58 protein-coding genes and 1 other RNA gene (1 of these 59 running past the window's edge) are annotated in these 57,671 nt (G+C 28.7%); 12 read left to right on the top strand and 47 right to left on the bottom strand.

From position 1 onward, the window contains the following. From BN899_RS13420 to BN899_RS21010, 26 genes are all read right to left on the bottom strand, one after another. Positions 1–480, bottom strand: partial view of a chloride channel protein gene (locus BN899_RS13420; protein WP_052356857.1) — the 5' portion only. 762 nt of this gene lie to the left of the window's left edge; 480 of the gene's 1,242 nt are visible here — the first part of the coding sequence; its start codon is at positions 478–480; the stop codon falls past the left edge of the window. Positions 481–596: 116 nt separating this feature from the next. Continuing rightward, positions 597–905 (bottom strand): hypothetical protein, encoded by a 309-nt coding sequence (locus tag BN899_RS13415; RefSeq protein WP_042276321.1) that lies wholly within the window; start codon positions 903–905, stop codon positions 597–599. A gap of 113 nt (positions 906–1,018) precedes the next feature. Next, positions 1,019–1,636 carry a deaminase domain-containing protein gene (locus tag BN899_RS19875; RefSeq protein WP_042276320.1) on the bottom strand — a complete coding sequence of 206 codons (618 nt, stop codon included), beginning with the start codon at positions 1,634–1,636 and terminating at the stop codon, positions 1,019–1,021. Next, positions 1,633–1,971, bottom strand: coding sequence for a hypothetical protein (locus tag BN899_RS19870; protein WP_242824186.1), 339 nt, complete (start codon positions 1,969–1,971; stop codon positions 1,633–1,635). Before BN899_RS19870 ends, BN899_RS19875 begins: the two co-directional genes overlap by 4 nt. Positions 1,972–2,360: 389 nt before the next feature. Continuing rightward, on the bottom strand, positions 2,361–4,034 hold the full coding sequence (locus BN899_RS13405) for a M48 family metallopeptidase (RefSeq protein WP_042276318.1): 1,674 nt from the start codon (positions 4,032–4,034) through the stop codon (positions 2,361–2,363). A gap of 224 nt (positions 4,035–4,258) precedes the next feature. Next, the gene (locus BN899_RS13400) at positions 4,259–4,594 is read right to left on the bottom strand and encodes a cupin domain-containing protein (protein WP_042276315.1); all 336 of its coding nucleotides are present in this window, start codon (positions 4,592–4,594) and stop codon (positions 4,259–4,261) included. Positions 4,595–4,597: 3 nt separating this feature from the next. Continuing rightward, the gene (locus BN899_RS13395; RefSeq protein WP_042276314.1) at positions 4,598–4,936 is read right to left on the bottom strand and encodes a cupin domain-containing protein; all 339 of its coding nucleotides are present in this window, start codon (positions 4,934–4,936) and stop codon (positions 4,598–4,600) included. A gap of 30 nt (positions 4,937–4,966) precedes the next feature. Then, on the bottom strand, positions 4,967–8,452 hold the full coding sequence (locus BN899_RS13390) for an acyl-CoA dehydratase activase (protein WP_242824185.1): 3,486 nt from the start codon (positions 8,450–8,452) through the stop codon (positions 4,967–4,969). A gap of 8 nt (positions 8,453–8,460) precedes the next feature. Next, positions 8,461–8,814 carry a hypothetical protein gene (locus BN899_RS19865; protein WP_242824184.1) on the bottom strand — a complete coding sequence of 118 codons (354 nt, stop codon included), beginning with the start codon at positions 8,812–8,814 and terminating at the stop codon, positions 8,461–8,463. Positions 8,815–8,990: 176 nt separating this feature from the next. Further along, a complete protein-coding gene (locus BN899_RS13385) occupies positions 8,991–9,797 on the bottom strand; it encodes an ABC transporter ATP-binding protein (RefSeq protein ID WP_042276311.1) in 807 nt (268 codons plus the stop codon). Next, positions 9,797–10,828 (bottom strand): FecCD family ABC transporter permease, encoded by a 1,032-nt coding sequence (locus tag BN899_RS13380; protein WP_042276308.1) that lies wholly within the window; start codon positions 10,826–10,828, stop codon positions 9,797–9,799. Before BN899_RS13380 ends, BN899_RS13385 begins: the two co-directional genes overlap by 1 nt. After that, positions 10,825–11,823 carry a FecCD family ABC transporter permease gene (locus tag BN899_RS13375; RefSeq protein WP_042276305.1) on the bottom strand — a complete coding sequence of 333 codons (999 nt, stop codon included), beginning with the start codon at positions 11,821–11,823 and terminating at the stop codon, positions 10,825–10,827. The genes BN899_RS13380 and BN899_RS13375 overlap by 4 nt, the downstream gene beginning before the upstream one ends. Further along, positions 11,820–12,848: an iron-siderophore ABC transporter substrate-binding protein gene (locus BN899_RS13370; RefSeq protein ID WP_042276303.1), complete on the bottom strand. Its 1,029-nt coding sequence runs from the start codon at positions 12,846–12,848 to the stop codon at positions 11,820–11,822. The genes BN899_RS13375 and BN899_RS13370 overlap by 4 nt, the downstream gene beginning before the upstream one ends. Positions 12,849–13,199: 351 nt before the next feature. Then, positions 13,200–14,507: a TRAP transporter large permease gene (locus BN899_RS13365; RefSeq protein ID WP_042276301.1), complete on the bottom strand. Its 1,308-nt coding sequence runs from the start codon at positions 14,505–14,507 to the stop codon at positions 13,200–13,202. 18 nt (positions 14,508–14,525) lie between these two features. Further along, entirely contained in the window at positions 14,526–15,032 is a 507-nt protein-coding gene (locus tag BN899_RS13360) for a TRAP transporter small permease (RefSeq protein ID WP_042276299.1), read from the bottom strand. 22 nt (positions 15,033–15,054) lie between these two features. Then, positions 15,055–16,065 carry a TRAP transporter substrate-binding protein gene (locus tag BN899_RS13355; protein ID WP_042276296.1) on the bottom strand — a complete coding sequence of 337 codons (1,011 nt, stop codon included), beginning with the start codon at positions 16,063–16,065 and terminating at the stop codon, positions 15,055–15,057. Positions 16,066–16,084: 19 nt separating this feature from the next. After that, positions 16,085–17,485, bottom strand: coding sequence for a glucuronate isomerase (gene uxaC, locus BN899_RS13350; RefSeq protein WP_042276294.1), 1,401 nt, complete (start codon positions 17,483–17,485; stop codon positions 16,085–16,087). A gap of 165 nt (positions 17,486–17,650) precedes the next feature. Further along, complete coding sequence (gene uxuA / locus BN899_RS13345; protein WP_042276292.1) at positions 17,651–18,697, bottom strand: mannonate dehydratase; 1,047 nt, start codon at positions 18,695–18,697, stop codon at positions 17,651–17,653. 17 nt (positions 18,698–18,714) lie between these two features. Further along, entirely contained in the window at positions 18,715–19,734 is a 1,020-nt protein-coding gene (locus tag BN899_RS13340; RefSeq protein WP_042276290.1) for a sugar kinase, read from the bottom strand. Further along, positions 19,718–20,329 carry a bifunctional 4-hydroxy-2-oxoglutarate aldolase/2-dehydro-3-deoxy-phosphogluconate aldolase gene (locus tag BN899_RS13335; RefSeq protein ID WP_042276288.1) on the bottom strand — a complete coding sequence of 204 codons (612 nt, stop codon included), beginning with the start codon at positions 20,327–20,329 and terminating at the stop codon, positions 19,718–19,720. Before BN899_RS13335 ends, BN899_RS13340 begins: the two co-directional genes overlap by 17 nt. Positions 20,330–20,338: 9 nt before the next feature. Further along, entirely contained in the window at positions 20,339–21,190 is an 852-nt protein-coding gene (locus BN899_RS13330; protein ID WP_042276285.1) for an SDR family oxidoreductase, read from the bottom strand. A gap of 135 nt (positions 21,191–21,325) precedes the next feature. Further along, positions 21,326–22,012, bottom strand: a complete 687-nt coding sequence (locus BN899_RS13325) for a GntR family transcriptional regulator (protein ID WP_042276282.1) — start codon at positions 22,010–22,012, stop codon at positions 21,326–21,328. A gap of 345 nt (positions 22,013–22,357) precedes the next feature. Next, positions 22,358–23,233 (bottom strand): AraC family transcriptional regulator, encoded by an 876-nt coding sequence (locus BN899_RS13320; RefSeq protein WP_042276279.1) that lies wholly within the window; start codon positions 23,231–23,233, stop codon positions 22,358–22,360. Between the two features lie 256 nt (positions 23,234–23,489). Then, positions 23,490–24,563, bottom strand: a complete 1,074-nt coding sequence (locus tag BN899_RS13315; RefSeq protein ID WP_147568569.1) for a DUF362 domain-containing protein — start codon at positions 24,561–24,563, stop codon at positions 23,490–23,492. A gap of 102 nt (positions 24,564–24,665) precedes the next feature. Continuing rightward, the gene (locus BN899_RS13310; protein WP_042276275.1) at positions 24,666–24,929 is read right to left on the bottom strand and encodes a hypothetical protein; all 264 of its coding nucleotides are present in this window, start codon (positions 24,927–24,929) and stop codon (positions 24,666–24,668) included. 142 nt (positions 24,930–25,071) lie between these two features. Beyond that, complete coding sequence (locus BN899_RS21010) at positions 25,072–25,197, bottom strand: MerR family transcriptional regulator (protein ID WP_278244992.1); 126 nt, start codon at positions 25,195–25,197, stop codon at positions 25,072–25,074. 351 nt (positions 25,198–25,548) lie between these two features. Here BN899_RS21010 and BN899_RS13305 point away from each other — a divergent pair, with 351 nt between their 5' ends. Next, the gene (locus BN899_RS13305; RefSeq protein ID WP_042276272.1) at positions 25,549–26,106 is read left to right on the top strand and encodes a spore coat protein; all 558 of its coding nucleotides are present in this window, start codon (positions 25,549–25,551) and stop codon (positions 26,104–26,106) included. A 56-nt stretch (positions 26,107–26,162) separates the two neighbouring features. Here the strand turns inward: BN899_RS13305 and BN899_RS13300 are convergent, their stop codons facing one another. The 4 genes from BN899_RS13300 to BN899_RS13285 all read right to left on the bottom strand — a co-directional run bounded on the left by BN899_RS13300 (position 26,163) and on the right by BN899_RS13285 (position 29,561). After that, positions 26,163–27,071 (bottom strand): SDR family oxidoreductase, encoded by a 909-nt coding sequence (locus BN899_RS13300; protein ID WP_042276270.1) that lies wholly within the window; start codon positions 27,069–27,071, stop codon positions 26,163–26,165. Positions 27,072–27,232: 161 nt separating this feature from the next. Next, positions 27,233–27,643: a peptide deformylase gene (locus BN899_RS13295; RefSeq protein WP_042276268.1), complete on the bottom strand. Its 411-nt coding sequence runs from the start codon at positions 27,641–27,643 to the stop codon at positions 27,233–27,235. Between the two features lie 350 nt (positions 27,644–27,993). Continuing rightward, positions 27,994–28,902 carry a VapE domain-containing protein gene (locus BN899_RS13290; RefSeq protein WP_147568568.1) on the bottom strand — a complete coding sequence of 303 codons (909 nt, stop codon included), beginning with the start codon at positions 28,900–28,902 and terminating at the stop codon, positions 27,994–27,996. 458 nt (positions 28,903–29,360) lie between these two features. Beyond that, on the bottom strand, positions 29,361–29,561 hold the full coding sequence (locus BN899_RS13285; RefSeq protein WP_042276264.1) for a helix-turn-helix domain-containing protein: 201 nt from the start codon (positions 29,559–29,561) through the stop codon (positions 29,361–29,363). 334 nt (positions 29,562–29,895) lie between these two features. On the opposite strand from BN899_RS13285, the gene BN899_RS13280 reads away from it, so the two are divergent. From BN899_RS13280 to BN899_RS13270, 3 genes are read left to right on the top strand one after another with little or no spacing between them, the layout of a single operon-like run. After that, complete coding sequence (locus BN899_RS13280; protein WP_042276261.1) at positions 29,896–31,374, top strand: NAD(P)/FAD-dependent oxidoreductase; 1,479 nt, start codon at positions 29,896–29,898, stop codon at positions 31,372–31,374. Then, positions 31,361–32,632, top strand: a complete 1,272-nt coding sequence (locus BN899_RS13275) for an NAD(P)/FAD-dependent oxidoreductase (protein WP_334291372.1) — start codon at positions 31,361–31,363, stop codon at positions 32,630–32,632. The genes BN899_RS13280 and BN899_RS13275 overlap by 14 nt, the downstream gene beginning before the upstream one ends. A gap of 2 nt (positions 32,633–32,634) precedes the next feature. Then, on the top strand, positions 32,635–32,988 hold the full coding sequence (locus BN899_RS13270) for a DUF1667 domain-containing protein (RefSeq protein WP_042276256.1): 354 nt from the start codon (positions 32,635–32,637) through the stop codon (positions 32,986–32,988). A gap of 103 nt (positions 32,989–33,091) precedes the next feature. On the opposite strand, the gene glpT is transcribed toward BN899_RS13270, so the two are convergent. Beyond that, entirely contained in the window at positions 33,092–34,420 is a 1,329-nt protein-coding gene (glpT, locus tag BN899_RS13265; RefSeq protein ID WP_042276254.1) for a glycerol-3-phosphate transporter, read from the bottom strand. Positions 34,421–34,769: 349 nt separating this feature from the next. On the opposite strand from glpT, the gene BN899_RS13260 reads away from it, so the two are divergent. After that, entirely contained in the window at positions 34,770–35,411 is a 642-nt protein-coding gene (locus BN899_RS13260) for a transmembrane-type terpene cyclase (RefSeq protein WP_052356855.1), read from the top strand. 92 nt (positions 35,412–35,503) lie between these two features. On the opposite strand, the gene BN899_RS13255 is transcribed toward BN899_RS13260, so the two are convergent. Next, positions 35,504–36,910 carry a M20/M25/M40 family metallo-hydrolase gene (locus BN899_RS13255; protein WP_052356854.1) on the bottom strand — a complete coding sequence of 469 codons (1,407 nt, stop codon included), beginning with the start codon at positions 36,908–36,910 and terminating at the stop codon, positions 35,504–35,506. A gap of 265 nt (positions 36,911–37,175) precedes the next feature. Beyond that, positions 37,176–37,352: a hypothetical protein gene (locus tag BN899_RS19120; protein ID WP_161628749.1), complete on the bottom strand. Its 177-nt coding sequence runs from the start codon at positions 37,350–37,352 to the stop codon at positions 37,176–37,178. A 225-nt stretch (positions 37,353–37,577) separates the two neighbouring features. Between BN899_RS19120 and BN899_RS19115 the strand changes: the two genes are divergently transcribed. Then, complete coding sequence (locus BN899_RS19115; protein WP_154658904.1) at positions 37,578–37,742, top strand: hypothetical protein; 165 nt, start codon at positions 37,578–37,580, stop codon at positions 37,740–37,742. 139 nt (positions 37,743–37,881) lie between these two features. Here BN899_RS19115 and BN899_RS13250 read toward each other — a convergent pair whose 3' ends face one another. The 6 genes from BN899_RS13250 to rnr form a co-directional block, all read right to left on the bottom strand. Then, complete coding sequence (locus BN899_RS13250) at positions 37,882–38,511, bottom strand: type 1 glutamine amidotransferase family protein (RefSeq protein WP_042276252.1); 630 nt, start codon at positions 38,509–38,511, stop codon at positions 37,882–37,884. Positions 38,512–38,588: 77 nt separating this feature from the next. Next, positions 38,589–39,551 carry a helix-turn-helix transcriptional regulator gene (locus BN899_RS13245; protein WP_042276249.1) on the bottom strand — a complete coding sequence of 321 codons (963 nt, stop codon included), beginning with the start codon at positions 39,549–39,551 and terminating at the stop codon, positions 38,589–38,591. Further along, a complete protein-coding gene (locus BN899_RS13240; RefSeq protein WP_042276247.1) occupies positions 39,530–40,741 on the bottom strand; it encodes a hypothetical protein in 1,212 nt (403 codons plus the stop codon). The genes BN899_RS13245 and BN899_RS13240 overlap by 22 nt, the downstream gene beginning before the upstream one ends. Before the next feature lie 184 nt (positions 40,742–40,925). Then, positions 40,926–41,272: a transfer-messenger RNA gene (gene ssrA / locus BN899_RS13235) on the bottom strand. 152 nt (positions 41,273–41,424) lie between these two features. After that, complete coding sequence (gene smpB, locus BN899_RS13230) at positions 41,425–41,880, bottom strand: SsrA-binding protein SmpB (protein WP_042276245.1); 456 nt, start codon at positions 41,878–41,880, stop codon at positions 41,425–41,427. Between the two features lie 128 nt (positions 41,881–42,008). Beyond that, the gene (gene rnr, locus BN899_RS13225; protein WP_042276242.1) at positions 42,009–44,168 is read right to left on the bottom strand and encodes a ribonuclease R; all 2,160 of its coding nucleotides are present in this window, start codon (positions 44,166–44,168) and stop codon (positions 42,009–42,011) included. 434 nt (positions 44,169–44,602) lie between these two features. Between rnr and BN899_RS13220 the strand changes: the two genes are divergently transcribed. From BN899_RS13220 to BN899_RS13210, 3 genes are all read left to right on the top strand, one after another. Next, entirely contained in the window at positions 44,603–44,788 is a 186-nt protein-coding gene (locus tag BN899_RS13220) for a hypothetical protein (RefSeq protein WP_042276239.1), read from the top strand. A gap of 11 nt (positions 44,789–44,799) precedes the next feature. Then, positions 44,800–45,048 (top strand): spore coat protein, encoded by a 249-nt coding sequence (locus BN899_RS13215; protein WP_042276236.1) that lies wholly within the window; start codon positions 44,800–44,802, stop codon positions 45,046–45,048. Positions 45,049–45,302: 254 nt separating this feature from the next. Beyond that, positions 45,303–45,614 (top strand): DUF898 family protein, encoded by a 312-nt coding sequence (locus BN899_RS13210; protein ID WP_042276234.1) that lies wholly within the window; start codon positions 45,303–45,305, stop codon positions 45,612–45,614. 184 nt (positions 45,615–45,798) lie between these two features. On the opposite strand, the gene secG is transcribed toward BN899_RS13210, so the two are convergent. From secG to BN899_RS13175, 8 genes are all read right to left on the bottom strand, one after another. Next, a complete protein-coding gene (gene secG / locus BN899_RS13205) occupies positions 45,799–46,023 on the bottom strand; it encodes a preprotein translocase subunit SecG (protein ID WP_147568572.1) in 225 nt (74 codons plus the stop codon). A 156-nt stretch (positions 46,024–46,179) separates the two neighbouring features. Then, on the bottom strand, positions 46,180–46,845 hold the full coding sequence (locus BN899_RS19405; RefSeq protein ID WP_207636863.1) for a hypothetical protein: 666 nt from the start codon (positions 46,843–46,845) through the stop codon (positions 46,180–46,182). Beyond that, on the bottom strand, positions 46,811–48,466 hold the full coding sequence (locus BN899_RS13200; RefSeq protein WP_207636862.1) for a hypothetical protein: 1,656 nt from the start codon (positions 48,464–48,466) through the stop codon (positions 46,811–46,813). Before BN899_RS13200 ends, BN899_RS19405 begins: the two co-directional genes overlap by 35 nt. Before the next feature lie 23 nt (positions 48,467–48,489). Further along, a complete protein-coding gene (locus tag BN899_RS13195; RefSeq protein ID WP_042276230.1) occupies positions 48,490–48,906 on the bottom strand; it encodes an ureidoglycolate lyase in 417 nt (138 codons plus the stop codon). 27 nt (positions 48,907–48,933) lie between these two features. Then, positions 48,934–51,096 (bottom strand): alpha-galactosidase, encoded by a 2,163-nt coding sequence (locus BN899_RS13190; RefSeq protein WP_042276228.1) that lies wholly within the window; start codon positions 51,094–51,096, stop codon positions 48,934–48,936. A gap of 44 nt (positions 51,097–51,140) precedes the next feature. Beyond that, positions 51,141–51,938: a carbohydrate ABC transporter permease gene (locus tag BN899_RS13185; protein ID WP_242824183.1), complete on the bottom strand. Its 798-nt coding sequence runs from the start codon at positions 51,936–51,938 to the stop codon at positions 51,141–51,143. A gap of 35 nt (positions 51,939–51,973) precedes the next feature. Beyond that, complete coding sequence (locus tag BN899_RS13180) at positions 51,974–52,759, bottom strand: carbohydrate ABC transporter permease (protein ID WP_330362560.1); 786 nt, start codon at positions 52,757–52,759, stop codon at positions 51,974–51,976. Positions 52,760–52,980: 221 nt separating this feature from the next. Beyond that, the gene (locus BN899_RS13175; RefSeq protein ID WP_042276222.1) at positions 52,981–54,246 is read right to left on the bottom strand and encodes an ABC transporter substrate-binding protein; all 1,266 of its coding nucleotides are present in this window, start codon (positions 54,244–54,246) and stop codon (positions 52,981–52,983) included. A gap of 302 nt (positions 54,247–54,548) precedes the next feature. Between BN899_RS13175 and BN899_RS13170 the strand changes: the two genes are divergently transcribed. From BN899_RS13170 to BN899_RS13160, 3 genes are all read left to right on the top strand, one after another. Next, the gene (locus BN899_RS13170) at positions 54,549–56,156 is read left to right on the top strand and encodes a sensor histidine kinase (protein ID WP_161628748.1); all 1,608 of its coding nucleotides are present in this window, start codon (positions 54,549–54,551) and stop codon (positions 56,154–56,156) included. Next, positions 56,137–56,433: a response regulator transcription factor gene (locus tag BN899_RS13165; protein WP_042276217.1), complete on the top strand. Its 297-nt coding sequence runs from the start codon at positions 56,137–56,139 to the stop codon at positions 56,431–56,433. Before BN899_RS13170 ends, BN899_RS13165 begins: the two co-directional genes overlap by 20 nt. A gap of 133 nt (positions 56,434–56,566) precedes the next feature. Further along, positions 56,567–57,601, top strand: coding sequence for a helix-turn-helix domain-containing protein (locus BN899_RS13160; protein WP_147568565.1), 1,035 nt, complete (start codon positions 56,567–56,569; stop codon positions 57,599–57,601). Positions 57,602–57,671 lie beyond the last annotated feature (70 nt).

Below are 57,671 nucleotides of genomic sequence, written 5' to 3'. Positions count from 1 at the left end.
AACTTGCATACTACATTCTATTAGTTCATCTGAATACTCATTAACAACGTTCTTTTTCCTAAATCGTTCTTTCATTTTATCTCCAACAAAGGTAATTATGCCTCCTGCAATACCTGATAGTGCAGCCTCTGGTCCAACACTTGCACCAAATAATAGTATTGTTAGAGAATCTATAATAGAATATTTTAACGATTTATACTCTACTCTTTTATTTTTCTTAAATTCTTCTAAAGTTTGGTCCATATATTTTGGGTATTCTCCAAAATATTTTTGAGTGATTCCGACTAAAATACCACCTATACTTGCAACTATTAAAGTCCAATATTTTATATTAAAAAAATCTTTTAAAGTGTTCCATATAAAGTGTGTACCTATATTTACAATCCCTAAAAACATCCATGTTAAAAGACCTACAAATGCGCCCATAAGTGCGCTATTAAGCATTAACGCTAAATCTAACTTTACAACTTTTTTATCCAATACATTCCCTCCTCAAGTTGCTCTTGAGTAAATTTTTCCTCTATATTGTAATTTATATTCTAAATAAAACAAAAATGGAGAGCATTGCCCTCCATTTATATTTTATTACTAGTCATTTAAAAATATTCATTTTCAATGCCTTCTTTATACTTCTTCTCTCTATATATTCTATTATAAGCAGTATCTTCAAACTCAATAACTTTATTAATGTCAAAGAAATTCTCTTCAAACTCTTCTCCACCTGTAATAGATACAATGCCACAATATTTTACTTCATGAGAATCTGATAGCTCTACATAATAATGCTTAAACTCATCTTTAATATTGCTCATGTACTCTCTTAACCTCGGAACATAGTATTTAAAATTATGTTTATCTAAAAATTCTACGAGTTCATCTCTAGTATTAAAAGTATATTTTTTCATAGATTTCTCCTTTTCAAAATTATATATATATTTTGCTAAGTTTTATGAGTTTATATACTTAGTATCTCACTTTTAGGCACATTCTATTTTTTGGGTTATATTATAATTAAGTTTTACTCTCCATATTCTTTGCTATATTTTATCTGTACATTTATATTTTGATACTTTTCACAAAACTGGCTAATTACATAATAACAACTTGGACATGGCTCCCATTTACTATACAAAGTAAGATTTCCATGATTTTTAATTTTACCAGATTCTATTTGATTATGGATTTCTTCAAATATCTTTTTTTCACTATCATTAACTCGATTATATCCTATTCCTAACTTTCCTAACTTATTTACCTTACTACTTTTAAAAATTGCATCTCTATCCTTTGGTGCTGTACAAAATTCAACTACATCATTACTACCACTTATTGCCTTAAACTCTTTATTATCATATATTGCTACAGCAATGTTTATTGTATCTTGTAGCGTTTTTGTTTGATTTATATTAAATGTTTGATCTTCATCTTCATTAACTACCATATATTTATCAATATTTTTTCTTAGTCTTTTCATTCTAGGTATATTGTTTTTTATATGATTGTGATATTCTATACTACCTAGTTTAGCTGGAATATATTCACAATTAATCTCATCAGATATTTCTATTGATATTATTTTAGTTTTAGTATCATTATTATATACTTCTCTTTTATTTCCTCTTCCAGTAACAATCATCTTTTTAATAATTCAATATCTTTTGCATAAATATAATCTTTATCTAATTGTTTTTCTAAGCTTTCTAGTCTATAAATATCTTTTGGATTTATTCTTTCAGATACTGTTCTTTTTATTTTTTCTATATCATTTATCATATGGTCAACATCGTCTTGGGTACTTGTAACTCTTTCATACTCAACTCTAGATATGTTTAATTTACTTATTTTGTTTATTTTCTTACTTAACTTGCTATGCTCATTTTGAAATGACCTTATATTTTTCATATACTCTATAAAATCATTAACATTATCTGCTCTATAGGTAATATCATTATTACTTAAAGATTTATACATAATATCTATTACTGAATTATCTATTTTAAAAGTTTTAGCTATATTTTCTTTAAATTCTATATCTTCTAAATCAATTTCTTTATATCCTTCTTTTCTTAATGCATCTTTAAAATCATTTATGTTATTAATTTTTAATCTTTGTTTTTTCTATTATTTGATGTCCTATAGATTTCTGTCATAAATACCTCTTATTTTTTGATTATATAGATTAGAATTTTAATGCTATGAAAGTTTTTTGTCAAATGTATTTTTAGCGAATCGATGGAGTAATACAACGATTAAGTTCAATCTTTATATGAATGAATCTTACCTTAAACATATTCTTATGCCATTTGAATCATAAGTAAATATATAAGTCAGATAAAAAGTAGAGATAACCCCTACTTTTTTTATTTTAGTTTTTCACTAAACCATTCATACACTTCATCTACTTCATCTTCCATTCCATTATCCATTGAATATTCAATAATAATATCCATAGCACTAATGATAAGATCATCATCTAAATCTGCTGCTTTTTTAATTAACTCAATCCCATTATTATCATTTTTAATAAGTAAGATTTGTCCAATTCTATACATAGCAATAGCACAATTTTCATCTTTAGAAAGAATATTTTCATAAACTTGCATGGACTTGTCATATTCTCTAGTTTCTTCAAGTGCAAATCCATACTCCATACTTTTTTCTATATCATCTGTTTCTTCATAATTTTTAATTATATCTAATTGTAATTTATATTCTTTTGTAAATTCTTCCCATTCATCACACCAAGACTCATACCACTGCTTATTTTTTATATCTATTAAATTGTCTATTTCTTTTTTATAAATTTCATTTTGGTCTTCAAACTCAATTTCATAATTAAAATCATCAATTCCTAAAGCACTCATTCTTTCACTAAAACTTGGATGAGTATCATATATTGATGATATTCTCTTTTTAATTTGATTTAACCACTGACTTTTCCTCTCAATAATTTCATTGTTAAAATCATCAAACATGATATTTAAATAATTTTTTGGAGGTTCTTCTTGTGCTCTAAGTTCTACCTTGCAATAAGGATTTTTTTTAAATAAATCAAAAATTTCAAGCTTAACACTTGCCTTTGCATAAACTTCAGCACTAGTATATAAGGCTGCTTCTTTATCTGCCTCTATCTCCCTTGGCTGTGATACTGCATTTAAATATGTTTCTAATTTTTCAACATAAATTTTTGCAAATGGCAATAATAATATATCTTGAATAATATTTTCTTTTTCTTCAACTTTATCAATTATTGTACTCCATCTAATTAAGCATCTTGAAATTTTACTACTTATATTTGTGTCATCATTGTAAATATGAGCAAGTTCATGAATTATTATAGATTTAAGCTCTTGTTCATTTAATATTTTTAATATCTGAATTCCTATTTCTAAAACATGTTTCCCATTAAATCCAAATCCATCTGGAATAAGTGCAACTGCCGCATTTGAACCTTCAACAATACAAACTTCATCTAATTTAGGAGCCTTTGTTAACTCAATTGCATCGTCTATAATCTCAAATAATGCTGGATGTTCTTTCCTATTTATAGTTACTTCATTTTCGTATTGAAGTTTTATGTACATCGTTTTTAAAACAATGAACAAACTCCCTACTAAAGCAACTGCTACTACACCTAAATGTAAGCTCTCATTTTTATACTGAATCATTATCAGACCAATAACTGTAGATATAACAGTAACAGTAAGCACTGCTATATAAATTTTTTCATACTTACATAATATTTTTATCTTTTTTCTCATTTTCTGAGGGTCATTTTTAGATAATAATACAAGCTTTTCAAATTGACCATCACTATAAAATGGAATATCAATTGAATCATCCGTTATAAACCAAATAATTGCTGTTAAAATTATCATTGCAAATTCAATAAATCCAAATTTAGCTAACACTGAAAAAATTTCATTAAAATTTTTAGTTAGCGCCATTCCTACTGATATAACTATAGATGTTATACAAGTAAAAAATATCATTCCTAAGGCTGTGTTAAAAATTATGTCTCTTTTATTTTTCATATTTTATGCTCTCCATTTGTTGTCTATTTCTTTAAAACCATGGTTATTATAGCATATTTTTCCATACGATAACTATTCAAATAATTTCCCTTTACGAAGGTTAAATTCATATATGTAGCTCTAAAATTAAAAATGGAGGTAATTTTCTATGAAAACTACTAAAGCTATTGCAAAATGATTTTAAATTAACCATAAGCAATAGCTTCTTTTTGTTTATTTTAAATTTAAGGTTTTACTAATATATTAAACAATTTTACATCGCTTAAAGCTTCTATCCCATAATCTATATTAGCTTCCATTGCAATTACATCGCCTTTGTTTATTATAGTTTCATCACTTTCATTATATAAAACTTTAGCACTACCTTCTATCATTACAAATAGTGTTTCCATCTCATAATACTCTTTATCAATACTTTCACCCTTGGCAAAAGAAAAAAATCTTATCTCAGTATTATCATTATCTATTAAAGCTTTACTTGCTATACTATTTCCTGTATGACTTATCATATCAGTCATAGGAATAGCTTCAAATGGCTTAATATTTCTTAAATACTTCATAACCTAGTCCTCCTTAACAACAACTAAAAGCATTTTCATATCTTCTTTTGCTGTTACTTGATGAGGTATATTAGCTGGCATTACTACAAATTGACCTTTAGTCGCTTCCATAGTCTCATCACCTATTTTTACTGTTGCAACACCTTGGTGTATATAAATTAAAGCATCTCCTTTAGCAGCATGCGGTCCTACTCCTTCACCTTTTCCAAATGCTAAGACTGTTACTCCAACACCCTTTTTCTGAGCCATTGTTACTGTTTCTATTTGTCCATCAAGACAACTTACTAAGCTATCAAAATCTATAGCTTTTGATTTTTCAATATTCTTTATTAATTCTTGCATGTTTTATCTCTCCTTTTATATGTTTTTATTTTATAAATAAGTTATAAATGTTTCTATTAACTCATCATTATTTTTGTTCATATTACTATCAAAGTATAAGTCTAATAAAGGTATATTAATTTGTTCTTTATATTTTTCTCTAATTATTTTTAGTATTGTAGCTGTATTTTCATACATTGAACTTACTAATATAATTCCATCAACATTTTTAGCTGTAAATAATTTTCCTAGTCTATATCTTCCTGATCCACCCTGATACATAGGCAATTTATCTTTTAATACTTCATCTATTGAGTCTATATCTTCATTAAATGGAGATTTCCCACCTAATATATTATTAGTGTTATCAACTAATTCTTTAGCTTGTTTTAATAGACTTATATATTCTTTATTTTTATTATTTCTTTTATTAGAGAAATCTTTCCATGTCATATATAAAACTTCTGCTAATGGTTGTCTTATAATTTCATTATTTTCCTTTAACTCATTTATCTTGTTATAGTTAAGATAATCTTTATATACAACTAAAGGCTCTCCAATAATTAATAGTTTCTTTTTAGATTTATCTTCTTTTATATCATTTTTTATAGATTTTGATATTCTATTTAAATAATCATTTGATAAATCATTATATTTTATTGTTTTTACTAGATTTTCTAAATATATTTTAGCTTTTTTATCATCTAATAAGTTTATTAAATCACAGATAATAATAGCTTTAAAAAATTCTAATCCATATAACTTATCACCTAATAAGTCTTCTATAAATGGTGCTTCTAAATTAATATTTTTACCTATTTCTAAAGCTTTATCCCTTATAAGCTTTCCATATTGACCAAAAGTTTCACTACCTTCATTTGTAGGTAAGTATAGTGTATATTTATCATCACTATTTTTAAGCTTATTTATAACTTCTGCAATTAAAGCTATTGATGAGAAGTATTCTTTACTCATTGAAAATTCCTTACCATGTTCAATAGTATTTTCATTAACTGCATCTAATATAGTTACATTTTTTCCATTTCTCTCTAAAAATGCTTTAAATACATTGCTATACGGATATATGTTTGGAATTAATATATTATTATTTTCCTTATTTTCTATTTTTATATCGTTATTTTTATTAGCTTCACCCTTGTAATTGTCTAGTGAATTTATAAATGCTTCTACTCTAGTCATAACTCCTACTTTAGATGAGTGTTCATCTACTTCTATATGAAGATATGGTTTATTATTTATCTCTTTTTTAAAGTAATGAGTTAGTATAGTATCAGGTCCACAACCATGATTTGTTATATATATAGGGTATAAGTTTTTATTTTTCTTAATTACTTCAACACCTGCTAATGTGTGTTGCCCAAATGGCCAGTACATATTTTTATATTCATCACCAAGTTCTATATCATCTATTTCAAGATGTCCTAGATGAATTACTTTATATCCTAATTCTTTTAACTTATCTTCTATTCCCATATTTAAAGTTGGATCTACTATATTGTAAACTCTACTTAATATTACAAATACTTTTTCATCTTTATTTATATCATCTAAAACTTCTTTTCCTAATTCTCCTAATTGTTTTCCATATTTCATAAACTTAGTCATACCGTGCATTACTGCGGCACTTGTTTCAATTTTATTCTTTCCAAGTTGTTGTCCTATTTGTAAGAAAGTTTTCATCATATATTCTTTACCAAAGTTAAATGATAAAGCTGGTGCTATTAGCTCAACATTTCTTTCTTTTAAGTTAAATACAGTATCAATTATTTTTGGTGATGTTTGCATGTAAACACATGAATAGTCTTCTCTAGTTTTTGAACCTTCATGCTTCATAGTGTGTAAACTTGGTAGGAAAATATAATCTACATTTTTTTCTAGTAATGTGGCTACATGTCCATTTATTAATTTTACAGGGAAACAAGTTTCTTCAAATGAATATTCTTGGCTTAATCTAACTATATCTTCATTTGTAAGTTCTGATAAAATAACATTGTAACCAAGCTTAGTAAATATGGCATTAAATAATGGGAACATTTTATTTATAAATAACACTCTAGGTATTCCTATAGTTTTTTTATCTTTATCTAATTTTCCACTATATCCATCTAAGAATAGTTTTTTTCCTTTTTCTTTTAAATAATCATTTATTGAGTCATTTTTCTTTATGACTTCATTTTTAGCTATATTTTCTTTGGTAAGTACAGCTACCCCTAAGGCTCCTGTAACACTAAAGAATTCTGGAACTACAATTTCTTTATTAAGTATTGATCTAAATGCATTTACTACGGCTTGATTGTGAGCTATACCACCTTGTAAAAATATCTTATTACCTATTTTTCTATTTCCAACTACTCTGTTTAAATAGTTCTTAACTATCGAATATGAAAGACCTGCTGATATATCTTCAATATTTTCTCCTTGAGATATGGCTTTTCCTATATTCCCTTCAATAAATACAGTACATCTATCTCCTAAGTTACTTGGATATTCTCCTTTTAGTGCTAGATTTCCAAAGTCTTCTAACTTTATTCCTAGTTTTTTTATTTGTTCTTCTATAAATGCTCCAGTTCCTGCAGCGCATATTTTATTCATTTCAAAGTCTTTCACTACTTCATTTTCTATACTTATATACTTTGAATCCTGTCCACCAATTTCAAATATTGTATCCACTTCACTATCAACAATAGTAGCTCCTTTTGCTTGAGCTGTAATTTCATTTACAACAAAGTCTGCATTTAACTCTCTTTTTATAAGCTCTCTTGCAGAACCTGTAGTACCTATTCCCTTAAATTTAAAGTCTTCTCCTAATCTACTTTTAAGTAATTTTAAAGACTCTTCAACTACTAATTTAGGGTTACCCATTGTTTTAGTATAAATATAGTCTATAACTTTATTTTCATCATCAATAACTACAAAATTTGTACTAGTTGACCCTATATCAATTCCTAAATAACCTTCTTTTGAATCACTTTTACAAACATGTTTGTCCAAACTATCATAATTTCCAAACTTATCTAACTTAGGATAAATAGAGTTTTTATTTATTATTTTTTCTACTTTGTCCATATCTTTTAGATTGTTAGTTTCTAAGATTAATTCTTTATTTTTTGCTACATTACAAGCACCAAAGCATGATATAAGTTCAAAATTTTCATCAACTATTAAGTCTTTTTCTTCAAGTTTTAAAACATCTTTTAAAGCTTTTAGTACACCAGTATTGTTGATTACTCCTCCAGTTAACATGATTGGTGTGTTTATAGGATTTTTTTGTATAACATTTGCTCTATAATTTCTAACAAGTGCATAACAAAGACCTAATAATATATCTTCAATTTTTGTTCCATCTTGTTGATGATGTATCATATCAGTTTTTGAAAACACACTACATCTACCAGCAATTCTTGGTATACTAGTTGCTTTTTCAATGTGTTTAGAAATATCTTTTATATCAACAGATAGTCTATATGCTTGTTCTTCTAAAAATGAACCTGTTCCAGCTGCACAACTACTATTCATAAAGAATTTTATATTAGTATTTTACTTTTATCTATATTTGTAATATATTTAGTTTCTTGAGCTCCAAGTTCTATAATAGATTTAACCTTTTGATTTTTATACGTAGCTCCTTCTACTAGTGCTATGCTGTTGTTTATAAAGTATTTTTTATCTATATTAACTCTTTGTGCAAGGCTTCCTGTTATACTAAATATTAACTTTTTGTCTTTATTTTCTAATTTAACTTTATTTATTAATTCATTATAATATTTTTCAATATTACCTTTATGAAATATATATCCTTTTTCAATTATATTGTCTTTATTATCTAAATAAATATATTTAAATGTTGAATAACCTATGTCAATTCCTAATTTATTCATAACTCACCTCTTATCGATAATGATTATTATTTGCTATGAATTTATTATAGTCTAATTTAATTATGAATTCTGTATCATATGATACACTTTTAAACGTTTTATAAAAAATCAAGGCTATAATCTTTATGATAGATTACAGCCTTGTTTTTTTTAATATATATTCAATTTAATAGATTTTAGGTATTAACATGGTGTCTTCCCCTTGGTACTATAAAAGGTGAAGACGATACCGGATCTTTTATAACCATGCAATCTAATCCAAATACTGTATTAATTAATTCTGATGTTATAACCTCAGATGGTTTACCCTGATCAATTAACTCTCCCTTACGAAGAGCAAATATATAATCTGCATATCTAGCAGATAAATTTATATCATGAAGTACCATTACAATAGTGGTTCCTCTTTTACGATTTAAATCTGTTAATAAATCAAGAATCTCTACTTGATAAGTAATATCTAGATAAGTAGTCGGCTCATCTAAAAGAAGTATATCTGTTTGCTGTGCAAGTGCCATGGCAATCCAAACTCTTTGACGTTGTCCTCCTGATAGCTCATCTACACTACGATTAGCAAGCTCTGATATACCCATTATTTCAAGTGCCTCTTCTACAGCTTCAAAATCAGTTTGGTCCATATTTTTTAAAAGTGATTGGTATGGAAATCTACCTCTTGAAACTAAGTCACAAACAGTTATACCTTCTGGAACTACTGGTGATTGAGGAAGTAAACCTAAAGTTTTTGCTAGTTGTTTAGAAGGCATTGAAGTAATTTTTTTACCATCAATTATAACTTCTCCCGAAGCAGGTTTAATAAGTCTAGCAAGTATTTTTAGTAAAGTTGATTTACCACACGCATTTGCTCCTATAATAACACTTATTTTATTACTTGGAATAGTTATATCAATACCATCAATTATAATCTTTTTATCATATCCTGTTACTATATTTTTTGCTTCAAATAAGTTCTGTTTCTTATTCATTATGCTTGCCCCCTCCTATTTATACATATTAGTAGAAATAGCATATATGGAGCTCCTAAAATTCCCGTAACTACACCCACAGGAAATCTTGTACTAAATACAAACTGGCCAATCATATCTGCTCCAAGTACTAATAATGCTCCAACTAGACCCGATGATAAAACATTTGGTGCTCCTGGTCCAACAAGCCTTGATGCTATTGGTCCCGATAAAAATGCAACAAATGCTATTGGTCCTGTAACAGCAGTCGCAAAGGCAATTAAAAATACCGAACTTAAAATTAATAAAATCCGGACTAAATTTATCTTAACGCCAAGTGTAGTTGCAAACTCGTCCCCTAGTTCTAATATTTGAAGATGCTTTGTTAAGCATAAAGTAATACTTCCAAATATAACTACAACTATAAACAAACTTGGCACATCTTCCATACGCATTCCATTTAAACTACCACTTAACCACCTAAGTGCACCTGGAACATCATACTGTGATGCCTTAAGTAATAAAAATGATATAAGTGCATTTATCATTGCTTGTATTCCAATTCCTATAAGTATTAATCTACCGCCTGAAAATCCTGAACCTTTAGATAATAGATATATCAGTGTTGCTACTATAATCCCAGAAATTACTGCAGCTATAGAAACACTGTTTCCACTCATACGAAGAACTAATATACAAAATACTGCTGCAATACTAGAACCTGAAGTTACACCTATAATATCAGGACTAGCTAATGGATTTCTAAGCATGGTTTGAAATGTATTTCCTGCTATTCCAAAAGCTAAACCTACTAAAAGTCCACTAAGCATCCTTGGTAAACGTAGGGTAGCTATTGTAAATGATGCACCTTGTATTTGTTCTCCACCTAAAACTTTCATAACTGTACTTAATGGATAATTAGTCTTGCCATATAAAAGCATCATTCCACAAAGACATACTGTTAAAGTAAGAAGTATAATAGTAACGCTAATCATACGAATTTTCCTTTTAGTATATCCTTGTTTAATCATAGTGTGAGTAGTTTGCATCATATAGTCCTCACCTTCGCTTTCCTAGCAACAATAATAAGAATTGGTGCTCCTAAAAATGCAGTAATAATACCTACCTCGAGTTCACTTGGACTTCCAATTACTCTTCCTATAACATCTGAAATTGTTAAAAGCATTGCTCCTCCAACAGCTGACATAGGGACTAAACTTCTCATATTTGAACCAAAAATAAGACGTATACTATGAGGTATCATTAATCCTACAAATCCAATAGGTCCCGCAATTGCAGTAGTTGCACCACATAGTATAACCCCTGCAATTGCACATATAATTCTAATAATCCCTGTATTTACTCCTAGTCCAGTTGCAACCTCATCTCCTAATGCTAAAGCATTTAATGCTGGTGTTGCTATTATACTTATAAGTAAGCCAACTATAAGAAATGGTAATATTAAATTAATGCTTTCCCATGTTGCACCGCTTACACTTCCAACTTGCCAAAATCTATATGCATCCATAACTTCTGCTCTTGGTAAGATAACCGCACTTACTAGTGATGATAAAGCTGCACTAGTGGCTGCACCTGCTAAAGCAAGTTTTATAGGTGTCATACCTCCAGGTCCAATAGATGCTATACCATAAACAAATATTGCTGTTATCCCAGCTCCAGCAAGTGCAAACCAAATATATTCATTCGCTGTACTTATATTTAAAAATGCAATTCCAGTTACAACAAACAAAGATGCTCCAGTATTTACTCCTAAAATACTTGGGTCAGCTATTGGATTTCTAGTAATAGATTGCATAAGGGCTCCTGATATTCCAAGAGAAGCCCCTGCCATAATACTAAAAATAGTTCTTGGAATACGTTCACTAACTACCACTGCAGCAAAAGACGTATTATCACTATTTAATAAAGCATTTATTACTTGACTAAATTCAATATTTTTTGAACCAAATGCTAATGATGCTATTACACATATACCTAGACAAATAAAGCTAACTAAGTATATTCCTATGGTTTTTGTAAGTCTCATTGTACTTTATTTGCTGCCTCTCCAAGTGTCTTTAAGTATTCATCTATTGTTGCTGAAATAGATAATGCACTAGGTGTACCAGATGCTGCTAGTGCTGAACCATCTTCTATAATAGCAACTGAACCTCTTTTTATTGCTGGAAGTGTTCCTAATAAAGGATCTGATTGTAATTGCTTTAATAATGCATCATTTCCATAAGTCACTATAACATCTATATCTTTTAATTTATCAATATTTTCTGAACTAATTTCAATAGCAAAACTATCTGAGCTTTCTGCAAGTTTATTAACACTTTCAGGTAACTCTAGCCCTAAGTCGTTTAAATATGCTGCACGAGGATCCGCTGGAAGATATACATAGAACTTACCTAAGTCAGCTGGGTTAAAGTAGAAGAATCCTCCCTTTTTACCTTTAAGTTGTGAATAGTCACTAGTTTTTTCTTTTATTAATTTTTCTAAGTTTGAAACTAATTTCTCTCCCTCATCCTTTTTACCTATGGCAGTAGAGTTTATAGTTATTTGGTCACGCCAATATGTTTGCCATGGAAGTTTAGGATATGCTACAACAGGAGCAATTTTACTTAATAAATCATATTCCTCTTTTGTAATTCCTGAGTATGCAGCTAATATAATATCTGGGTTAGAATTACTTATAGCTTCATAATCTAAACCATCTATATCATCAAAAGTAGCCGGTTTTTCTACTCCTAATTCCTTATATTTTTCAGCAGTCCAAGGTAATAACCCATTTTTATCTGTTGTACCATAGTTAGCCTTAGATACACCAACTGGTTCAACACCTAATGCTAAAGGTGTATCTTGATTTCCCCAAGAAATTGTAGCAACCCTTTCTGGTTGTTTTTCTATTACAGTTTCTCCAAATGCATGTTTAATTGTCATTGGATAACTGGTAGAACTACTTTGTCCTGTATTAGATTTATCTTGATCTTTGCCTGCTGGGCTTGAGCATCCTGTTATTAGTAAAGCACAAGCAATAACAACAGAACCTATTTTTTTTAGTCTCATAATCATCCTCCTGATTGTTATGTTAGTATTTTTTGTATAAATTTTTAATTATCTGCTTTATTGATAATAATTATCAATATCATTTCAATATTATTTTATATTTACCATTCAGATTTGTCAATAATTTTTATTGTATATTTTATTTATTATTTGAAATACACTTTATCAAAGGCTATCTACCATCTTACCTGCGCTACATAAAGATAGCACCATTTATAAATTATAATAAAAAAAGTTACTCAAAAAGAGTAACTTAGCATAGACTTAATAATTTAATATTTTGCATATATAAATAGAACTTTTTTATTTACCCCAAAATATTAAAAAAGGTAAAATTGATCTAAAAAGGGTCTAAATCATTCCCATAAGTTTAGGTATGAATAAACTTATTTCTGGTATAAATGTTACTAACATAAGTACAACCAATATACCTACATAAAATGGTAATAAGTATTTTATTACATCTTCTATCTTCGTTTTACCTACTTTACATCCAATAAACAATGTATTTCCAACTGGAGGTGTTATATTCCCTATACATAAGTTAAATATAAGCATTATCCCAAATTGCACAGAATCCATTCCAAAGTTTTTAGCTATTGGTAAGAATATTGGTGTAAATATTAATATTGCTGGTGTTAAATCCATGAATGTACCAACTATTAATAGTATTAAGTTCATTATTAATAATATAACAACTGGATTTGAAGATATTCCTAATAATATTTCAGTTATAGCACTTGGTATATTTGTAAATGCCATAACCCAAGACATTATAGATGATACTCCTATTAAAAATATTATTATTCCTGTCATTTCAACTGTTTCTAATAATATTCTTGGTATATCTTTTACTTTTATTGATTTGTAGAAGAAAAATGATAGTATAAAAGAGTATACAACTGCAACTGCTGCTCCTTCTGTAGCTGTAAATATCCCACCTACTATACCACCTATTATTACAAATATTAAAGCTAAACTTGGTAAAGCATCTACAAATATTTTCATAGCTTCTTTGAAACTTATTTGATATTTTGATGAATACTTATATTTCTTAGCTAGTATAAAAGCAACTACCATTACTGATAATCCCCATAATATACCCGGTATATAACCTGCCATAAATAATGCTGCTACTGATGTTCCACCACTTACTAGTGAATATATTATAAGCGAGTTACTTGGAGGAATTAAAAGTCCTGTTGGTGCAGAAGCTATATTTACTGCTGCACTGTAATTTTTATTATATCCTTCAGCTTCTTGAAGTGGAGACATTGTTCCACCTATAGCAGCAGCTGCTGCAACCGAAGAACCACTTACAGCTCCAAATAACATATTTCCAACTACATTTGTATGTGCTAGAGATCCCGGTAATTTACCACTTAATACTTTTGCAAAGTTTACTAACTTTAAAGCTATACCACCATTGTTCATTATGATTCCAGCTAATACGAAAAATGGTATCGCTAGTAATGAGAAACTACTTATACCTGTAAATATTCTTTGTGCTCCAGTTAATACTGCTACATCCCATGATAATGTAGTTAATATACCAAATATAGATGCTATTCCTATAGTTATAGATATTGGTATTCCTAATAAAAGTAATATAGGAAAAACAATAGCTATAGCTGTACCTGCTTGAAGTGCTAGTTCCATAATCTTCTCTCCCTCAGATTAATTATTATTTACAACTTTTTTTGATGATGTTGATTCTTTTTTTAAGTCAACTAAATTTAAAATATTATATATAATCGTTATTATCCCTGATAAAGGTAGAGCTAGATAAATATATCCCATTGGTATACCTAATGCAGGAGAAACTTGTCCCATAGCTAGCATACTTATTTGAACCCCACCTAAAACTAAAACCAGTGCTGAAAATACCATTACCACTAATTCTGTCATTATTTCTAATCCCATTTTTACTTTAGGGCTTTTCCCCTCTAATCTTTGTCTAAAAAATACCATAGTCATGTGGTCTTTTTTTCCAAATACATATGATGAACCAAGTAAAGCCATCCATACAAATGAATATATTAATAAATCTTCTGATACTGTACTTGGGTTATTTAATACATAACGAGTTATTATCTGCCAAGTACCTAAAACTACCATAAATGCTAGTAGTGCCATACATATGACTTCTATTACTTTGTTCAATGCTTTTCTTAAATTATCCATCTTAATTCCTCCCTACTAGTATTTATTTACTTTCTTTTGGTGCTTTTTGTTGTATCTTATTGTATAAAGTTTTTACTTCTTCATCATCTTCAGTCATTTCTTTATGAAGTGGTAAAACTTTTTCTTTAAATGGTTCGATTTCTGGATAGTAGAATTTAACTCCCATAGCTTTTGATTGTTCTACTGCTTCTGCTACCTTATCTTCCCATGCATCAACTTCAAACTTATTTATCTCATTAACTGCATCTAGTATTATAGTTCTATGTTCTTCGCTTAAACTATCTAATAATTTTGCGTTCATTATTAATATATCTGGAATCATTGCGTGTTGGTTGTATGAATAATGCTTAGCAACTTCACCATGCTTATTATTAGTAAGTGCTAATTCATTATTTTCTGCTCCATCTATAACCTTTTGTTGAAGAGCTGTATACACTTCTCCAAAACTCATTGGTGTAGCAGAACCACCTAATAATTCCATCATTCTTATGTTTGTTTGACTTTGTTGTACTCTTATTTTCTTCCCTTTTAAATCTTCTGGTTTCATTATAGGCTTATCTGTTGTGTACATATTTCTTGAACCTGCATCAAACCATGTAAGACCAACAAATCCAGATTCTCTAGTCGACTCATATATATTGTCCATTATATCTTTGTCATTCATTACAGAATGATAATGTTCTTTACTATTAAATAAGTATGGAAGATTGAATACACTATATGATTTATTAAAACTTTCAAGTAAACTTATACTTCCAACAGCTATATCTATAGCTCCTGTTTGAGTAAGTTCTACGGCCTCACGCTGTCCCCCTAATAACTCATTTGGGTATACTTGTATATCTATCTCATTATTAGTTTTATCTTCTACAATTTTCTCAAATTCTTTTAGTGCTAAATGTATTGGATGTTCCTCTCCTTGGTTATGTGCCACCCTCATAACTCTTGCTTCATTTTCTTTACTTGAACTACATCCAACTACTGATAAGCTAGTTATGGCAACAAGTAAAAGTGCCTTAATCCTTTTATTCATCTATAAATTCCCCCTAGGATTATTTTTCAAAGTATTTTTTAGCGTTGTTGTAACATATATCTTCTACTATCTCACCTAATATATCTAAATCACATGGATATTCACCATTTTCAACTAACTTTCCTAAGTAATTACAAAGAATTCTTCTGAAATATTCATGTCTTGTAAATGATAAGAAACTTCTTGAATCCGTAAGCATTCCTATAAATTTACTGACTAAACCTAATTGTGAAAGTGCTATAAGCTGTCTTTCCATTCCGTCCTTTTGGTCATTGAACCACCATCCAGATCCAAATTGAATTTTACCTGCAACTTGTCCGCCTTGGAAGTTTCCAATCATAGTTCCTAATACTTCATTATCTTTTGGATTTAAGCAATAAAGAATAGTTTTAGGTAGCTTATCTTCTACATCTAAACTATCTAATAACCTCGATAAAGAGGAAGCGATTTCCCCATCATCAATACTATCAAATCCTGCATCTGCTCCAACAGCATTAAACATTCGAGTATTATTATTTCTAAGTGCCCCTATATGAAGTTGCATTACCATATTTCTTTCACTATACATTTTCCCTAATTCTATTAATGTAAATGTTGTGTATTTTTGAGCTTCTTCTATGCTTATTTCTTCTCCAGCTAAAACTTTAACAAATATATTTACAACTTCCTCTTTGTTTGTAGGTTTAAAATAAACTCTTTCTAAACTATGGTCTGTTATATTGCAACCATTGTCTACAAAGTAATTTAACCTTTTTTCTAATATTTCTATTAATTTATCATAATCTTTAATTTCCGTATTTTCTGTTTTCCCTAATAACTTTATGTAGTCACAGAAATCTTTATTTTGTATTTTTAATGCTCTATCTGGTCTAAATGTAGGTCTTACCTCACACTCAAAACTATCATCAGCATTAATTTCTTTATGATACTTTAAATCATCTATTGGATCATCTGTAGTTCCTATATAAACTACATTAGACATACGTATTAAGTTTCTAGCAGTTAAATTATTTTCTACTATAGCATTATTACATTTTTCCCAAATGTCTTTTGCAGTCTTTGCACTTAAATTTTCTTCAATGTTGAAGTATCTTTTAAGTTCTAGATGTGACCAATGATATATAGGATTTCCTATTAAATAAGGCATCATCTTTGCAAATTCGTAGAATTTTTCAAAATCACTAGCATCACCAGTTATATATCTTTCATCTATGCCAAAACTTCTCATAGCCCTCCACTTATAGTGATCATGGTATAACCACATTTGAGTTATGTTTTCATATTCTTTATCTTCTGCTATCTCAACTGCTGGCAAGTGGCAGTGGTAATCAAATATAGGCATTTTTGAAGCATTATTATGATATAAGGTTTTAGCTACTTCATTTGATAATATAAAATCTTGGTCCATAAACTTTTTCATAATTTTCTCCTAAATCAATGTTTTAATATCGTTTTCTCAATATATTAAATATTAACATGATTCTTAATATTCTCCAATATATTTCATTATTTTACATTTTTATACATTTTTTATAAAGTAGTGTTTTGAAATAAAATTTATTCCAAAACACTATTTTTATTTTTATTATTTGTTTTTATTTATTGCTTCTATTAATCCATTTATATAAACAGCCCCTAATGCTCTATCATATAGTCCATATCCTGGTCTTCCAGTTTCTCCCCATATCATTCTTCCATGGTCTGGTCTATATGGCCCTGTAAATTCATAATCACAGTATGCTTTTACTATTTCATAGAAATCTAGGGAACCTGCTTCAGATAAGTGAGCCACCTCATTGAAACTACTATCTCCTGTTATTAAAACATTTCTTAAATGAGCAAAGTTTATTCTATTCTTTTCTTTTCCAAAATAATTAACCATTTCTACTACATCATTAGTTTTAGTACATCCTAATGATCCTGTACATAAAGTTATACCATTATATTCACTATCATAAATATTTATAAATCTTTCTAAGTTTTCAAAGTTAGTTATTATTCTTGGAAGTCCAAATATTCCCCATGGTGGATCATCCGGATGTATAGCCATTTTTACGTTACTTTCTTCAGCTACAGGCATTATTTCTTTTATAAAGTACTCTAAGTTTTCCCATAATTTTTCTTCATCTACATTCTTGTATTTATCAAGTAATGCACCTAGTCCACCTTCTCCATAAGATGTATCCCATCCAGGAAGTTCTAATTCACCAAGTGCTGGATCCATTTTCTTAACTGTTTCTTCATCATATATTAAGCAAGTTGAACCATCTTCAAGCTCATAATTTAGATCTGAACGAGTCCAGTCAAATACTGGCATAAAGTTGTAACATACTGTTTCTATACCCGCTTTTCCTAAGTTTCTTAATGTTTCCTTGTAGTTTTCTATGTACCTTTCTCTAGTTGGTAAACCTAATTTTATATCTTCATGAACTGGTACACTTTCTATAACTGAAAGCTTTAATCCATTATCTTCTACATTCTTCTTTAACTCTAATATTTTTTCTAATGGCCAAGCTTCACCTACTGGTATATCATATATTGCAGTTACTATACCCTTCATACCAGGTATTTGTCTAATATACTCTATCTTTACAGGATCATCTTGTCCATACCATCTAAATGTCATTTCCATATTTTAGTTCCCCCGAATTATCTTTTTATATTTTGTAATCCTTTTTCTATTAAACTAGTTACACTATCTTTATCTACTATATTTATATCGCCTTTTATAGAGTGTTTTAATGCACTTGCACAAACTCCAAATTCTACGATTTCTTTTTTATCTAAGTTATCTAAAATTCCGTGAAGTATACCTGCTGTAAACGCATCGCCTCCACCAACTCTATCTAATATGTCAAAGTTGTATTCATTTGAAATATGTAAATTTTCTTTATCAAATAAGTAACCTTTTAATGAGTTATTATTTATTGAATGAACACTTCTCTTTGTACAAGCTGCATATTTTATATTTGGATATTTTTCAAATAATTTTTCATATAAATTTTTAAGGCTTTCTTCAAATTCTAAGTCACAAGGTTCATATTTTAATATGTTTGTCATGTCTAAACTTCCTAAAAAAGCTATATCCACAAAAGGAAGTATTTCTTCTAAAAAACCTTTAGCATCTTCTAAACTCCAAAGTTTCGCTCTATAATTAGAATCCAAGGACACTAGTATACCAATATTGCTACAATATTTTGCTATCTTTATAGTTAAATCATATAAGTCTTTACTTAACGCTGGTGTTATACCTGATAAATGAACCATTTTAACATCTTTTAGTATTTTCTCTATATCAAATTCATCTTTATTTGCCATAGATATAGCTGAATATTTTCTATCATATATAACCTCAGTACTCCTAAGTCCATGTCCAATTTCTAAAAAATAAATACCAAGTCTTCCATAACCTTGTAATATGTCACTCGTATCTACATTATAACTTCTTAAATCTCTTATAACTTTATCACCTAAAGAGTTATTAGGTAATTTAGTTACAAACTTAGTTTCATGTCCGAAACTTGCTAAACTTGCAACTACGTTTGCTTCTCCACCACCATAAGTCGCATCAAATGAATTAACTTGTATAATCTTTTGATTATTAGGAGGTGTAAGCCTTAGCATTATTTCTCCAAATCCTAAAACCTTTTTATTATTTGCTTCTAACATCTTTTATTTTCTCCACAAATTCTTTAGCTAGTTTTTCTATATCTTCTAAGCTTCCTGCATTAAATAATGAACTACCTACTCCTACACAAGAAACTCCCATTTCAAACCACTTGTCTACATTATCTATACTAACTCCACCTGTAGGCATTATCTCAACATGAGGTATTGGGGCTTTTACAGCTTTTACATATTTATGTCCAAATGTATCTCCTGGGAATAATTTGACCATCTTGTTTCCTTTTTCTAAGGCATTCATTATCTCAGTAACTGTCATGCATCCTGGTAAGTAAAGGGTGTTTAGTTCCTTACAAACTTCATTGACTTCTTCATTATATCCTGGACTTACAACATATTTTGCTCCGGCTAAGATTGCATCCTTAGCCATTTCTCTATTTAAAACACTTCCAACACCTAGTATTAGATTTTCATCATTTCTTAATTCATTTATTAAATCAACAACATTTGGTATTGAGTATGTTAGCTCTACTGCTTTTATTCCACCATTTACACAAGCATTTATATATCCTTTAGCTTCTTCATGATCTTTTGCTCTTATTACAGCAACTATACCTTCATTCTTTATAGTATTTAACATAACTGCCTCCTATACACCTGAGTAAGCACTAAATGCTCCATCTACTGGTATTACTACACCATTTACAAACCCTGATGCTTCACTACTTACTAAGTATAATAATGTTCCTATTAATTCTTCAGCCTCTCCATATCTTCCCATTGGCGTACTATTTAATATCTTTTGACTTCTTTCTGTTGGAGATCCATCTTCATTAAATAATAATTTTTCATTTTGAGCTGTTACAAAGAATCCAGGTGCTATAGCATTTACTCTTACGCCTACTTTTGACATATGTACAGCTAACCATTGAGTAAAGTTACTTACTGCAGCTTTTGCTCCTGAGTATGCTGGTATTTTAGTAAGCGGAGTGTATGCATTCATTGAAGATATATTTATTATTGTACACCCTTCTCTGTTTATCATATCTCTACTAAATTCTTGTGATGGAAGTAATGTTCCTAAGAAATTTAAGTTAAATACGAATTCTACTCCTTTTGGATCTAGATCAAAGAATGATGTTAATTCTTCATTATCTAAATCTTCTTCTAATAAGTATTCCTTAGTCGTTGTTCCTTTTGGATGGTTTCCACCTGCTCCATTTATTAATATATCACATGGTCCAAATTCTTTTAATATTATCTCATGTGCTCTTTTTAAACTTTCTTTATCTAAAACGTTAGCTTCTATTCCTATGGCACATCCACCATTATCTATTATTTCTTGGGCTTTAGCTTCACAAGCGTCTTTTCCTAATGCAAGTATAGCTACTTTAGCTCCACATTTAGCTAAAGCTTCAACCATAGCCCCACAAAGTATTCCTGTTCCACCTGTTACTACAGCTACTTTATTATTTAAATCAATATTAAATGGTAATTTCATTTGTTGTACCTCCATTTTTATTATACTTGTATACTAGCATATCATTTTTTCCAATGCAATACCTTTTCCTGAATTTCTACAATAAATTACAAATAAAAAACATCTGTAAATTACAGATGTATATTTTATATACTTTTATTTGAAAAATGCCTTTATTTCTTCATTTTCATTTATTAATATTTCCCATTCATTTGCAGGATCTACTATATGTTTATTTACATATGTATCTATCTTATCAAATTCATTATTTTTAATTATTTCTATCATTTCTTCATGATGTTTTATTATTTGCATTTTATTACTTTTCATTTCAGATAAAAGTCTCATTCTATTGTAGTGAGTACTTATATTCATAATAGTATCCCATATATTCGCTTTATTACATCCTAAGAATATTAACTTGTGAAAACTTTTATCTAAGTTATGAAACTCAATTTCTTTTCCCTTTTTATCAAAAATTAGTTTTTGGGCAAATAAATTTTTTTCTAATTCCATAAATAATTCTTCCGAAAATCCACTACAAGCTTCTTTTAACACTTCTTTTTCTAGTATAGATCTCATAAATATAGCTTCATTTATAAGGTCTCTATCTATCAATGATACATAAGTACCTGCTTGAGGTTTAACCTCAATAAGATGCTCAGTTTTTAATCTCATTAATATTTCTCTTATTGGTGTTCTAGATATATTCAATTGTTCAGATAAATTAGACTCACTTAACAATTCACCTGGCTTTAGATCTAAAGACATAATGTTATCTTTTAAAACTCTATAAGCGTATTCTTTTGCTGTTTCTTTATGTTTTCTCTCGTAAAGTATCATTTTTCCTCCAATATATTATTTTAATATATGCTACAAAATTAGTATTGATATACTAGAATATTAATATATATTCTTTTTTATAATATCTCTTAATTAGATAAATTTAAAGGGTAAAAAGAATTTATTATATTATTTTTAATGTTTTTATTTTGCATTTTACTAATAAATTTATGTAAAATACCTCATTTAGATAATTTATGCTCTAGATATAAACTTATTTTTATAACACAGTATTTTTATATTAGTAAAACAAAAATGCATTGATAGTTTTATCAATGCATTTTTTGCTTATTCCAATATTGAATACAATTCACAGAAATAGTACCCACTATTTCAAACTATAATTTACTTATTCTTAGTTACAGGAATCCAAATTTCACTTTTAAATTTTGGTGATGTAGTATCTTTGTTCTCATTCCATAAAATCTCAGGACCTTGTTCTACTTCATAGTTAGATGATGGAAACCATTCTGAATATATTCTTCCCCATACATTTTGAAGAGCATCTGGAAATGTACCTATAGCTTCAAAAACAGCCCATGTACCAGACTTTACTTCAAGTACTTCAAATTGTTCCTCAGATTTATTAGTTGTAGCTACTCCAATATAATGGTCTAATTCACCATGTCCCTCCATTCGCGTTTCAGAGAAATTTACAGATGCACTTAATATACCCATAGGCTCTATATTTGAAAGTGACTTCAGTTTCATTATTTTTTCTGGAGTTAAAGACTGCCACATCTCAGAAATTTCAGGATTTACACCTTCGAAAATAATAGGAACTCTTTTCTTCAAACCTACAATTTTAAATGCTTCTTTTTCTACAATACGATAATTCATTTCGCAACCTCCACTTATAGATATTTGAAAGGTCATTCTAGGATATGCTTTTAGCATTTTTTTTGAATTTCTTGCTTCAGAAGGCATAATACCATGGATGGTATTAAATGCTCTAGCAAAAGAATCAGCTGAATTATAACCATACTTTATAGCAATATCAATAATTCTAATATCACTATTTCTTAAATCAAAAGCCGCTAAAGTCAGTCTTCTACGCCTTATATATTCTGATATGCTTATACCTGCTATAAAAGAAAACATTCTCTTAAAATGGTACTCTGAACAACATGCTATTTTAGCTATTTCTTTATAATTTATTTCGTGTTCTATATTTTTTTCAATATAATCTAATGCATCATTCATACATTTTAGTGTGTTCATGTAACTCCCACCTTTCATATTTAATTTTATCAATTGTTATCTACCATTATCCTATTTTTCACGTTCCACTTTTGTCGGTTATATTAAAATATATTTTTTCTCTTAATTTCTATTTATCTGATTATACAGTTATTCTTATTACTTTGCAGTATTCATCTAATTAACTCCTGTTCTTAATTTTTGCATAAAAATTAGGAATAGCTTAATTGCTATCCCCCTATATACTTTTATAGAACTACTGATTTTTCTTGCTTAACTATATATTTATCAACTCATACTCCTTATTACCCATTCCCATTTCATATCCATAGTCTATTATTCTAGTTGCATTTACATCAGGATGAGCATGTTTAAATACATCATGCCCCATCTCCTTACATACTAAATCATAGCAAGCTTGATCTAGCGCAATAGGGTCTTTAGATGCAAGTATTCCTATATCATGAGCTATAGGTCTTCCTGACCAAGGTACACAATCACATAATGGAGTTACATTCATTACAAATGTTATATACCCCACTTTATCTTTCTTTTCTAATACTGATCCATAAGCATACTCTGCCATCTTTTCTATAAATATATCTTTGTCAGTTTCCCAATTTACACTTATAGCTTTCACTGGACATACTGTCGGGCATTCTCCACAACCATAACATACATCATGATCTATGTCTGCTTTTCTTCCTTCCATAGATATAGCTTTGGTAGGACAAGACTTAGCACATTTTGTACATCCTATACATGTCTCTTTATCAACTACTGGCTTGACATCAGAGTGTTGCATTTGTTTACCTGGCGCAGTTGCACACCCCATAGCTAAGTTCTTTAAAGTTCCACCAAATCCACCCATTTCATGACCTTTAAAGTGACTCATTACTATCATAGAAGAAGAATTGTATATCTCTCCTGCTATTTTAATAGTGTCAAAATGCTTTTTGTTTATTTCTACATCTATACTATTTCTACTAAAAAGCCCATCAGCTATTATTATAGGTGCATTTACAACTGAGTACGCAAATCCATTTTCTATTGCAGTAGTTAAATGATCTACTGAGTTTGTCCTACTTCCAGTATATAGAGTATTTGTATCTGTTAAAAATGGCTTACCTCCTATATCTTTAACTTTATCAACTACTTGCCTTACCGCTACTGGGCTTAAATACGTAGTATTTCCTTTTTCACCAAAATGAAGTTTTATGGCTACTTGATCATTTTCTTCTATCAATTCATTAAACCCAGCTTTATCAAATAATTTCCTTACATTGTTTGGCATATTCCTATTTTCTGAATTTGAATATAAATCACAAAAATATACTTTTGACTTTTCCACTAATTACACCCCACTAATTTTTATTGTATTTTCTTAATTTAATATGTATTCCTATATTGTCTTTATTACCTTAGCAGGAATACCTGCAACTACAATATTAGGTTATACATTTTTCCCCATTTCAAAGGCTCTTTTCATTTCACTACTACTTCTTATGTCTCCTACATCACATGCTCCAACTCCATATATAATTCCTTTTGTTTTTCCACCATCTAAACATGAAGTAAACCCTTCAAGTTCTTGCTCAACAATATCTATAAAACTTTTACTAGTATCACCTGCAGCTGTTATTAAGTAAAAATCTTTGCCCGTAATCTCTGAATACTTAGGATTTATATAGTGACCTCCATTTTTTTGACATACCAAACATCCTACGCAGTATTCTATTCTTTTATTCTTTAAATATATTTTTTCTACATCGTGCCCTGATGATTTAGTCCCTTTAAGAATTTTACATCTGAATTAGTACTGATTTTTTCATAGATTATTCCCCCTAATAAAGCTTAAACTAATTTCTCCTCATGCATTTTATAAAATCAACCCATCTTAAGTCAGTTTCGCTATAAATTCTTCTTCCTCTGTTATATCTTGATATTTTAGGAAGTAGACCAATTCTTTCATAATATCTTAATATATCTAAAGATATATTCTATTTCTCACTAACTTCCAAACTTTTCATATCAAAACCTCCTCTATATAAAGAATAACACTTGGAGTTAACTCCAGTGCAACTACTTTTTTAATTTTTTATTTTTGTAAAAACAGTTACGCTAGAGTTAACTCCATGAATTACTTTTTAATATATCAACTATATAAAATTCTTACTTTACTTATAGCATTTATTACTTTCGTTAGTATAATTTGTTGTGTAGAATGCTATGTCCTTATCTATATTTTTTATGAATTATTTACCATGAAAGAAATTCTTTTTATTGTGAAATAATAATAGTGTAAAAAATTTTATTTATTCAGGAGGTAATAAATTATGCAACTAACACCAGCAGAATTACATAATTTACACGAACTAATTTTGAGTTGTGTAAATAGCATAACAAATATGGCACTATACAAAAACCAAATTACAGATCCAGAACTAAAAGCTATGGTAGAAGCTCAGTTTCCAGTTCATATACAGGACTATAATCTTAAGGTAAGATTTGTTAAAGAAGCTAGTGCGCCTAATGAAAAATTAAATGTGCCTCAATTAAAAATAAACTTACAAGACTTTACTAAGTCTCCTGTACAACCAGTACCAGTTACACCTAGAACAGATATCCAACAATTAAACGATAGAGAAATAGCTACAGGATATCTTTTAACTTTAAAAAGAGCAGGTAGAGAATACGCTTGGGGCTCAATGGAAGCAACTAATCCAGTGTTAAGAGAGTTCTTAAAAGATGCATTTACAATGGCTTGTAATCACGCTTATGAAGTATCTCAATGGTTGATTCAAAAAGGATTCTATCCTTTATGCCCTGCACCACAAACAGAAATAGATAAATTAGGATCTCTTTATAATGAAGTGCAACAATTAAATTCATAAATATATAAAAAACACTCATATTAAATAAATATGAGTGTTTTATATATATTTATAAATTAAGATCCAACTATAGCTCCACCATTAGGATGTAGAATCTGACCAGACATATAACTAGAATCATCACTAGCTAAAAATACAAAGCTAGTAGCAACTTCAAATGGCTGACCTGGTCTATTCATAGGAACTTTACTAGTGTCACTACCAAAAGTTTCTACTTCTTCAGCTGAATAAGATGCTGATATTAAAGGAGTCCAAATAGGACCTGGTGCTACTCCATTTACCCTTATACCTTTACTTATTAATGACTGAGAAAGAGATCTAGTAAATGTTAGCACTGCTCCTTTAGTCGCACTATAGTCTATAAGTAATGGCTCTCCTCTATAAGCTGTAATAGAAGTTGTATTAATTATAGATGCACCTTTTTTTAAGTATGGAAGCGCTGCCTTTGTCATATAGAAAAAAGCATATACGTTGGTTCTAAATGTATCATCTAGTTGCTCAGCTGTAATATCTAATATATTTCTTTGAATAAATTGTACCCCATGATTATTAACTAATATATCAATTTTACCAAAGCACTCCATAGTTTTTTCAACAACAACTTTAGACATTTCTTCATCCCTTAAATCTCCAGGAATTAATACACATTTCCCACCTAATCCTTCTATATAAGCTTTAGTTTCATTTGCATCCTTATGTTCACAAAGATATGAAATAGCAATATCTGCTCCTTCTTTAGCAAATGCATAAGCTACTGCTCTTCCTATTCCACTATCTCCTCCAGTAATAATTGCTACTTTCCCTTTCAATTTACAACTTCCTCTATAATATGGATTATCTGATATAGGTCTAGGTTCCATAAGATACTCTAGTCCGGGTTGACACTCCTGATGCTGTGGCGGAAATAATATTTTTACTTTCTCACATTTTTCCTTTGTCCCAATACTTTTATAAACTGGATACATATAACACCACCTTTATTTATAAATGAAGCTTAATTCAATATAAATTATATTAATGGTTATAATTAATTATGATAAAATATCATCTAAATAAATGCTGAAAATCGAGTTAAAATATTAAATATGTAAATAGAAAAACTAAATTTATTAAATATTATTCTCTATTAAATTATTATACCTTCAAAATGATCCACTTCATGCTGGATAATCTGTGCAGTAAATCCTGTAAATATTTGTTTATGCTTCTTGAAATTTTTATCTAGATATTCTACCTCTATTTTTTCATATCTTTTTGTTTTTCTAGAGCCCATTAAAGATAGACAGCTTTCTTCTGTTTCATAAGGATTCTCTTTTTTTATTATAACTGGGTTTACCATAGGAACTATAATATTACCCACACTAAATACCAATATACGTTTTTTTACTCCTATCATATTAGCTGCTAGGCCTACGCAATGATCTAAATTTGCATTTAACGTATCTATTAAATCATTAATAACTTCTATATCCTCTTTTGTTGCTAGTTCTGATTTTTGCTCTAAAAATAGTACATCCTTTACAATTGTTCTTATCATTCTTTCCAACCTTTCTAATTTCTTTGTCTTAAGTTAATGTCATTTTATATTCTATACTATAAAATTATACTACTCTTTATAGTTTATTTTTCAAAGTATTATCATTAAGTACAGTAAGTACATCATAGATAACATTAACTCTAATAATATAATTCTACATCAATAACATAATATTTTATTTAATCTAATGTAACTACTGTACAAAGTATCTAAATCTATTGATTTATCTATATCTTAACATAGTACATTAAGTTTTAATTTACCGTACTTTTAGTGTACTTTTTCTGTACTCTCACAATACTTTTTACATAAACTTGTGTTTCAACATATAAAGTACAATTTTTAATGTACTAAAACCCACTAAGTGACATTACATATTTATATGGTGGTGTATTATACCCTCTTTTATTTCCAACCTTTCTATAATTAGCACCATAACTTTCTAAAGTAGCTCTAAGACCTTTACTAGATTTTAAATGTAGCCTATTTGCTATTTCAGTAGAAGACTTCCAATTCCACTTATCTTTATCAGCATCCCAATCAAACTCTATATTAATCCCTAGTTCTAATTGATTCATAACTTTAAAATCAGCATTGCTAGTATTCAATTTTTCTATTTCCTTTTGGTCTAAATATTTACTTTCAATATTTTCTTCTTTAATATACATTACTTCTCCCCACAATTTATCTATATCTATTTTAGATATTAAATCAAAATCTATCTTTTCAATAGGAATTACCCAGTACCTTCTATTACCTGATTCATCTTTTAAAAATTCCTCATTATTAACTGTAGCATAAAATGAAGTTTTTCTTGGATATTTAATAGGTGCTAGTCCATATGGTCTTCTAAATTCATCAACTTGCTCAGTTATAAAAGCTTTTAACTTTGCTAAATCTTTTTTAAGAGTTGAATCTAACTCCCCTAGTTCACATACCCAATATTTTATACATTGATAAACTTTGTCTTTATCGCTTGGATCTAGCTCTAGTCCAGTTTTAACGTACATTGGTATTAGTTTTCTTATTAACCTTGTTTTACCTATGCCTTGTTTTCCTTGTAATGTTAGTATCCCTTCTATATTAGTGTTTCCATCATTAAATACAATAGTAGCTGTGTTTAATAACCACTTTCTTATTAATAATTTTTTTAATTCTTGGTCATAATCACTTCTAGTTATAAGTGCATTACATAACATTTGTATATTTTTTCTATCTCCATCAAATTCCATGTAGCAGTTTCTTAAATAATCTACCACTGGGTTGTATGAATTGTTATGAGCTATACGATATACAAAAGATTGTATTGTATTTAGACTTAGAGAAAATCCATATTTATTGCAAAGTGAATGTATATCTACTAACTGACTTTCTAGATTAGTTCCTTCTAGTCCAGTTATTTCAATATCTTTAACTATTTCGTTATAAACTATATTTATATTATTTTGTTTTAGTAATAGGTCTAAGTTATCCCATATTTTTTGAGGTCTATTTTTAGAATCTAAATAAGGAAAGTTTATATTATAGTTTTTGTTGCCTTCTCCATCTTGCTTACAGCTTAGTTCAAATGCTTTATCTAAATTTTTTTCTTTTATAGCCTCTTTGACTTTGCTATTGTAATATTCATTTATTTTACTTTTATTTACTGTGTTTAATCTTATAGGGCTTTTTTTATTTCATCTATATATTGTTTGTACATTTTTATCCCCCATTACGCTTATAATGTTATATCTTTTACTTCTATATCTAAGGCTTTCGCTATTTTATATATTGTTTCTACTCTTGATGTGCCCATTTTGTTTATTAGTCTTGATACTGTTGATTTTCCTAGATTACTTTCTTTTGCTAGTTTTGTTATTGAGTAGCCTTTTTTTAGCATGCGTAATTTTATTAGTTCTGTGTTGGGTTTGTAATTCATCATATCCTCCTATTTTGTTTCGTTTTGTATTATGAGGTTATGGTAGCATGTGGGATATTAATATTTCAAATAAAGTATTTTAGAAAGTTTTTTGACAAGATTTTTTATAAATTATATTTTTAGTACTAAAAAATTTTTCGATTTTTAATTTAATGTAATGACAAATTCAAAATTTTGGAATATAATTATGGTGATGAAAGCGTTAATACATAATTTCATGAATGAAATTATATTAATTAAATATTTATGGCAGAGATTAGAGAGCCTTCTATAATAACTTATAGGGGGGTCTCTGTTTTTTTTTCCAAATATTAATACTCAGGGGGATTTGTTTATGTTTGATATAGCTATAATAGGAGCTGGAATAACAGGAAGTGCTATTGCCAGAAACCTATCTAGATATAATTTAAAAACTGTTGTTTTAGAAAAAGGTGTTGAAGTATGCCAAGGTACAACCAAAGCTAATAGTGCTATAGTTCATGGTGGATTTGATGCTTATGAAGGTAGCTTAAAAGCAAAGCTAAATGTTTTAGGAAATAGCCTATACCCTTCTCTTTGTAAAGATCTTAATGTTGAGTTTAAGCAAAATGGATCTTTGGTTTTGGCTTTTGATGATAAAGACTTATATCATATAAAAGATCTTTACGAAAGAGGATTAAAAAATGGAGCTTCTGGACTCGAAATAATAGATGGCAATAAAGTTAAAGAAATAGAGCCTAATGTTAGTGAAAATGTAGTTGGTGCTCTTTTATGCAAAAGTGCAGGTATAGTTTGTCCTTTCAACCTAAACGTTGCACTTATGGAAAATGCTATTGATAATGGTGTCACACTTAATTTACAAAGCGAAGTTATAGATATTAAAAAAGTTGTTAGCGATAATGAAGAATACTTTGAAATAAAAACTGTAAATGGCGTTATAAAATCAAAATATGTTATAAATGCATCTGGTGTATATTCTGATAAAATAAACAAATTAATTGGTGGAGATGAATTTTATATAATCCCAAGAAAAGGTGAGTATAAAATATTAGATAAAATTGAAGGAAATAAGGCTGTACACACATTATTTACATGTCCTACTGAAAAAGGTAAGGGAATACTGGTTACTAAAACAGTTCATGGAAACTTACTTGTTGGTCCAAACGCTACGCAAGTTGATTTAGAAGATATAACAACTACTAAATCTGGTTTAAGAGAAATAATGGATAAATCTTTAAAATCTGTACAGAATATAGATTTCTCAAAAACTATAACTTCTTTTGCTGGAATTCGTGCTACTCCAAATACAGGTGACTTTATAATATTTGAATCTGAAAAATCAAAAGGTTTTATAAATGTAGCTGGAATTGAATCTCCAGGTCTTGCTTCTGCTCCTGGTATAGCTGTTTATGTTGAAGGTATATTAAAAGATATTTTTGCCAGAGATAATAATTCTTTAGAATTAAATGCTAATTTTAATCCTATAAGAATAAAAGATAAGCCATTTTCTCAAATGACTAATGATGAAAGAATTTCAGCTGCTGAGAAAAATCCTAAGCATAAAACTATAATATGTAGATGCGAAAATGTAACTGAAGGAGAAATTGTAGATGCTATAAACAGACCATGTGGTGCAAGAACTGTTGATGGGGTTAAAAGAAGAGTTCGCCCAGGTATGGGAAGATGCCAAGGAGGTTTCTGTGGTCCAAAGGTTGTTGAAATAATAGCTAGAGAGTTAAACATATCTGTTGAAGATGTTTTAAAAGATTATGAAGGTTCAAATATGGTTGTAGGAAAAGTAAAAGAGTTAAGGGGTGAGACTGTTGAAATATAATGTTGTTGTAATTGGTGGTGGTCCTGCTGGATTAGGTGCTGCTCTAGAAGCTAAGAAAAACGGATGTGAAAAGGTATTAATAATTGAAAGAGATAGAGAACTTGGAGGTATTTTAAATCAGTGTATCCATAATGGATTTGGTCTTCATGAGTTTAAAGAGGAATTAACAGGCCCTGAGTATGCTGGTAAATTTATAAAAATGATTCAAGAAGAAAACATAGACTTTATGTTAAATACTATGGTTCTTAATATAGATGAAGCTAATGATGAAAAAATTATATCTGCAATGGGCGAAGATGGTCTTATAGAAATAAGTGCTGATGCTGTAATTCTTGCAATGGGCTGTAGAGAAAGAACTAGGGGTGCTATAGATATTCCAGGATATAGACCTGCTGGAGTTTATAATGCTGGTGCTGCTCAAAGATTTATTAATATGGAAGGATACTTAGTTGGTAAAAAAGTAGTTATCTACGGTTCTGGTGATATCGGGCTTATTATGGCCAGACGTATGACATTAGAAGGTGCTAAAGTTCAATGTGTTGTAGAAGTAAATCCTCACTCAAGCGGACTTACAAGAAACATAGTACAGTGTTTAGATGATTTTAATATACCTTTAAAATTACAAACTTGTATAAACTATATACATGGAAAAGATAGAGTTAGCGGAGTTACTTTAGCTAAGCTTAATGATAATAGAGAGGTTATTGAAGGTAGCGAAGAATTTATAGAATGTGATACTGTTTTACTTTCAGTTGGACTAATTCCTGAAAATGAACTTTCTAGTGGTATTGGTGTTAATCTAGATAAAAAAACAAGTGGGCCTATAGTTAATAATAGTATGTCTACAGATAAAGAAGGTTTCTTTGCTTGTGGTAATGTTGTTCATGTTCATGATTTAGTTGACTTTGTTACAAAGGAAAGTAGAATTGCTGGTAAGAATGCTGCTTTATATGTTTTAAATAAGAAGGCTAAAAAGAAATCTTCTACATCTAATAATATAAAAACTGTTGCTAGTGATGGAATTGGTTATGTAGTTCCCCAATATATAAATATAGATTCTAATGAAGATGTAAATTTATTTATGAGAGTTCGTAATATATGTACTGGCAAAAAACTAGTTGTTAGATGTAATAATGAAGTTATTTTTGAAAAGAAAAGGGCTCATATGATACCTTCTGAAATGGAACGTATTAATATAAATAAAGACCTTTTAGGTAAAATAGATAGCGATATCTATATAAGTGTTGAGGAGGTTTAATTATGAAAACTGAAGTTACTTGTGTAGTTTGTCCAATGGGTTGTAGAATGGTTATTGATAAGATAGATGACGTATATAAAGTAAGTGGTAATACTTGTAAAAGAGGAGAAAAATACGGTATTGAAGAAATAACTAGCCCAAAAAGAGTTATAACTTCTACCGTTAAACTTGAAGGTTCTTATTTAAACTTACTTCCAGTTAAGACTAATGGTTCTGTACCTAAAGGTATGATGTTTGATGTTATGGAAGCTTTAGATAGTATAACTGTTATATCTCCTGTTAATGTAGGAGATATAATAATCAAAGATGTTTTAGGTACAGGTGTTGATATTGTAAGTAGTAAAACTATAGCATAAGGTTATAATATAAATTAATATAATCAAAGGGGGGTACGTTTTTACGACCCCCCTTTTAATTATATATATTCTCTATTAACTTTTAATTTGTTATTCTATCTAGCTAAGCATTAGATTTTTCTTTTATATTATGAGTATTCCAAGTAAATGATAAAAATACTATCGCTAAGATCGAAGATATTATTAGCATTATAAATCCTCCATCCCAATTATATTTATCAACTACCATACCCATTGCCAACTCAGCTAAAACCTGTCCTCCCATATATCCAAATAATCCTGTAAATCCTGCCGCAGTTCCTGCTGCTTTTTTAGGAACAAGATCTAGTGCACTTACCCCTATTAACATAACAGGCCCATAAATTAATGCTCCTATTGATGCCAGAGCACAGTTTATAGCAAATGGACTTGTGCTTTTCCAGTATACAGCTGTTGCTATAGTTACTCCAACCATACATATTATTCCTATTGGAGCACGTCTACCATGGAATATATGATCACTAATCCATCCAACTAAAATAGTTCCAGGTATAGCTGCATATTCAAATAATGCAAATGCTATAGAAGAATCTTTTGGATCAAAATGTCTAACTTCTTGTAGGTATGTAGGAACCCAGTTTATAACACCATATCTAACCAAATACACAAAAACGTTTGCCACAGCTATACACCATAAGAATTTATTATTTAATACATATTTAAATAGAATCTCCTTAGCACTAAGTTCTGCTTCAGCATCTTCAACTTCAACCTCATACTCTGGATAATCATTTTTAAATTCTTCAATTGGTGGTAGCCCAACAGATTGTGGAGTATCTCTTGCAAATATAATATATATTAATCCACCTACAATTGCTATTATTCCTGGTAAATAAAAACTACCTTTCCATGTTCCAAATAATGATACTCCAATTAATACAACAGTAGCTATAAACCCACCACCTATATTATGCGCAGTATTCCAAACAGACATTTTTACACCACGTTCACTATCTGAGAACCAGTGAGTCATTATCCTACCACATGGAGGCCATCCCATTCCTTGAAACCATCCATTTAATAGCATTAAAATAAACATAAAAGCAATATTAGTTGTATTTGGTAAAAATAAATTTACTATACCAGACATTATAAGACCTATTGCTAAGAAATATCTTGGATTAGATCTATCTGACATATTCCCCATTATAAATTTACTAATACCATATGATAACCCCAAAGCTGATGCAACAAACCCTATCTCAACTTTTGTAAATCCTTGTTCTATAAGATAGACCTTCGATAAAGCAAAATTGCTTCTTACAAAATAGTATAAAAGATATCCCACATAAATACTTATAAACATCTGGATACGATATTTTTTATACGTTGAATTTATCTCTTGCTCTGGTAACCTGTTTACATATGGTGCTGGCTTTAAAAATTTTAACATTAAAAATCCCCCTTTCACGCTAAAAAAAGCCAAGCTAAGCCTATATTAGTACTGTTAATATACTAATATTTTAAGGCTTGTGCTTGGCTCATATTCTCTAACGCACATTATATTGTATTTTTTCTAACCTTTTTATCTACACCATAAAATGTAGCATATAACACTTTATTTTTCAACACTTTTTCTAAATTATATATTTAATATTCTTCCTCCACATTCGTGGCCTGAAAAACGTTTGTTGAAAACTTCACTTACTTTGTATGTCATTTGAAGGTTTAATGATTTATTACTAAAATATCTTTATTATATTATATGTACATACTTCATAAATATCTAAAGGGGTGTTTTTTTGAGTATTGATATAATCTTACAAGGATTAAGTGGACTATTTTGGATTATAACTTACATATTAATAATTAAGAAAAGCGTTAAAGACAAGACTTATGGTATGCCATTTCTTGCAATGTGCCTTAATCTCTCATGGGAGTTCGTATTTGCATTTATCTATAAGAGTGATATATTTCATCAGATAGTATGCTTTATATGGTTTATTCTTGACTTGATAATAGCTTGTACATTTTTCAAATACGGATATAAGGATTTTAAGAAGAAATATTCTTTAAGTAAAATATCATTCTTTGTATTGATTGTTTTTACTTTAATATCTTCTTTTGTTTTTATGATTTTAGCACCATTAGATTTTAGTATTTTATTTGATGGTGATATTCTTCAAGCAGCAGGCTTTATTGCTTATTTTCAAAATCTATTAATGTCTATATTATTTGTTTTAATGTTTTTAGAAAGAAGAAATTTAAAAGGTCAATCTATATTTATAGCAATATTTAAATGGCTTGGAACTTTGTCTGTAAGTATTATGAGTCTTAGTGGTATGGTTTCATCAAATCCGACTGAGTTATTTGTTATATTTTTAATTCAGTTTTTTGATATTTTGTATATCTATTTGTTGCTTAAGTTTTGTAGACATAAGTAATACTATTATTCAAAATAAAAAATCCTAGCATCTTATCAATCCAAAATGGAAGATAAAATGTTAGGATTATAATTCAGTTATATATAATTTAATTACTTTCTTGGCATTTGTTGATTTTCAAATTCTATCTTACCCTTTAATGGCTTATGTTTTTGCTTTTCTTGCTTTGTATCATTCATATCCATAAGCATATTTAATACTAAAGTAGCAGTTTCTTTTATATTTTGTGGATCTATTTTATCTATTGTATCTTCATCTGTATGATAATATGGATCTTTATCAAATTGTATAAATACAGCCGGTATACCTGCTGCCTCAAATGGAGCATGGTCACTTGATCCAGAATTGAAATGTCCTCCATACTTATATCCTAACTCTTTTATATTATCTTCTGCTATATCAGTTATTTTATGGTCTGCTTTATCATTTAAGTTATATGTTACAACCTGATCTCCTACACCTACCATATCAAGGTTTATCATACCTACAATATTTTTGGATTCTCCTGATTCAACAAGTTGAGCAACATATTGATCTGATCCTATTAAGCCTATTTCCTCAGCACCAAATGCAACAAATCTTACATTGTATTGTAATTTATTTTTAACTTCTGGTTTAGATAATAGTCTAGCAACTTCTAGTATAGTAGCTGTACCACTAGCATTATCATTAGCACCTGGACAACTTACACTATCAAAATGTGCTCCTAGTACTATAGTTTGAGGATTTTTTGTGTTTTTGTGAGCAGGTATTTCACCTATTACATTGTATGAGTAGCTATCTGGTTTTACTAAAGTCTTAACTTCCATAGATATATTTAGAGTTTCTACATCTTGTATTCTCTCTACTAATTTAGTACCATCTTCTAAACTCATACCAACTGTAGGACCTTTACTATCTTCTAAAGACCCTAAAGTTCCACCTAGCATCCCAGAAGTATTATTATATATTATAACTCCTTTAGCTCCATTAGCATAAGCATTTTTAGCCTTTTGGGCAAAAGGGATTTCCCCTCTTTGTATAAGCACTATTTTACCATCTACATTAGCTTTTTTACATTCTTCTTCAGTTCCAACCCCTGCATATACAAGTTCTCCTTCTAACGGACCATTAGTAGCTTGAGAGAATGTCATAGTTTTTACTTCTATCTTTTCTCCACCTACTGTAAGTGTCGCTCCGTCATCTATAAATCCATCTATTCCTTCTATTGTGCTAAGTTCTCCATTCATACCCAGTTTATTAAACTCACTTTGTATATACTTAGCAGCTTCATGTTCTCCTTCAAATCCTGTTACTCTTGCATTATCTTTATTTTGACCACTTTCATCCATTGATAATCTCTCTATATCTTTTAATATTTGATTTACACTCAGTTGTCTTTCTATTTTTGATAATATTCCATTCGCATTAGCTGCTGCTGATGCTGGACTTGCTAATAGAATTGGAGCTGCTATTATAGCTGATGCTGCTACTACATATATTTTTCTCTTTTTCGACATAATTAAATTCCCCCTTGTAAATTTAATTTAAAAGTAATTTTATTATATAGTAGCTATTGTTTATATTTATTTCAATAGTTTTTTGAATTTTCTTTATATTTTATAAAAGTTATCTAAATTGATGTATTTATATAATGATACAAACCAAAATATTATATAATTTTCTACTATTTTTCTAGATATATTAAAAACACTCATATTCAATGAACATGAGTGTTTATATATAATAATTATATAGCTTGTCTTTTTCAGATTTATAATATTCTTAATTTATTTCAATATTCCTATCAATAATCTTTTCTTCAAATCTCTCATATTCAATCCCATCAAAGTTTATTATATTTGAAATATTTGAATTATCCTCTGCTAATTTATAACTATATTTATATAATACTACTCTTATCTTTTTATCATTTTCATTAACTTTATCAAAAAAATACATTAACAAAGTTGTTAATGTATTTTCGTGGATTTCAATGGTGGAGACGGATCGCGGGAATAATATCCACTATTAACTTATATATCCCACCTTATTATAAACCGTTAATAAAAATTCACATGAATTTATTATTCTATGATATAATACAACAGAAGAAGCTACAATCTATGAGTGGTGGTTTCATATAGTCCTAGTTCCTACATTAAGTAGGAAGGAGGTGTCATCTATATGGAACTAATGATAAATTTTATTATAGGAGCTATTGGCTCTATCTGTATTGGTCTAAGTACTAATTACATATATGATAAAATAAAAAACCACTTATCTATTGGCCGTAGAAAAAGTGGTTTAGAATTTGAATTTAAAATAAAATTCAAGTTCACTAAAAAGTAATCTATACTAGAAACCACTGCTCTACACAACTAGATTGTAGTTTCTTTTTGTTTTATCTATATTTATATTATACTACATTGATAAAAAAAATAAACCTTAAATTTATTCATAACTGATTTAAAATATGATAACTATTAAATTATATATTACAATTCATTAGTTTGAAAAAATATTTTGAATCATGAGTTTTATAAAGATTTAACCATGAATTTAATGATTCTGATTCAAAAACCTCTAAAACTTTTAATACTTCAAATGTAAATTCTAGCGGAGCAATTCCTGATGCTGTAATTAAATTTTGATCACTAACTACAGCTTCCATTTTATAATATTTTTCTCCAGAGTAACTTGGTATTATCATTTTAAGAAACTCTAAATTATTACTTGTATGATTTCTAAAATCTAGTAAACCTTTTTTTGCTAGGCCTAACGTTGCTCCACAAATAGCTGCAACTACAGCCCCTTGTATCAAAGCTTCTTTAGTTTTTTCTAATACTATTTCATGAACTGTTGATGTCCAAGTGTCTCCTCCTGGTAAAATTAATACATCATTACTTTCAATATTACACTCATCTATCGTAATCTCAGGCAAAACTTTCAATCCACCCATTGTCGTGATGGAATTTTTATCAATTCCTACTGTAGTTACTTTTAGTGGCTTTAATCCTTTTTTGAAATATCTTCCTGTATTTAATTCAGCAGTTAGATATCCTACTTCCCAATCTGACATAGTATCAAATATGTACATATACACTTTTCTATTTTTCATTTTTTTGCTCCTTATGTGATTAATTAATATACCTAATTGTAAAATAACTTAACTGACAAATTTAGTCAGTTAAGTTATTAAATTTGATAATAATCAATTAATTCTAATAAAGTTTCAACTATTTTATTCTTTAGACTTTGTGGATCAATTACTTTTATAGATTTTTCATAAGGTAAAAGTATATTGGGTATGTACTTGCATATTACTTCTTCTTGAAGGATAAATATTGCTTTATTCGGAGTTCTTTCTTTTAAATAATATCCTAAAAACCAATGTTGACATAAATTGTCTAACGCATTTATACTTCCTTCTATAACTAATGGAATCAGAGCTTGCTCATCTTTTATTTCAGCCACAATTCCTTTTATGAAAAATTCACTTGCTGAGAATTCCTTTGGGCGATTAAAGGTATTTGATGTTCCTATGATGCTACTAATCCTCTCTACTCTAAAGCTACGAATCTCATTTCTCATTTGACAAAATGCTACTACATACCAATTATTATTCCAGTGAACTATTCCGTATGGGTCTATAATCCTACATTTTGATTTTTCTTCACGAGCTGTACGATAGTTAATTTCTACAGATAACTCATTTACTATCCCATACTCCAACGTTTTAAGTACCGATTCTATGGATCTCTTTCCAATTGGTTTTATTACTTCAAAACCTATTAAATATTGATCTAATATTTCTTCTTGTTTTTGGTTTGAATACATTTTTAACTTTGATGTTGCCTTATCCAGTGCTTCATCTAAAAAATATCCAGCTTCTTTCGCAAAACTAGCTGCATGAAGTAGTGCTGTTTGCTCTTCAATATTGAAAAAAAGAGGAGCTTCAATAAAATTGTTCAGAAGTGTATACCCACCATTATGACCTGTGTCTGAGATAATAGGAACACCACTAGCAGAAAGTGCATCAATATAACGGTAAACAGTTCTTATATTGATTTCTAGTTTTTCAGATATTTGTTTTGCTGTAACTTTTTTGTCTGAACTTAACATCCATAATATAGACATCATATTGTCAATTTTAGCCATATAGTTTTAGACTTATTTATCCAATGTCTAACTGCTAATTCAATAATATCTATCTTAGAAGTCTTTTTATCTATATTATCTATATTTTCCCATAACAGATTAATAGAAAAGATATCATCAATTTGGTTTACAATAGCCGACTGAGATAATAACTCTAATTTTTCTTGTTTCCCTAAAACTCCTTTGGATTTAAAGTAATTCATAATATCAATATAATTCAACTTATCAAACTTATACTCTTTCCAAGAAACCTCTTGTCTAAAATATGAAAGGTTGTTAGAGTTAGACCTAGATGATACAATTATACCTTTAATATTATTTTTTTCTGATAAACTTTTTATAAAATATGTTATTTTACTTATATCATAATAAGAAATTTCATCTAATCCATCAAAAAAATAAAAGTAGTTATTTATTTTATCAATATGATTTAAACCATAGTCTTTAAATCGCTCTCTGATTAATTCTTCTAAGTTTCCATTTGAACATTCTCTTAATTTTATAAATACAGGTATATAGATATTTTCATCCCACTCTATTTCACCTTTATAATAATTATTGTATTGTATTAATAATTTTCTATATAAATATTTCATTCCAATTGATTTACCTGTTCCTGCATTACCTAAAATAAGCTTAAACTTACTACTTAAAATATTACAGGATACATCTTCTAATGTCTGCCCATTTTCAAATTTAAGATTTATAAATTCATTTGATTGTAAAAATGTATTTTCTTCAATTGTTATCCCCTCTTGAATAAAATCATTTTCTCTTGAATCTAAAAAATACATTTTGTATAAATCTAAATTTGACTCTTCACGAATAACATCAAGAATATTATCTGACTGTATCCACTTTACTTCTATATTTTCCTCTTTAGATTCTCTTGTAATTTTAACCCTTGAAGTTTTAGATTCTGAATTTATTTCTTCTTCTGTACATATAGGTTTCAATTCATCATTAGTATATATATATACTACATCTAATTTTCCCTTATAAATACTAAAAGCTTTAGATAAAGATTTATATATTTGATCATACTTAGATTTACTACTACCTGAAGTAAAATACTTACATTGAGCTCCATACCATTTTTTATCAACTTCATTATAAATTGGTTGGAATTCAAGCCCTGCTTCATTCATATTATAACTATAATCATATGATGTTTTTTTATTTTTTCTCAAAAATAGTACTCTGCACATATCTTCAAATGCTTTAGTTTTATCTTTGTTTTTTTGTTAAAATCATCCCAATTAGCCCTTATCACTATATCAACTCAACTCCTATGTTGTTTATATTTATCTTCTATATTAATTATTATAAAAAAGGTATTGACTAATTAGCCAATACCTTTTTCGTGGATTTCAATGGTGGAGACGAGGGGAATCGAACCCCTGTCCGCAAGCTCTTTCCCTGTTGCATCTACGTGTGTAGCCAACTGATTTAGATTCTCGTCTCACACATCGCCCAGCGGCAGGCTATGTGATCGACCAGTCCCAATTAGTCCACTTTCAGTCGAGACACCCTAAAAGTAGTTCCCTGCATAAATGACGACCAGGCCTAACCGGCAGGAGGGCTCGGCGGGTCGAGCAGCATTAAGCTGCTAAAGCGTAATTATCGTTTGCGTTTATTTTTTTCCCCAGTTTTTACGTGACCCAGAGTAACACGACACGCAGCCCCAAGTTCCAAACCCACGTCGAAACCTTTACGCCCCCGTGGTAAGTTTAGAGTCTTAAAGACTTTTTAATTCGCAAACTTTTGTGTTTCACCATCTATATTTAATTTTTAGTGTATCTATAATATAATACTTTTTAAAGCAAAAATCAATGTAATTAACTTGTTATTAAAGAAATCTTTACCTTAAGTATTAGTATTTTCCACGCATTTCTCTTTCTATATTTCTTTGAGCATCTTTTTTAGCTAAGTCTTGACGCTTATCATATAGTTTTTTACCTTTTGCTAGTGCTAATTCTACTTTAACTTTACCATTTTTAAGATAAACACTTAAAGGAACTAATGAGTAACCTTTTATAGTAGTAGCACCTATAAGCTTTCTTATTTCATGCTTATGAAGTAATAATTTTCTAGTTCTTAAAGGATCAACATTAAATATGTTCCCTTGCTCGTATGGACTTATATGAACTTGTTTTAAAAATACTTCACTATTATCAACAGATGCAAATCCGTCACTTAAGTTTAACTTACCTTGTCTTATAGATTTTACTTCTGTACCTTTTAATTCTATTCCACATTCATAAGTTTCTTCTATAAAGTACTCATGTCTTGCTTTTCTATTACTAGCTAATACCTTTTTACCAGTCATATAAATTCACCTTCTTAACTTCTATATTATTCATAAACAATAAGCTTATTTATTTAGTAAAAATATACCATATTTACATGTATTAGTCAACATGACTATGTCATATTGACTAATACACTATTTATAGATTACTCTTCATTATCTACATTTGTATTTTCATCTATTTTATATAATAACTTAAAGTCTATTTCTCTAGCGTCTATATTTACATTATCAACTTTTATTCTAACAGGATCACCTATTCTGAAAGTCTTCTTAGTTCGCTCTCCCATTATAGTATATGTTGTATCGTCATAAATATAATAGTCATCAGTAATATTTGCAAGTCTTATAAGTCCTTCAACAGTATCAGGAAGTTCTATAAACATACCAAATGAAGTTACACTTGATACTACACCGTCAAATTCTTCACCAATCTTATCATACATATATACTGCTTTATAGTAGTCTTTAACATCTCTTTCTGCAAGGTCTGCACTTCTTTCTCTCTCTGATGATTGAACTGATGCATAATCTACTATATTTTTAAGTTGGTCTTGTCTTTTTTGATTTAATTTATGATTTAATTGCTCTTTTATTATTCTGTGTATTTGAAGGTCTGGATATCTTCTTATTGGAGAAGTAAAGTGGCAGTAATATTTAGCTGCTAATCCAAAGTGACCTACACATTCAGGAGCATATTTTGCCTGTCTTAGTGAACGAAGCATTATTGTACTTATTGCTTCTTCTTCTCTTTTTCCTTTTATCCCTTCAACTATTGATTGAAGAGCTTTAGGGTGTACTTCTTCCATATCACCTTTTATAGTATACCCAAATGTAGAAACAAACTTGCTTAAGTTTTGCATTTTTTCTACTGATGGAGTTTCATGTATTCTATAAACGAAAGGAACATTTAACCAGAAGAAATGCTCTGCTACTGTTTCATTACTTATAAGCATAAATTCTTCTATTATTTTATTTGATATTCTTCTTTCATATTGTTGTATCTCTAAAACTTTACCTTCTTTATCTAATATTATTTTAGCTTCTGGGAAGTCAAAGTCTATTGAACCTCTTTTTGTTCTTCTATTCATTAATATTCTAGCTAAAGTTTCTGCATTTTTAAATTCTTCTACTAAATTAGAATATTTTTCTTTTAACTCTTTATCATCATTTTCTAAAATATCTGACACTTCTGTATATGTCATTCTAGCATCTGAATCTATTATAGTTTCTTTTATATCATATTTAACAACATTACCTTTGTGGTCTATTTCCATAAATACTGATAAAGCAAGTTTATCTTCGTTAGGATTTAAACTACACACTCCATTAGAAAGTGTTTTAGGTAGCATTGGTATTACTGTGTCTACTAAGTAAACTGAAGTTGCTCTTTTTAAAGCTTCTTTATCTAATTTACTTTTTTCTCTTACATAATGAGTAACGTCTGCTATATGAACACCTAAACTGAAGTTTCCGTTATCTAACATCTCTATAGATATAGCATCATCTAAGTCTTTAGCGTCGTCTCCATCTATTGTAAATGTTTTTAAACCTCTTATATCTAATCTTCTTTCCATTTCTTCTTGTGGTATTGGGATAGCTACATGTTCTGCTTCATCTAATACCTTTTTAGGGAATTCTTCAGGTAATCCATGAGCTTTTATTATAGAATGTATTTCTACTTCTTTTAATCCTTTTTGTCCTAATACCTCAACAACTTTACCTTCTGGTTTTCTATCTTCTTTAGGCCATACAGTTATTTCGCATACAACCTTATCATTTTCTCTTGCACCACTAAAGAATTTTTTAGGTACATATATATCTTTATTAAACTTTTTATCGTCAGGTATAACAAATCCAAAATTTTTATTTGGTTGGAATACTCCAACAATTCTAGTTATTTCTCTTTGAATAACTTTTACTATTTTACCTTCAGCCCTTCTTTCATCAGTAGCTGGTGTTACTATTTCAGCCATAACTCTATCGTTATGCATAGCTCCATTTATATCGCTGGCTGGGATAAATAAATCTTGTGTATATTCTTCATCAGATTCAACAAATCCAAATCCTTTTCTATGTGATACAAATTTCCCTACAAAGTATCCCATTGTTTTAGGTGCTATTATTTTTTCCTTTTTAGTTTTACATATATATCCGTCTTCTTCTAGTTCATCTAAAAAGTTATAAAACATTGCAGCTTCACACGCATGTATATCAAATATAACTGCTAATTCTTCTTTCCTTAAAGGGCTATAATCTGAATCATTTATAAGTCCCAATAAACGTTCTTTAAGTCCTGGTAACATTAACTTACCTCCATGTTCTTTATTTGTATAAATCTTTTTACTTTAAAAAAATTTATTATATTTTATACTATGATATTAATTGTATATAATTAATACTTATTTACTTTATTAATTCTATATTTATATTTTATTATTACCATTTAATCATTATACACTATTGTAATACTTTGGTAAAACTGGTAAATAGTCTTGACAAATTAATTAATGTTTAAAATAAATTTTTTTATAATTTAAATACTTTTTATAAGTGATATATTTTTTTAATATAATTTATTTATTAATATTACACAGTAAAACCATTCTAATTCCTAATAAATAAATTATATTACATTATCTTCTATAATAAGAAAAGATATTATTAGTTATTTTGTTGAATATACTCATACAACTTCGATAATAATACTACTGAATCTAAAGTAAAGGAGTTGACTATTATGGGTAATTTAAATGAATTAGAACTACAAAATCTAAGACATTTAATTGGTGCTCACTGCACAATTGAAAAGAAGTTAAATGACTATGCTTTACAATGCGCTGATCCAGAGTTAAAGCAAATGTTTGAAAAAGACGCTCAAGATGCAAAGTCGAGCAAAGAAAAACTAATAATGTTCTTAGGATAGGAGGTAAACAAATGCAAGAAAAAGAGATAGTAAATGATTATTTAGCTGGTATAAATGCTAGCTTAGCTGGCTATGGTGGTATAATAGCTCAAACTGAAAATGAACAACTTCGTCAAACTCTACAACAAATGAGAGATCAAGATGAAATACGTCAATATAATCTTTTCAAAAAAGCTAAAGAAAAAGGCTATTATATTCCAGCACAGCCTGCTTCACCAACTGAAATTTCAATAGTTAAGCAACAAGTTTCTCAAGGGTAGTAAAAAATGTAACCTTAAATATATATTATATCTAAGGTTACATTTTTTTATACGTTTAACGTTTAATAAATTACCATTTCACTACATAGTTTCATTGTTAAATCAAATAAAAACTATTCCTATAAATATTCACAATCTAAATCCCACAGTTTACCTTAAAATTAAAAAATATTTTTTTAAGGTTTAATTAAGTTTCATTTATTAAATATTAGTGTATAATTACAATATCATAAATCACAGAGGGAGATGACATAATGGATTATCAAAGATCAGAATTTGATGGTGGAGTTTTAGAACTTATAGGAATTAATATCATATCATTTTTAATATCTGCTTTTACTTTAGGAATTGCTACGCCTTGGGCTGTTACTTTAAAGCATAGCTGGATTAAAAAGCATACAGTTATAGAAGGTAGAAGACTTAAATTTACTGGAACAGGTGGGTCATTATTCGTTAACTATATAAAATGGTGGTTATTAACTATAATAACACTTGGAATATATGGTTTCTGGCTTGAAATAAAAATGGAAGAATGGAAAGCTAAGAATACAGTATTTGATAACTAAGATTATAAAAAAGCTATGGAATTGGTATATAACCTTTTTCCATAGCTTTTTTATTTAAAATAAAATAATGTATTAAAATAAAATTTTTATATTTTACTTCAATACATTATCTTTTTAAAAATTAAATTTAACTTTTAAATAATACCTTAAATACATTTATTAAATAATGGCCTGTTATTTAATATTACTTCTTTAATAAAAGCATTGCTAATGCATTTAAGAAAAATAACACTGATGTTATTTTAGTTAATCTACCAAGAAAAGCTTCTTTTCCTTTTGGTTTAAAGTAAGTTTGATTTCCTTCTCCACCAAATTGTGAAGGAAGAGCACCTTTACTATCCTGTGGCATTATACTAACTATTAAAAGTACAGCTAGTACAACTTGTACACCCATTAATATAGTTCCTATGTCCATCTATAATCCCTCCTATCTTTATGTATATTAAGTTTAAATCATATTTTAATATACCACAATAATCTAGTCAATTCAAGGTATCCATCCTAGTTTACTAAATCAAAAAGCTCCCAGTAAAACTGAAAGCTTTCATTTATAGTTTATAATTTTTTACTTATTAGTAGCTTTTACATCTACTGTATCATTTTTCTTAACTGATACATCCCTATAACTTACTAATTCTCCATTTACTTCTTTTTTCTTAGCTTTAAATTTCTTACCTTCTACCACTATGTAGTCATAATCTCCATAGAATCTTGCTTCCCATTTTAAATTTTTTGATGAGTTATTAGTTAAAGTTGTCATATCAAGTCCATTATGATTTATTGAAAGTTCATATTCTCCCATTTCTAGATTATCTATTTTTATCCAATCTACATCTTTCGGTAAACGTGGAGCTGTTACCACTGATTTATCAGGTGCATTAGCTTCTATTCCCATCATACCCTCTACAGTTTGAGATACTAATGTAAATGATATTTCTGGATAATCTCCATTTGTACCTTGTGATGGACGCTCATGATCATCATCTCTTACGCTTAGTATATATTTCATCCATTTCCATGCTTCTTCATTTCTATTGTATGGGAAGTATGTATCTGGTATATAAGTATATGCTTCTATATTTCTAGGTGCTTCTGGTGTAGTATTTATACCATTTCCTAATTTTTCTGATATATAATCTAGATATTTATCATTTCTTGTTCCTGGTTCTGTAATTAATTTCATCGGTATAAACCAACTATTTCTTTCCAAAGTCATTTTTCTTCTTTCCATCTTTATCTATGATTCTTGCATAATTTTCATCCTTATTATTAGGGTCAATTACACTCCATTCTTCATTGAAGTATTTTTTTAATGACTCTGCTTTTTTATACCACTTTTGGGACTCTTTTTTCTCACCTCTTGCTTCAAGCATTCCTGCATAAGCTAAAGTTGCTTGATATTGTGAGCCTATAGCATCTCCTGCCTCTATTGGATGTTCTCCTCTTTCATTATAAGTACATGAACCTTGGAAAATTCCACCCTTTCCCTCAGCTATACCATTTGGATTTTGATCATCATGTAAATCAATGTAATCTGTCATAACCTTAGTATAGAAATTCCATAATTCATCATCTTCTATATATCTTTTGTCTCCTGTCCATAAATACTGTTCATAAGCCTTTTCTACAAGTTCAAATTGTGCTGGAACTTCTCTTACAAAATTATTATCATTTTTATAATCTATTGTATGTGGTGATCCATCAAAGTTAAACGCCCAAAGTGTATACCACTTTCTTGATTCTGTTGCATTTTTAGCAAATACCTTGAAAATAGAGAAATTCTCGTCTCTTAATCCTGCTATTTGTGCACCTGTTGCTTGATGGACAAAATCTCTACCATAAAATGCAGTTCTGTCATAGTAACCTGCCCAGTATGATGGTAAATACTCTTTTTCTCCTGTTCCATCACCATTTGGTCTATTCTCATCTTTATTAACTATACCTTTTTTACCAGTCATCACAAACTGACTTGTTTTATTCATTGCCCAATTAAACCCATCTTCTATTTCTTTATTTGATGATGTTACTATTGCTTGTTTTTCTTTTACAATACAGTTTACTGTCCAATCTTCACTAGACTTTTCTGATGATACTTTAAATATTTGAGGAGTTGTAAAATCTAATACATCATCGGATTTGTAGTTTACAGTTGCACCTCTAGATACTTCAATGGATTTAAGTTTAATTTGACTTACATCTGTACCATATGGAACATGAAATTCTATTGATTTTTTCTCATTATCTATATTTACATTTCCAACTTGATTGTAAAATTCTATTGTTTTTATGTCATTATACTCTGTTTCACTTAAATTCATTGTAATTTCATCTCCATTTACCCATCCAGAACCTGCTATAATAACAACTTCTACTTCAGCTCCTTTTTCTAAGTAAACTTGATTTAATACATATTGATTGTAAGTACTTTTTGCATCAATTTCCATTTGTGAAATTATTTCTCCACTCTTTTTATCTATAACTGATATTTTACTATTTCTTCCACCAATTGATAGCCAAGCTGATACATCATAGTTTCCTGTTTTAGGTGCTATAACAGTTTGCTTTATTTTATTTTCACTTCCACCATCTAAGTAAAAATGTTTCCCATTATATGGGTTGTTACTAGCTATGCCTGAACCTCCAATAAATTCCCAAAACTCTTTACTATTTTCATTTTCAAATCCAGAATTTTTTATTAAATTATCTGATTGTACCATGCTATTTGATGTGTATTGCATTTTATTTGAGTTTGAATTAGCATTTACAAGAACTAGAGAATTTGCACTTGTTACTGCAATTGCAATTGATAGGGGAACTACTACCTTCATTTTATTTTTATTAATCCTACTCATATTTTACACCCTCCATATTTTATTTATGAAATTATAACTTCTATTTCTTTGTCAAATTCATAAAATTGTGATGTAACCTCTAAGTTTTCTGTTATCTTTACACTAGCCTCGCTAGAAAGACTTATAACTTGATGCCATATTCCTTTGTGTAAACATACTGGCTTATCTAAAAGAAATACCTTATAATCTTGTGGAGTTTTATTTTCTGCAACCATAAGTAATGTTGTTCCTGTTAAAGGTTCAAAGCTTTCCATAGATGTAGGATGGTTCTCCATCTTACTTATACTTTTTTCCTTATATCTATATACAGCTATTCTCCATGGCTCAGCTTGCTCTTTTGTTATTATTTCAAATCTTTCTTCACAATCTGAACTAAATTCTATAACATCTCCAAAAGGTGAGAAGTTTTCCCTTGATATATTTAAAATAGTTTTTTTCATTTTATTATCCGTCCTATTTTATATTAATTAAAATTCTATTTCTATTTTTGCATCGCTATGGTCAAATTCTACAATAACTTTTAATAACTCATCACATAAATCATAAGAAACATTAGAGTTAGTTGATTTAATATTTTCAACTGTATATCCTTTTGGGATATGGAAGACGTATTCTTCTTTAGTATTTTTTATTCCCTCTAGGTCTAATATAAGAGTGTTGTTGATCCAATTTTGTGATTTTATACTTACATCATCCATACTTACATGTCTTGTAGAGGCTATAACCTGCGGATGCTCTTTTACTTCTGTTAACGAAATAATTTGACAATTACCAAGGTCCAATGCTCTACAATTAATACTTTCTTTAATTCTTCCTAAGTATTTTTTCTCCCAGAAATCAAATGCTAAGTATTCTTTTAAGTTATCTAATCCTAAATCTTTAAAATATACATTACTTTCTTTTAATGGAACTGTAGCAAATCTTCCTAATATACTCCATCTTCTATACTCTCTGTCTATATGAATATTCCATAAAGATGAGAATGGGTGGTTATCATCCATTGATTCATAATTTCCTGCCATATTTATAGCATCTTCTATTGTTATATCTTCTGTTGCTACTGGGTTTTCCCTAGGAACTGCAAATCCATGAAGTTTTGTCCATGTAAATGCCGGATATGTTAAATCTATATTTCCAGTTTCACCTGTAAAAGTTTTTAAAGTTGGTAATGTTCTTTGAATAATATCTAATCTATCTTTATCATAATTTTCTAATGGATCGCTAAGCATATATAATCCACCTGATAAAGATACTAAAGAGCAAATACTTCTTGCCCATTCTATATTAGTTCTCGCACAAATGTGGTCTGGATCTATTAAGAATAATATACGTTGAGTGTGGAACCATCTAGCTGATTCAACTATTTGCATTCTTATGCCTGCCCAAGTTGGATTTGCATCCATTGCAATACGACATGCATCTACTAGACCTACAACTTCAGATAATATCCCCCACGATGCTAAGAAGTAAGCATCATCTCCTATATTTTCTCTTGCACATTTCATATAAGCCCTAAACTTATTTTCTGCGTCTTCATTTGTCATAAGCCCTTGTCTTACAGCTTCATGAAGTCCATCTAATAACAGATGTCTTATAGCATCAGTTTTAAAATAATCGTATCCATATCCTTTTAATCCTTTATAAAAAGGTGCTATATGCTTATCTAATGCTTCTTCACTACAATCTATTAGATAGTCAATCCACTCACCTATCATTGGCTTTCCGTCATTTCCTTTGATTAAAAACTGACTTTGTTCTTTTGCAAATTCTTCATTTGTAATATTTGCATTAGTCCAAATTCCAGCTTTTAATCCTTCTTCTTCTATAGACTTTACTGCTCCACTGTGTCCCTTAGGGAATTGTTTATTAGTATTTAACCAACCTTCTGCTAATGAACCCTTTGGATCCAATGGTAAAGGCATATTTTGGAATCCATCATCAATTTGTATATACTCTAATCCATAATCCCTTAAATGTTTTCCAAAGAATTTAGAAACTTCCTCTATATTTTCTTGGGTTACATCTCGTCTAAATGCTTCCCAAGAGCACCATCCTGTTAAAGGTTTTAAGTTTGGTCTAAATTCCCAAGGCTTATGATAGCTATATCCTAAATGTTTTCTATAATATTGCATCCTTAAATTTATAAATAAAGGTTTTGGCCCAAGTTCTATTTCTAACTCTACCTTTAAAGTTTTGTCTTCATTTTCTTCAAACTTTTCTGAAATCCATCTCCAATCACAGCCATTCCAATCAATAAGTAAATCTTGATTTATATCATATACTCCATTTACTCCATTCATTGTTGGTCTACCAACTTGGCCTATGATAGCTTCTTCTTGCTTAGCACGATTTGGCTTCATATTTATAGCGTCACTGCTTAAAAGTAAAGTTACCTTAGATTTAATCGGCCTATCTAACATTACATACAACTGTTGTACAAATGGTATATTTTGAAGGTTTCCATCTGATCCATGTCTAAATCCAACTTCATCATCTCCTCCAATTTCCATAGTAATTATATTTCTACCATTGTACTCATAAGTTAATATCCTATTTTCCTCATCCCACTTATGTAATGCATGAGCTATTGGTGGTTCATTTAATATTGGATGAAAGTTTTTATTGTTCATATTGCTCCCCCTAAATAATGTTATATATTTTAAATTAGAATTTATTATTTAATAGCACTATCTATCATGCCTTTAATAAAGTATTTTTGTAGGAATATAAATGCTATTAGTATTGGTAATATTCCTAATAAAGCAGTTGCCGCAGCTGCATTCATATTTGATGAGTTTTGAGAGAAGAAACTTGCTATAGTTTGAGTTACTGTCTTTATATTTGATGACTGTAACATGTATAATGAAAATTGATAATCATTCCAACAAGATACACCAGTTAATATTACAACTGAAGCTGTAACTGGAGTAAGTTGTGGAAGTATTATTTTAAAAAATGTTCTTAATGGTCCGCATCCATCAATTGATGCTGCTTCATCTAAATCTTTTGGAATTGATCTTATAAAGTTGTAGTATAAAAAAACACTCATAGGCAATTGGAAAGTTACTAATATTACAATTATTCCCCAATAAGTACTAGTAGCTTGTAAATCTGCCATCATTGAATATAAAGGAACAACTATACTTAGTGGAGGTACCATCATTATCCCCATGACAAATGATTTTACTCTCCTATTAGTTTTCGTAGCATTTCTTGCTAATGGATATGCTGCCATAGCACCAATTATAGTTATAAGTACTATTGAAATAAAAGTAATTATTGAACTATCTCCTAATCCTTTTAATATGTTTCCTTGTTCTATTGCAACATTAAAATTATCTAGATATAAATAATCTGGTAGTTTCCATCTAGAACTTAAATCATCAGGTCTTTTTAATGCTACACCTACTAATATGTATAGCGGTATTATATGTACTAGTGAAATCAATATGGCTAAAATACTTTTTTTCACTCTGCTCTTTCCTTTGATTTTTTCTTAATCATATATTATACCTCCTTACTATCTAAATACTTCATTATAATATTTGAAGTTATTGCTATAAAGACAAATGTAACCAATCCTATTGTTACTGAATATCCTGCATTTTGTCCTCTAAAATATGTATGAGTTACTAAAGTTGATAGAGAATGTGATGAGAATCCTGGTCCACCTGATGTTAATGCCATGATTATATCAAATAGTTTTAAACCTCCGATTAAGTTTACTATTACTGATGAAGTTATAGCTGGCATTAATAATGGTAGAGTAATATATCTAAACTTACCTAATTTTGATATTCCATCAACATCTGCTGCTTCATAATACATTTGTGGTATATTTTGAAGTCCAGCTAAGTAAATTACCATCGATATTCCTACAAACTGAAGTGTATTAACAAGTGTCATAATTATTACTGACCTTTGACCATCTGCTAGCCAATCTAGAGGCTCTTTTCCTAATAAAATTAAGATGTCATTAAATGCTCCTCCATCATATTGAAATAAGAAATATACAATGTATCCCATTATTAATGGTGCAACCATAACTGGTAAGTATATTATTGTTCTACACAAAGATCTTCCTCTAAATTTATCATTTAAAAATATTGCATACCCTAATCCAAGAACATTTTGCAATATTGTACTTCCAAATCCATAAATTATAGTATTAAAAAAAGCTAATTTTACATTTGGGTCAGTAAGTATTCTCTTATAGTTTTCTATCCCAACAAACTTATACGTTTGAGAAAATCCATTCCAATTTGTAAATGAGAACATTATTCCCTTAAGCAAGGGATATATTACTATGATTAAAAAAAGTATTAATGCTGGCAAATAAAATAAATTCATATACGCTTTTTTACTTAACATTGATTTTTTATTTTAATTTCAGGTTTCATTTCTTTTTTATTACAAACAGCTTCCTTCATAAATTCCCCTCCCTTTTATAAAATTCGAGAGTACAATTATGTACTCTCGAATTTGTTTTAATCTAATTAAATTTACATATAAATCTATTGATTTATTTTATCGTTGTAACTTTGTCTCATTTGATCTACAGATTTTTGAACTGCATCTTTTTCTTTAGACAATATACTAGCTCCACCTATACACATATCATCCCACATTCCATTTGGTAAGTATGCTCTATCAAAATATGGCATAGTTTTTACATCTTTATATTTATCATAGTACTCGTTAGCCATACCTGTATCACTTTCAATTCCATTTATTCCTGATGGCATCGCACTTATTGTAGATAACTTAGATAATACTTCCGGTTTTGCAAAGTAATTTAATAACTTAAGTGCTGCTTCTTCATTTTTAGAGTTTTTATTAACACCTATTGCTATATCTTCACCTGCTATTAATGTTGGTTCATCTGATTCATCTTTTGCAGGAATTGGCATAAATCCTAATTTAGCATCTTTGTTATATGATAACGCGTCATTCATTGTATTATTTCCATAGAATTCAAAAGCAACTTTTCCTTCTCCTAATAATTTTGCTGCTGTATTATAATCAGAAGTTAAACTGTCAACATTAAAGTATCCAGCATTGTTCCATTTTTCAAATAATCCAGCTACTTCTGACCATAGTTTCCAATCAAATGAGCCATCTTTTAGTTCTTTTCTATAGTTTTTATTTTCATTAGTTACATAAAATGATGGTGCAACCCAGTCAAAGAATTGACCTATTGTCCAACTATCCTTACCACCTATATGTATTGGAGTAAATCCAGCAGCTTTTATCTTATCTAATGCTTTTTCAAAATCACCCCAAGTTTTTATATCATCAACATTTACACCTGACTTCTCTAAAACTTCCACATTATATAATATTCCTGCAATATCCATGTTCACAGGCAATGCATATATTTCATCATTATTTCCTGTTATAACAGGTTTTATTGATTGAGAAACATCTTTAAACCAAGGCTGATCATTTAGCGGTCTTAAGTATTCTGAATATCTAGCTACAGACCATCCATGTGTTGTCCATAAATCCGGAAGGTCATTTGCTGCCATTTTAGTTTTCATAAGCTCTTCATAGTTACTACCTGGTGCTGAAAACTCTACTTTAATACCAGTCTCATTTGTAAAATCCTCACATACCTCTTTTAAAGCATCAGATGGTTTCCCTACCTTATTTGTCATAAATGTAAGTGTTACATCTTCTTTTTTAGAAGAGTCACCTTCTTTTCCTGTGCTACTACACCCTGTAACCATCGAAAACGTTAACACACTACATGCAATTATACTAGCTAATTTTCTATTCATATTTTTATCCCCCATCTAGATTTCTTAATATTATTATAAAATATATAATTTTCATTTTATATGTACCAATTCTACACTTTAAGTATCAATTTCTACAATTGCCATAATTTTCCCAAGTTGATATAATTATATAGAATTATACTTTGAAACGTTTTTGAATTATCGAGGTGAGATTTATGAAAAAATTTTACACTTTTAGCTCTAAATTGATGATATTATTTACGGTTAGTATACTTGTACCTTTGATTATTTGTTTAATTTTATTCTTTAATTATTTTAATAATCTTCTCACTAAACAAAATATGAATTCATTTGAAAATACTCTTAATTCTGTATCTAATAATATAGATACTTATTTAAATGATTTACAAAGATTAACATTAACACCATATATGTATAATGAAATTTTTGAATATATGTCTTATTTAAATTCCAGTATAGAAAATAGAAATTTAAATAACATAAATTTATATAATTTAAATAAAGATTATAGTTCTACACTTAATAAACTAATTAATTCTTCTAGAAAGGATATATTATCAATAACTTTTATTCCAGAAAGTGATCCTTCTAAGTCTTATTTAGTAAGTAAATACTATAATATTTTAAGTGAAGTTCCTTCACCTAAATATTACAATGACTGGATTAAGTCAACATTAGAAGCAGATGGAGGTACATATTTTACACCCGTCCACAATACAAAGTATCCTAACTCGCAAAATGAATATAAAGTATTTTCACTAATGAGAGTTGTTAAAAATCTAGATACTAAAAAAGTATTAGGAATAATAAAAGTTGATGCTGAAGAATCTACAATAAAAGAAATTATATCTACTATAAATATTAGTGAAAATTCACAGCTTTTATTATTAGATGAAGATAAACAGACCATATACTCAACACATCAAAATGGAAAATCAGCAGAATATAATACACAAAATCATAATGTTTTAGAAAAAAAAATTGCATCTAACGACTGGACATTATTGTATCTAGACTCAAAACAAGATTTATATTCTAAGACTATGCTAATGGCATTTATGCTTTTACTTATAGGAATATTATTTGTTATAATCTCTCTCTTATTTTTTAAAATAAGAAGTAGAAGTATAATTAATTCCATATATCAAATTACATCTAATATAGAACAGCTAGAAACAGGAGATTTATCGATTGACTCTAACATATCTGGAACTTATGAGTTTGAGCATATATCTAATGCTATAAATAAAATATCTTATAAAATTAAATTGCATGCTAAAAATGAATATGAAGCCATTATAAATAAAAAGAAAGCTGAGTATATAGCGCTTCAAACACAAATAAATCCACACTTTTTAAATAACATATTAAATGGATTTGTTGCACTTAATAGACTTAATGAAAAACAATTACTTGAAGATTCTTTAATTCAACTTTCACAATTTTATCGTTATACTTGTAAAAACTCAGATATATCTACATTAGAAGAAGAATTTAACTGCATCGAGAAATATTTATCTCTTGAAAAATTACGATTTGATGACTTAATTGATTTTGAACTTAATTTAAGTAATAATACAAAAAATATTAAGGTGCCTAAACTTATATTACAACCATTAGTTGAAAATTGTATTAAGCACGGATTTAAGGATTCAGGTGAACCTATTTTAATTAAAGTATCCTCTATTATAGAAAATGACAACCAAAACTATAATTTAATTATATCAATATGCGATAATGGTGTTGGCTTTGATACTAATAGCTCTGGTTGTAGTGATAGCACAGGGATTAAAAATATAGTTGAAAGATTACATTTATTTGAAAATGATAGCCAACTTAACATAAGTAGCACTTTAGGTGTAGGTACAAATTGTATAGTAAAGTTACCTTTAAAGGAGGATTTAGATTATGATTATATTATTAGCTGATGATGAAAGACTTATTAGGTTAGCTCTAAGAAGTATGATTGAAGAAATCGAACCAAATACTCATACTTTCATTGAAGCAAAAAATGGAAAAGAATTAATTAAATCTTTTAAGGATAATTCTATCGATTTAGCTTTTGTTGATATTAATATGCCTCTAATGGATGGCCTATCTGCAATAGAACAATGTAAAAATAGTTTTACTACTACTCAATGGTTTATACTAACTGGAGAAAGAGAATTTGACTTAGTAAAAAAAAGCTATTACTCTTGGTGTTAAAGATTATTTATTAAAGCCTATTAGCTTAGATGACCTAAAACTTATTCTATCTAATACTAACGTAAATAAAAAGAACTCTATTATAAAAGAAAATGACAGCTTTGAACTTTCTATAATATCTACATTTAATAAATTGAATATTGATGAATATAAGGAAAACGTTATTAATATTGATGAAGATATTTATTTGTACAAGTCATATTTATTTTTAATAGATGGACTATACAATGTAAAGGATAAAAGTTTAGTATGTAAAAATATCTTAAATTCAATAAGAGAGTTTATGTATGATAGGCTAAATAATAATATAAGATTTGCAACTTATTATGTTAACCCTGAAAATTTAGTTTTGATAGTTAGGTATATTAAAGATAAAATAGAAATTGATTTTTCAAAGAAACTCTCATCTATACAAGGAGAAAACTATAGCATTACTTTATTTAGTGATTGTAATTATAATAGCATATTTGATTGCTACATAGGATTAAAGCAAATTCAAGAACATACTTATATAAGAACTATACATAACTTTAGAAAATTAGTTGATATCAATAATTACCTCAATGAATCTAAAAAAGATTACTTACAATTTTCTAATTATATTTTAAAGTTAAGCCAATATTATATAGAAAAAGAAGAACTTTTATATAAAAAATATGTACATAAAATAAGCGACTCATTAACCCTAAAAAATATTTATAATAATATAAATAAAAATTCCTTAAATGAATTTCTTGATATATCAATAGGATTTAAATTTGATTTTAATTATGATTTTCCTATGTTTACTAATGCTTTATTAAAACATTCATCAACTATATTTAGTAAAATACCTAAAACAGTTAATGATTCTTTAATAGATGAAATAATAAAGTATATAAAATTAAATTATATGAATGAAATTGGCGTTAGTACTATAGCATCATTGTATAATATTACACCAAATTATCTGAGTAAAATATTTCATGAAAAATCAGGCTTAAAGTTTATAGATTATATAACTACTATAAGAATAAAAGAAAGTAAAAAATTATTAATTTTTTCTTCTCTATCCATAAAAGATATTTCTGAAAAAGTTGGTTATCATAGCTATAGACATTTTTCAAAGCAGTTTCTTAAGATTGAAGGTGTCACACCTTCAGAGTTTATAAAATCTAATCAAAAATAAATACAATATACGATTAATTTAAACTTAATATATTTAAAATCATAAAAAATGAACTCTATTTATTAGAGTT

This window comes from Faecalimicrobium dakarense (genome assembly GCF_000499525.1).
In the GTDB taxonomy this organism is placed as follows: Bacteria; Bacillota; Clostridia; order Peptostreptococcales; family Peptostreptococcaceae; genus Faecalimicrobium; species Faecalimicrobium dakarense.
This window is presented reverse-complemented; position numbering and strand designations above follow the sequence as displayed.

Excerpts from the sequence above, each read along its gene's own strand:
- BN899_RS13400 (WP_042276315.1), bottom strand. The coding sequence starts at position 4,594 with ATGAAGTATTTAAGAAATATTAAGCCATTTGAAGCTATTCCTATGACT.
- BN899_RS13210 (WP_042276234.1), top strand. The coding sequence starts at position 45,303 with ATGGATTATCAAAGATCAGAATTTGATGGTGGAGTTTTAGAACTTATA.
- uxuA (WP_042276292.1), bottom strand. The coding sequence starts at position 18,697 with ATGGAAATGACATTTAGATGGTATGGACAAGATGATCCTGTAAAGATA.
- BN899_RS19875 (WP_042276320.1), bottom strand. The coding sequence starts at position 1,636 with ATGATTGTTACTGGAAGAGGAAATAAAAGAGAAGTATATAATAATGAT.
- BN899_RS19870 (WP_242824186.1), bottom strand. The coding sequence starts at position 1,971 with ATGTATAAATCTTTAAGTAATAATGATATTACCTATAGAGCAGATAAT.
- rnr (WP_042276242.1), bottom strand. The coding sequence starts at position 44,168 with ATGTTACCAGGACTTAAAGAACGTTTATTGGGACTTATAAATGATTCA.
- BN899_RS13215 (WP_042276236.1), top strand. The coding sequence starts at position 44,800 with ATGCAAGAAAAAGAGATAGTAAATGATTATTTAGCTGGTATAAATGCT.
- BN899_RS13395 (WP_042276314.1), bottom strand. The coding sequence starts at position 4,936 with ATGCAAGAATTAATAAAGAATATTGAAAAATCAAAAGCTATAGATTTT.
- BN899_RS19115 (WP_154658904.1), top strand. The coding sequence starts at position 37,578 with ATGGAACTAATGATAAATTTTATTATAGGAGCTATTGGCTCTATCTGT.
- BN899_RS13255 (WP_052356854.1), bottom strand. The coding sequence starts at position 36,910 with ATGTCGAAAAAGAGAAAAATATATGTAGTAGCAGCATCAGCTATAATA.
- glpT (WP_042276254.1), bottom strand. The coding sequence starts at position 34,420 with ATGTTAAAATTTTTAAAGCCAGCACCATATGTAAACAGGTTACCAGAG.
- BN899_RS13375 (WP_042276305.1), bottom strand. The coding sequence starts at position 11,823 with ATGAGACTTACAAAAACCATAGGAATATACTTAGTTAGCTTTATTTGT.
- BN899_RS13355 (WP_042276296.1), bottom strand. The coding sequence starts at position 16,065 with ATGAATAAAAGGATTAAGGCACTTTTACTTGTTGCCATAACTAGCTTA.
- smpB (WP_042276245.1), bottom strand. The coding sequence starts at position 41,880 with ATGACTGGTAAAAAGGTATTAGCTAGTAATAGAAAAGCAAGACATGAG.
- BN899_RS13175 (WP_042276222.1), bottom strand. The coding sequence starts at position 54,246 with ATGAATAGAAAATTAGCTAGTATAATTGCATGTAGTGTGTTAACGTTT.
- BN899_RS13250 (WP_042276252.1), bottom strand. The coding sequence starts at position 38,511 with ATGAAAAATAGAAAAGTGTATATGTACATATTTGATACTATGTCAGAT.
- BN899_RS13200 (WP_207636862.1), bottom strand. The coding sequence starts at position 48,466 with ATGAGTAGGATTAATAAAAATAAAATGAAGGTAGTAGTTCCCCTATCA.
- BN899_RS13270 (WP_042276256.1), top strand. The coding sequence starts at position 32,635 with ATGAAAACTGAAGTTACTTGTGTAGTTTGTCCAATGGGTTGTAGAATG.
- BN899_RS19405 (WP_207636863.1), bottom strand. The coding sequence starts at position 46,845 with ATGGAAAGAAGAAAAATGACTTTGGAAAGAAATAGTTGGTTTATACCG.
- BN899_RS13360 (WP_042276299.1), bottom strand. The coding sequence starts at position 15,032 with ATGGATAATTTAAGAAAAGCATTGAACAAAGTAATAGAAGTCATATGT.
- BN899_RS13280 (WP_042276261.1), top strand. The coding sequence starts at position 29,896 with ATGTTTGATATAGCTATAATAGGAGCTGGAATAACAGGAAGTGCTATT.
- BN899_RS13385 (WP_042276311.1), bottom strand. The coding sequence starts at position 9,797 with ATGAATAAGAAACAGAACTTATTTGAAGCAAAAAATATAGTAACAGGA.
- BN899_RS19865 (WP_242824184.1), bottom strand. The coding sequence starts at position 8,814 with ATGAATAAATTAGGAATTGACATAGGTTATTCAACATTTAAATATATT.
- BN899_RS19120 (WP_161628749.1), bottom strand. The coding sequence starts at position 37,352 with ATGTATTTTTTTGATAAAGTTAATGAAAATGATAAAAAGATAAGAGTA.
- BN899_RS13335 (WP_042276288.1), bottom strand. The coding sequence starts at position 20,329 with ATGTTAAATACTATAAAGAATGAAGGTATAGTTGCTGTAATAAGAGCA.
- uxaC (WP_042276294.1), bottom strand. The coding sequence starts at position 17,485 with ATGAAAAAGTTTATGGACCAAGATTTTATATTATCAAATGAAGTAGCT.
- BN899_RS13170 (WP_161628748.1), top strand. The coding sequence starts at position 54,549 with ATGAATTCATTTGAAAATACTCTTAATTCTGTATCTAATAATATAGAT.
- BN899_RS13325 (WP_042276282.1), bottom strand. The coding sequence starts at position 22,012 with ATGATACTTTACGAGAGAAAACATAAAGAAACAGCAAAAGAATACGCT.
- BN899_RS13285 (WP_042276264.1), bottom strand. The coding sequence starts at position 29,561 with ATGAATTACAAACCCAACACAGAACTAATAAAATTACGCATGCTAAAA.
- BN899_RS13195 (WP_042276230.1), bottom strand. The coding sequence starts at position 48,906 with ATGAAAAAAACTATTTTAAATATATCAAGGGAAAACTTCTCACCTTTT.
- BN899_RS13380 (WP_042276308.1), bottom strand. The coding sequence starts at position 10,828 with ATGATGCAAACTACTCACACTATGATTAAACAAGGATATACTAAAAGG.
- BN899_RS13405 (WP_042276318.1), bottom strand. The coding sequence starts at position 4,034 with ATGAAAAATAAAAGAGACATAATTTTTAACACAGCCTTAGGAATGATA.
- BN899_RS13415 (WP_042276321.1), bottom strand. The coding sequence starts at position 905 with ATGAAAAAATATACTTTTAATACTAGAGATGAACTCGTAGAATTTTTA.
- BN899_RS13390 (WP_242824185.1), bottom strand. The coding sequence starts at position 8,452 with ATGAATAGTAGTTGTGCAGCTGGAACAGGTTCATTTTTAGAAGAACAA.
- BN899_RS13165 (WP_042276217.1), top strand. The coding sequence starts at position 56,137 with ATGATTATATTATTAGCTGATGATGAAAGACTTATTAGGTTAGCTCTA.
- BN899_RS13320 (WP_042276279.1), bottom strand. The coding sequence starts at position 23,233 with ATGAACACACTAAAATGTATGAATGATGCATTAGATTATATTGAAAAA.
- BN899_RS13190 (WP_042276228.1), bottom strand. The coding sequence starts at position 51,096 with ATGAACAATAAAAACTTTCATCCAATATTAAATGAACCACCAATAGCT.
- BN899_RS13295 (WP_042276268.1), bottom strand. The coding sequence starts at position 27,643 with ATGATAAGAACAATTGTAAAGGATGTACTATTTTTAGAGCAAAAATCA.
- BN899_RS13340 (WP_042276290.1), bottom strand. The coding sequence starts at position 19,734 with ATGTTAGAAGCAAATAATAAAAAGGTTTTAGGATTTGGAGAAATAATG.
- BN899_RS13220 (WP_042276239.1), top strand. The coding sequence starts at position 44,603 with ATGGGTAATTTAAATGAATTAGAACTACAAAATCTAAGACATTTAATT.
- BN899_RS13365 (WP_042276301.1), bottom strand. The coding sequence starts at position 14,507 with ATGGAACTAGCACTTCAAGCAGGTACAGCTATAGCTATTGTTTTTCCT.
- BN899_RS13300 (WP_042276270.1), bottom strand. The coding sequence starts at position 27,071 with ATGTATCCAGTTTATAAAAGTATTGGGACAAAGGAAAAATGTGAGAAA.
- BN899_RS13330 (WP_042276285.1), bottom strand. The coding sequence starts at position 21,190 with ATGAAATTACCATTTAATATTGATTTAAATAATAAAGTAGCTGTAGTA.
- BN899_RS13370 (WP_042276303.1), bottom strand. The coding sequence starts at position 12,848 with ATGAGACTAAAAAAAATAGGTTCTGTTGTTATTGCTTGTGCTTTACTA.
- BN899_RS13245 (WP_042276249.1), bottom strand. The coding sequence starts at position 39,551 with ATGGCTAAAATTGACAATATGATGTCTATATTATGGATGTTAAGTTCA.
- BN899_RS13305 (WP_042276272.1), top strand. The coding sequence starts at position 25,549 with ATGCAACTAACACCAGCAGAATTACATAATTTACACGAACTAATTTTG.